The organism is Aeromonas sp. QDB34 (assembly GCF_027705405.1).
GTDB lineage: Bacteria > Pseudomonadota > Gammaproteobacteria > Enterobacterales > Aeromonadaceae > Aeromonas > Aeromonas hydrophila.
Genome location: NZ_JAPDBT010000002.1, coordinates 1 through 55,110 on the forward strand (window position 1 = coordinate 1; position 55,110 = coordinate 55,110).

Below are 55,110 nucleotides of genomic sequence, written 5' to 3' on the forward strand. Positions count from 1 at the left end.
CATGATCAAACTCTTCAATTTAAGTTTGGTTGCCTGTTAAGGCGGCTCAATGAATTGCTGAATTAACTGCTGCAACTTTCGTTGCTTTGGTCACTTCATCAGACATTGATATCAAAAATTGTTTTTGATGCTCGATGCTGTGAGTGCCCACACAGATTGCTTGATTCAAATTGTTAAAGAGCGACGCAGCTTTTGCTGCTGCGGGAGTGGCATTCTACTCAACCGCCTTCTCGAGTCAAGCCTTATTTGCAAAGGCTTTTCGAGGCTACCGACCCGGTTGTTTGCGTTGCCGCTTGCCGTGTCGATGGGGCGCATTATAGAGAGATTGATCACGCTGGCAAGAGGGTGAATGCAATAAAATTGCAAAAAAGCGCACTTTTTTAGTTATTCATATCCAAGCACAGCTTTTATACAAACTTATCCACAGATAACGAGTAAAACAGGGAAATCCGAGTCTTCATTTCCCCTGTTTTCCATCCCCCCGCTTGAGCCAGCGCCCACATTGACTTCCTATATAGGCATAACTTCAGCCAGCCCGGCTTCTTTTACCCAGTGCGAGATCAGCTCGGCAGCCGGCCAGTCACGGCAACCGGAGACATTCTGGCCGGCCCAGAGCGGCGAACACCCAGTGTCTCCCCGCTGTTCGGCCGCACTGCGCAGCGGTGCCAGGGCGCCACTGGCATGAGGAAATGCAGGCACATCTTCGGACAGCGGGCCCAGCTCTCGCATCAGGCGATTGACGATGCCGCGGGCCGGGCGACCACTGAACAGGTTGGTCAGCGCCGTGTGTCGTCCTGCCGGCGAGTGCAGTGCCGCCCGGTGCAGGGCCGAAGTAGTGGCCTCATGGCAACAGAGAAAGGCGGTGCCCATCTGCACGGCGCTGGCGCCCAACGCCAGTGCGGCGCGAATGCCGCGGCCATCTACAATACCGCCGGCGGCGATGACCGGCAGCCTCACCGCCTCGACTATCTGTGGCAACAGGCTAAAGGTGCCCTGCTGCAGGCTGAGATCGCCCTCGAGGAAATGGCCGCGATGGCCGCCGGCCTCCAGCCCCTGGGCAATGATGGCATCGGCACCATGGTCGGCAAGCCAGCGGGCTTCAGCGACCGTGGTGGCGCTGGCCAATACCTTGGCCCCGCTGGCCTTCACCCTGGCCAGCAACTCGGACTCGGGCAGTCCGAAATGAAAACTGACCACGGCAGGTTTGAACTCGGCCACCATGGCGGCATGCTCGGTATTGAACGGGGCCCGGCTGGGAGCCGCCGTGCCGGCAGCATCACGCACGCCGTATTCGTCATAGTAAGGCGCCAACCGCTGCAACCAGCGGGCCTGGGCGGCGGGATCCGGTGCCTCCTGCCGATGACAGAAGAAGTTGATGTTGAATGGCCCCCCGCTCGCCGCCAGCCGGGTCAGCTCTTCGCGCAAGGTGGCGAGGCTCAGCATGGCTGCAGGCAATGAGCCCAGAGCGCCGGCCCGAGTCACGGCCAGTGCCAGCGCGCTGTCCTGAACACCGGCCATGGGGGCCTGAATGATGGGGTAGCGCAGCTCCAGTTCGGCAAACAGCGTCATGATGTCGCCTCTTGCCGCTCGGGAGTGATGCCACCGACCTGGCTGCGCGCCAGGGCGATGGCCCCATCGATGGCCGCCCGGGCCTGCGGGCTGTTCTGCCAGCAGGTCGAGCCCAGCATGCTGGCCACCAGTTGCACGATATGGCCGGTGTCGGCCTCGGCCAATTGCGCCAGATTGTGGTAGCCAAGCTGTTCAAGCCGCCCGATGACGGTGGGCCCCACCCCTTTCACGCCGAGCAGCAGCGCCCGCTCCTCGCCCGAAAATCCTTGCTTGCTCTTCATTGATCAGACTCCTTTCCCATACCCTCATTGCACATCAGGCCCGCGAGGGGCCTGATGAAGATAAGTGGTCAACGTACGCTGCGCAGCAGGAAGTCCGGCTGACCGCAGGAGCGCAACTCGCGCTTTTGCATCTCATCGGAACAGGTGACGGCTGCCGTCCCCTCCTTGTTGATGCAGATATAGACCTCCCGCAGGAATCGACCCCCATCGGCGCAGGCCACCGTGATGTTGTCCGGTGCCAGCCAGTCGTTGGCACTGGCCAGATCCGCCTTGAGCTGGAAACGGCTCTTGCGCAGCGGCTCGGCGGGAGACTGATAGGCAGCCGGGATCTTCACCTTCTGGCGCAGGTCGCTGGCCAGCTGATGAAAGCCGCTCTGGCTCAAGCCGGAGCAGGTGCCGTGCTTTTCCCACTCATGGCGATAGAGAAAGCGGCTGGGATAGAGGCCGGCAAACTGCTGCTCCATCGCCGGATCCAGCCGCTCGCGGCTACAGCTGCTCGGGTAGCCGCGCTGATACTGGGGCCAGAGCCCGTGCAGCACGAATCCCAGCTGGCGGGAACATTGGTCCCGGTCGGCCGGCTTGATGGCGCAATGCTCCGGTGACCAGGAGAGCGCCATGGCGTAATAGTCAAATTCGCCGGCCTCCCCTTTGGCCTGAACGGCAGAGGAGAACCAGGGGGCCAGCAGCATGCCAAGCAGCACAACAATCTTCTTCATCTTGGGTATCCAGGGTTATGCACATTATGTCGAGCGGGCCGTTTTGCCCTCGAGAACGGCCATGCTCCCATATTTTGCCCAGAGGGAACACCCTGCCGGGGCGCCGGTCCATGTCGGGGTCAGACCAGTAAAGGGTTTCCCCTCCCGGCACCGAGGCGTAAGCTGACTCTCCGGCAGGCCCGCACGTCCGGCCTGCTTCCCGTCCGCTTTCCTCTTCAACAGGATGTAACATGATCCGCAAGAATCCCTCCGGCCATCTGCCGGTCATCGACGAGTCAGCCTATATCGACAAGACAGCCATCATCTGTGGCAAGGTGATCATCAAGGAGAACGTGTTTGTCGGCCCCTATGCGGTGATCCGCGCCGACGAGGTGGATGCCAGCGGCGACATGGAGCCCATCGTCATCGGCGCCAACTCCAACATTCAGGACGGGGTCGTCATCCACTCCAAGTCCGGCGCTGCGGTCACCATCGGCGAATACACCTCCATCGCCCACCGCAGCATAGTCCACGGGCCGTGCGAAGTGGGCAACCGGGTGTTCATCGGCTTCAACAGCGTGCTGTTCAACTGCCACATCGGTGACGGCGCCGTGGTACGCCACAACTCGGTGGTGGACGGCTGCGATCTGCCGCCGGAGTTCTACGTCCCCTCCACCACCCGCATCAACCAGCAGAGCGATCTGGACCATATCCCGCGGGTGTCGGTGGATGCCGCCGAGTTCTCCGAGGACGTGGCCCACACCAACATCGATCTGGTCAAAGGGTACAAGGCGCTCTCCAACGAGTTCTGAGTCCCGCGGTTGCCAGGATCCACAACGGGCGCCCAGGCGCCCGTTGTCATGACTGTAAAGAGGGTGAAAAGGGAGCGTAAAAGCCGTTGAGCTAGCGGCCCGCCTGGCGTTTGATGGACCATCTTCCCTGGATGGAGTCATCCCCATGTCACGTTACCCCCTCGCGCTCACCCTGCTGCTTGCCAGCCTGTCGGCCCAGGCCTGCGAGCTGCCAGCCCCGCCAGCCGGTCGTCCCGATGCGCGCCCGCCGGCGTTGCCCGCCCCCCTCTATCACGCCAGCAAACTGGGCCAGGATCCTCAGGCCACGGCCCAGGCGCTGTTCAAGAACATTCCGCCGGCCGAAGCCGACAAGCGCTATGAGGTGGTGGTAAGCGTCCGCGAGCTGCCGCCCCAGCCCATTAGGATCCAACCTGCTGCCGCCGCCCCACTCAAGGGGCAGTAAGGCTCACAGCTGGACCGGCCATGAAAAGGGCGCCGCAGCGCCCTTGTCGAGATCATGACTCGAATTCCTTAACGTGCCCGCACGCAGGCGACGCCGTGAGCCTCTTGTGGCAGATCCGTGATGAGCTCGCCGCTGCCCGGATCGAGCAGGGGAACCTCCCCGTCGTCGTTGAGGGCATCGCTGCTCCAGAGCCGGCTGTAGAGCGGCCAGCCCTGCTCCGTCAGCAGTTTCAGCTCCTCACCGCGCTTATGATAGGCGGCAAACAGCGCCGTCAGCTCCCTGGCTGCCGGCAGGCGCCAATCATCGTGGCCACGTGCCACCAGCTGCTGGCAGTAGTCGCGAGCCCGTTCCTGGCTCATCACCACATAGTCATGGGGGAAGGGGTTGTAATCCCCATCTTCATCTCTGGCGCTGCCGTCGTACGCCAGCGCCAGCCGGTCCGCTTCCGCGCGAGTCAGGGGACAGACGAAGATCAGCTCGCCCGCCGCCAGCTCGGGATGACGGCAGCCCTGGTTGAAATCGGGCTGGGCATCCACCACCAGCACCGCCAGTTCCAGCATCCGCTCACCCGTGCTCACCTGCACCCGGGCAGGCCCCACCGCCAGAGCGTGGAGCACCCCATCGCCGTCGACGCTGACCCGCTCCGGCGTCATGCTGCGCCACTGCAAGGGAGCCTGCACCGGATTGCGCGTGCCATCGCTGAGCCGCAGTTCGGCCTGCAAAGCCAGCGTCTGGCCCACTTCCAGCCGGGGCGCTGTCGGCGTCACCTGCAGATCGATCACGATGGCAGGCACCGGCGCCTCGTCAGCCACCCCGCTCAATCCGAGTTCGGCGACCGTGGCCGGGGTGCGCCTCGGCTCGGCAGACACGCTGCGCAGGAACTCACCGATGGCATCCAGCTCGTCGTTGGAGAGACCTAGCGCATGCAGGTGATCGGAGGCTTGCGGGAAGAAGGGATCGTACTGCGCCACCCCGGTCGGGAAGCCCACCCCGCTGCTCCACTTGGTCACTCCGAAGTTGTACATGGCCACCACCCCCTGCACGGAACTGCCGATGCGCTGCGCCAGGATGGGGAAGACCCCGTTGTGCATATAAGGTGCGGTAAACGCCACATCCCGCAGGCTGGGGGTCTTGAAGCGCCCCATGTCCGCCTTTTGGCGGGTGTGCAGGAAGCGGCCGCGGTCCTCCAGATTGCGGCCATAGTAGGCCAGCCCCACGCTCTCGAACCGGTACTGGCTCAGCAGCGGCCCGGAGTGGCAGTTCATGCAGCGGCCATCGGTGCGATAGAGGTGCATCCCCCACAGCGCCTTGTCGCTCAGGGCCTGCCCGTCGCCTTGGACGAAGCGCTCGAAGTCGCTGTCGCGGCTGATGATGGTGCGCTCGAAGGTGGCGATCGCTTTGGCAATCCGCTCCAGGCTGATCCCCTCGTCACCGAACGCCGTGGCAAAGGCCGCCGGGTAGTCGCGGCTGGCCTGCAGACGCGCCAGCAGTTCGTCGTGATCCAGTGCCATCTCCACTGGGTTCTGGATGGGGTGCAGGGACTGCTCCTCAAGGGAACCGACCCGGCCATCCCAGAACTGGCTGCTGCTGAAGGCACTGTTGAGGATGGAGGGGGCGTTGCGGGTCCCCTTCTGCCCCTGGTGACCCACCGAGACGCTCAGCCCGTCGCTCCACCCTTTTTGCGGATCGTGGCAGCTGGCACAGCTGATGTCTTGCGCCCGGGAGAGCCGCTTGTCGAAGAACAGTTGCTGACCCAGCACCACCTTGGCCCGGCTGTAAGGGTTGTCAGCCGGGAAGGGCACCGCCGGCAGCGGCCCCAGCTCCTGCCACTCGACCCCCTCATCAAGCCTGGCCGCCGGCCATTGGGCGGCAGGGCCGGCATACCGGGCGCGCAGGGCGGCCATGTCGGGCATGCTGTCGTCACGGATGACCGAAGGGCGTACCGGATAGGGCGCCAGCGCATACCAGAGCACGCTGCCCTCCCCCTCCTCGAGCCAGCTGCCCGTGGCGGGCTGGTAAAGAGCGGGGCGGCCGGCGCCGTCCTGCAGCCAGATCCGGGTTGGTACAGCCAGGGCAAAGGTGTGTGGGTAGCGCCAACTCTGCTTGCCCGCCGCCAGCAGCCGTTCGAATTCGGCCAGGCCAGGCAGTCGCCAGTCACTGCGCCCGCAGCCAGTCGGCACCACCCCCAGCCCGGCACGGCTGGCCTGCGGCAACGCACTGCTGCCGCTGGCGTGCAGCCAATACTGGCTGCCCTTGACCCCGGCGGGGCTGCGCACATCGTGCAGGCAACGCCAGTCAGTGCCGCTCGTCAGCCGGCCCTGCTCATCAAGGCGCAGCAGGTCGGCCGTCTCCGGCTCGTCAGGCTGGCTGGGTTGAGCGGGATAGAGCAGCAGCCTCGCCGCCTCGATGGGGGCGCTGTTGCTGTGCCGATACCAGCTGCGCTCCCCCTGATCGGCACGCAGGGCCAGCAGCATCTGCCAGCTGTCCGGATAGTTGAGCTCGGCCCCCGGCTGGCGCTGGGCCAGCAACAGGGTTGCATAGTCCTGAATGAGCAGTTGCTGCTGCAGACGGATCTGTGCCAGTTGCTCCCACTCGCCCTGCTCGAGGATGCCGTCCCCATTGCGGTCGGCCAGCAGGAACAGTGCCGTCTCCTCTTCATCCAGTCGCAAGGAAGGTGCGTCAGCGCGCCGGGCCGACAGGGCCGTGGCGCCGAGATCGGCCACCCGGGCCGTCGCGGTGCGCAAAATATAGCTGCCATCGCTCCCCACCAGCTCCAGCGGCTGATCCAGCAGCAAACCGGCCGGCAGCGTCATGACCAAGGGGTGCTCCTCCCCCACCTCTCCGCTCACCGCGATGCCGGTAGCGGCCTGGCGCAGCAGCAGGGTGGCCCCCTGCCCCAGGCGGGTCGTCACATCGAGTCGCACGCTCAACTCGCTGCGAGTATGGGTCGGTACCGGCTCAATCGGCGGCTCTGTGGGTGGCGTCACCTCCGGAGGTTCCACCGGCGGCTCTACTACGGGCGGTGTCACCACCGGCACAGAGGGAACGGGCGCCTGGCTATGGTTGTCATTGCAGGCAGTAAGGATCAGCAGGCTGACCAGTAAGAGGCTGGTTTTCATCGTGCAAAGGGTGAGTGGTCTGAGGAGTCGACGATTATCCAGTCAAATGACAATAATTATCAATATCACCTTGCAAATATGTGTTTTGACAACAACCACGCGGACGCCATGACAAGAGGGCAGGCATCCGTCGATGCCTGCCCTCTTTATCTCCGTGTACCGGTCAGCCGGCGACCTCGGCTCGCGGTCAGGAGCACTTCTTCAGGCTGATATGCCAGTTGGCGCCTGATTGCACCTGATGTTTGGCGGCGAAGCTGTCCATGTTCAGCGCTACCGACACCTGCAGCAGGCTGTTGAGGTAGACCAGCGGCTGGCCTTCCGGCACATCGCCAAAGCTGCTGACATAGGGGGCCTTGCCCTCGTATTTCAGTGCATCCCCTTCGCTGATCTTGATGCAGGCGTTGTCACCCTTGTTGATCCCCGCCTTGGTCAGCAGGCTGTCGTCGATGTTGGTCCAGACGTTGCCGTACTGCACGTCCAGGATCTGAATGGTGCCCTTGAGGGTACCATCCTGCTCGGCCACTGCCGGCTGATAGGGGATCTTCACCACCTCGGCCGGCAGCTTGGGCCCCACCTGCTCATAGCTGATAGCACCGGAGGCGAGCCGGGCGCCGGTGTAGGCGTAGACGTCGCGGCCGTGGAAGGTGTAGGACTTCTCGGAGCCCTTGAGGCGGTTGGTCTTCTCGTCGATCTGGCGCACCGTGTCGATACCGAAGTGCTCCGCCACCAGGGTCAGGGTGCCGTTATCCGGGCTGACGATGTAGTGGCCGCTCTTGGTCTTGAGCACCACCGACTTGCGATCGGTGCCGACACCCGGATCCACCACGCTGACGAACACAGTGCCCTTGGGCCAGTACTGCAGAGTCTGGTAGAGGCGGTAGGAGGCTTCCCAGATGTTGTAGGCCGGGATCTCGTGGGTCAGGTCATAGAGCGGCAGGGTGCGGTCCACCCCGAAGGCGACCCCCTTCATGGCCGAGACGGCACCATCCTTGAGACCGAAGTCGGTCTGGATCACCAGCGCCTCGTTGGCGGTGGCAAGGCCGCTGGCCAGCAACAGGGCGAGCGCAAGCGCACGGGGGGCGGTACGAATATCCATATCTGAACTCCTGAAGGAAATGACAAGATAACCATCTAGACATCCAGAATGCCATCACTGCCACATATTGCAAGCCGTATTCCCCGGATGGGGGGCGCCGAAAGCCCTCGCCAGCAGGTCGCGGCGGGTGTATGGATAGGGCTGAGTCGCGACCGCTACAAGGAGATCCCATGACCCGCAACCAGACCGCCATCCTGCTCAGCCTGGGGGAGCACAGCAGCCAGCTGCAGCTGACCCGGGCCGACGGCACCCGCTTTACCCGCGACTTGGGCTTCGGCCTCGAGGCCATGACGCCGGGCCCGTTTCGCCGGGATCCACCGAGCGCGCTGGAGCTGGAGCAGGCCATCATGGTGGTGGAAGACGTGTTGATGCCGCTGGCCGCCGAGGTACCGCCCCATGAGGTGGTGACCCTGCAGGCGCCGCTGCCGCTGGCCGAGGTGCTCGGCAGTCGTGAACTGAGCCGGGAGAGCCTGGAGCAACTGTTCGGCCAGTTTGCCGCCATGGTGGAGGGCGACCCGCTGGCCGCCGCCAACCTCCCCAAGACCCGGCGCTTTGCCGCCGCCCTCTTGATCCTGCGCGAATGGATGCACCATCTGTCGGCCGAGCGGGTGGTGCTGGCCGACTGAGTCACACTAGCCTGCCCAAGACCCGGCGCTTTGCCGCAGCCCTGCTGATCCTGCGCGAATGGATGCATCATCTGCCGGCCGAGCGGGTGGTGCTGGCCGACTGAGTCACACCAGCCTGCCCAAGACCCGGCGCTTTGCCGCCGCCCTGTTGATCCTGCGCGAATGGATGCACCATCTGTCGGCCAAGCGGGTGGTGCTGGCCGACTGAGTCACGCTAGCCAGCAGCCGGCTCGAAGCGGGTGCGCCAGGCCGCCCAGGCCAGTCCCAGGCTGATCAGCACGCTGCCGACGGTGAGCAGATCCACCGCCGCCTGCACGCCAGCGCCATCGCTGACCCAGCCCAGCAGCACCGGCACCCAGTTCGCCACATAGGCGATCACGTAGAAGAGCGACACCAACCGGGCGTGGCTGGCAGCCGGCGCGATGCGGTTGACCAGGGTCGCACTGCCGACGAACACCGCGCCCTGGGCGTAACCGGCCACCAGCAAGCCGAGCACCGCCAGCCACCACGACTGGGCATGCACGGCGCCGGCAAACAGCAGCATGCAGAGCGCCAGCGCCAGGGCACCGCTTTGCAGGGTGTGACGGGCATCGAGCCGACGAGCCCAGAGCTGGCAAAGGCCGGAGAGCACCATGTAGGCCGCGATGAGATAGCCGAACAGGCCGAGATCCCGCAGCCCCAGCAGCTGGCTGGCCACCTTGGGACCGATGGCCAGCAGGCTGGCCGCCACCGCCCAGGCGGTAAACAGCGCCAGTGCACAAATAAAGAAAGCCGCCCCGGTGGCCTTGAGCCCCTCCCCCAGCGATCCCCTGCCCTGCTGCGTTACCGCAGCCGGCCCCCCTTGCTCGCGGGCGGGCCAGCTCAACGCCACCCCCGCCATGGCGCAGGCCGCCAACCCCATGATGAGCAGGAAGGGCAGTTGGGTCGGATAGCACTCCAGCTGCAGCGCCAACCCGCTGAACACCGGACCAAGCGCCAACCCGGCGGTGAAGGAGAGGGTCGCGCTGAGGGCGGCCCGCTTGCCGCCATCGCGCGGACCGAAGCGCAGCAGGGCCACGTTGGCGGCGCCGGTCAGGGCGCCGGTGCCGATCCCGGCCAGCACCCGCGCCAGCAATAGCGACCAGAAGGAGTCCGCCAGAGAGAACAGCAGGGCGCCCCCCAGTACCGCCAGCAGGGCCGGCAGGATCATGGCGCGCAGATCGCTCACCCGGCCCGCCAGATTGCCCACCCCGAACAGGGAGATCAGCACCCCGCCCGCATAGCCGCCGTAGATGAGGGTGAGGCTGACATCGCTCAGGGCCAGCGCCTGCTGATAGTGGGGATAGAGGGGGGTGGGCACGCTGCTGTTGAGCAGCGCCGACATCAGCGCCAGCGGCAGAAACAGCAGGATGGCGCCATGGGAGGTAGCCGCCGCAGAGGGGGCGGCGGCACAGAGGGATGATGACATGCAAGGCTCCGATGAGGGCGGGCAAGGCCGCTGACGAGAGGCGCCATGATAGCGCCCATCGAGGCCCCTCGACAGCGACACAAATGCATCAGCCTGCTTCAATAATGCATGTCAGTGACATCTATCTGCATGTCGGCAAGGGCACTCTCGCCTTGTGATCCCGCTGGCACTGGCTTCTAATGGGCACGCCCCGCCGGGGCACTTTGAGTGGGAGGCTCGATGATCAACTGGGACGACGCGCGGTTTTTTCTGGCATTGGCACGGCAGGGCACCCTGCGCGGCGCCGCCGGCGTACTGGGGGTCGATCAGGCCACCGTGGGGCGCCGCATCACGGCGCTGGAGCAGAACCTCGGCTCCAAACTCTTTATCCGCACCCCCAAGCTCTATGATCTCAGCCCCCTCGGCGAGGCCATGCTGGCGGATGCCAGCGCCATGGAGCAGGCCATCAAGGCCATCGAACGCAAGGCGAGCGCTGGCGATCAGAGCCTGTGTGGCGAGGTGCGCATCGCCACCACCGACACCCTGGCCCAAGCCTTCGTGTTGCCCGCCCTCACCCTGCTGCGCGAGCGCCACCCAGGGATCCGGCTCAGCCTGCAGACCGCGGTCAGCGTCAGCGACATCGCCTACCGGGAGGCCGATCTCGCCATCCGTGGGCTGCGCCCGGACAACGACGAGCTGGTGATCAAGCGTCTCACCACCATAGAGATGGGGCTCTATGCCTCTCGCGACTATCTGGCCCGTCACGGCACGCCCAAGAGCGGCCATGGCCTCAGCCAGCACGCCCTGCTGCTGTTTGCCAGGGAGCTGGTCTCCCGCCACTGGCACAGCCTGTGTGGGGAGCCGCTGCACGAGCCCAACGTGGTGCTGCAGTGCAACGCCCAGCTGCTGTTGCTGGCGGCGGCTCGCCAGGGGCTCGGCATCGCCCTGCTCTCCACCTTTCTGGCAGACAAGGAGCCGGAGCTGGTGCGCCTGCTGCCCACCCTGTGCGATCCGGTCGACATCTGGCTGGTGCTCCACCCCGACTTGCAAAAAGCCAGCCGGGTGCGCGCCGTGGTGGACGCGCTGGAGGAGGTGTTTCACTGCCGCTGAGCCGGCGGCGCCTTCTGCCCGCGGCCCCGCATCTGTTACCATGCCGGCCATCAAGACTGTTTCCAGCGCGGCGCGGCCGCGCTCATCCCGACGGGTACCCTTATGTCCATTGCCTCCTTCGCCGATCTGGCGCTCTCCCCCCGCTTGCAGCAGACCCTGGCCGAGCTTGGCTACGCCGCACCGACCCCGGTGCAGGCCAGCGCCGTCCCGGTCATTCTGGCGGGGCGCGATCTGATGGCGGGCGCCCAGACCGGCACCGGCAAGACCGCCGCCTTCGTGCTGCCGCTGCTGGAGCAGTTGCTGCAAAACCCGACGAACGATGTCCCTCGCCCCATCCGCGCCCTGGTGCTGGTGCCGACCCGCGAGCTGGCGGTGCAGGTACATGAGAGTGTCACGCGCTACGCCAAGGGCACCGACCTCACCAGCACGCTGGTCTACGGCGGGGTGAGCATCGCGGCACAGGTGGAGGCGCTGAAAGCCGGGGTGGATATCCTGATCGCCACCCCGGGCCGGCTGCTCGACCATCTGCGGCAGGGGGCGCTGAGTCTGGCGGCGCTGCGCCATCTGGTGTTTGACGAGGCGGATCGCATGCTCGACATGGGCTTTATGGACGAGATCAAGGCACTGCTGAAACAGATCCCGACCGATCGCCAGACCCTGCTGTTTTCGGCCACCTGCGATGACAACCTGTTTGCCTTGAGCAAGGTGTTGTTGCGTGACCCGGCACTTATCGAAGTGGCCCCGCGCAACACCACGGCGGCCGAGGTGGAGCAGCGGGTCTATACGGTGGATGGCGATCGCAAACTGGCGCTGGTCGAACACATGCTCAAGGTGAAGGGCTGGGCGCCGGCCCTGATCTTCAGCCGCACCCGCCAGGGGGCCGACAAGCTGGCCCAGCAGCTCGGCAAGGCCGGCATCAACGCGCTGGCCTTCCACGGTGACCTGTCACAAGGGGCGCGGGAGAAGGTGTTGCTGGAGTTTCGCGCCGGCACCCTGCAGGCGCTGGTTGCCACCGACGTGGCGGCCCGCGGCCTCGATATCACGGATCTCAACTACGTGATCAATATGGAATTCCCGTTTGTGGCGGAGGATTACGTGCACCGTATCGGCCGCACCGGTCGCGCGGGCAACAAGGGGCTCGCCATCACCTTGTTCAGCCCGGAAGATGCGCCGCTGCTGGAGAAGGTGGAGGCGGTGCTCGACACCCGCTTGCCCCAGCAGTGGTTCCCGGGCTTTGAGCCGGATCTGACCCGCTTCGAGCCCGAGCCACGCCGCAGCAGCAAGGCAGCCCAGAAGCAGCGCGCCAGAAAGCAGGCTCTGGCTGGAAAGGCCAGTCGTAGTGGGAAACGCTGACATCATCGAATAATCCAGGGGGATGGGATGGACATAGCCAAGATGTTGGCAGATGACGCGGCGATAAAGGCGCGGATGGCACAATTGGAGGAGCCGCACATACGTGCTCTCACCCAATTTGTCAGGGATCTGCGAGAAAAGATGGGCGCCGAGGCAGCCATTCCCTACTTTGACCCCTGGGATGCCGGAGTGCAGGCGGAGGTACTTTTTTTACTGGAAGCACCTGGCCCCAAGGCAAAGAATTCCGGCTTTATATCCATGAACAATTCGGATGAAACAGCCAAGAATATCTTTGAAATGACACATGCCATCGATCTAGACCGTCGACGCATTCTGCTCTGGAATACCGTCCCTTGGTATATAGGCTCGGGCCAGCGTATCCGGGCAGCCAACACAAAGGACATACGCCAAGGCATAGATTCACTGGCCCAACTGCTTGCACTACTGCCTTGCCTTCAAGCCGTAGTGCTGGTCGGCAAAAAAGCGCAGAAAGTGGAAAAACATATCAGAGCCGTTGCGCCGCAACTCAACATATTTACCAGCCCCCACCCAAGCCCCATGTTTGTGAACAGAAAGCCGGAAAATCGCAGCTTGCTACTCAATGACTGGCAACATGTCCAAAAATCATTAGCCCAGCGCTGTTAATCCCCAAATAAAAAACGCCCGACCGGGCGTTTTTTATTTGCCGGCCGGCGGCTACCCGTTACTGGCCAACACAGGCGGCAGGGCCCGCAGGATGCGCTGCTCGGCCAGGGTGGAGAGCACGAACATCACCAGATAGCCGAGACCCAGCGCCACGATAATGGCCACCACGTTGGTGGTGAAGCGAGCCACCAGGTAGTAGGCCACCACCAGCGCGACTATGCCCACCGCCCGGATCAGCAGACTCTGGGTAAAGTGGCCATGGGCCTTGATGTAGGCGAGCTGGTAACCGTTGAGCATCATGAAGATGAAGAAGAGGGAGAAGTGCAGCAGCACCGGCACGGCCCCCAGGTAATCGGCCGGGAACAGCAGCGACACCAGCGGCTTGCCCGCCAGCAGCATCACCAGAAAGAACACCAGGCTGACGATGGCACTGAGGCGAAAGATCCAGCGGCGGATAAGCCTTATCTGGCGATGATCGCCGCTGCGCAGATTGACTGCCAGTTCAGGCAGCACGAAGCGGTAGATGGGGAAGACGAACAGGGTGGTCATGTAGGTAAAAATAGGGCGCACCACCACCTGAAAATCCCCCAGCTCGTCGAGGCTGAAGTGGCGAATGGTGAGCAGTACCGTGATGTAGATCATCAGGATGCTGGCCCCCGCCTCGAGGGACGCGGTAAAGCTCTTCTTCACATAGCTGCGCATCTCGGGGCCAAGCTCGACCTTGGCCAGCGGCCGGGTGGCGATGGCCCGGCGCCGGTGCAGATACATGTAGCCGGCGATGCCAAGCGAGGAGAAGGTCAGCCCGTAGAAGAGCGAAGGAAGCGCTTCCATCCCGAGGCCAAAGTAGCAGGCCATAAACAGCAAACCGTTGGCCAGCGGCTCCAGCCAGGTGACCCGGTTGGAGATCCCGTACATCCGGTACATGGCCACCAGATTGGTGAAGTAGACCTTGAGCCCGAGCCCGAAGATGACCCCCACCAGTTGCAGATATTCGGCCCGGATATGGAGCCCGTGCTTGATGTAGGGGATCACCAGCCCCCAGGTGAGCAGCACCATGCCAATGAGGAAGTAGCGGAAGATATTGATGATGTCCCGATCGTTCCTGGTCTGGGAGTAGCTCACCACCATGGAAGAGCGAAAGCCGGTCATCAGGATCAAGGAGAGGGAGATCAGATCCACCACGCTGTTGAACAGCGCCAGATCTCCTTTGGCCACCCACTGCGCCAGCCACACCTTGAAGGCGAAGCCGATGATGATACTGGCAAGGGACGCCCACATGCCGGTGATGAAAGCCTGCTTGAGGCGGCCAAGTGAATCGGGTTGTTCGTCTTGAATTGCGTGCATCACGAAAGGCCCGCTAACTGCGTGAAGAGAGGCCCATCTTATGAAAGGGGGCCGCCCTTGAACAGCCCGAAACAGGGGGCAAGGGCGTCCCCCTGCCAGAAACGCCCGGCCGGGCGTCTCCTTTAGTGCGTCCAGCGCGTCATTCGGCTGCCGCCGCGCCGGCTTATGACTGGGGCGCGGCCTTGATCAGCGCCTCGTAGTGATCGATAAGCTCGGGGCCGTGCAGCGGCGAGTCGTGACCGCCCACCACCGTCTTGATCGGCAGCTTCATCGCCTTGAGCCGCTCAAGCGTCTGTGGATAGGCCTTCACATCGGCAAAGCTCAGGTTGCCCAGCTTCTCCTTGAGGATGCAGTTGCCATAGAGCACCTGCTCATCGGGGAAGTAGACAAAGATGCCGTCCGGGGTATGGGCCGGGCCCGCGTAGAAGGCGCGCAGCTTGCCCTCTTGCAGGGTGAAGTCGCCATCGTGCACCACGTTGGGCAACACCAGCGGCAGGTCCGGGTACTCCGGCAGCCCCTTGCGGGTAAAGGCGACGATCTCGACCCAGTCGCTCTTCATCAGATCCCGGGTCTGGCGGGTCGCCACCACCTTGGCACCGATGGACTTCCAGTAGGCGTTACCGCCCGCCCGGTCGGTGTGGTAGTTGGTGTTGATCACCTCCAGCACCGGCTTGCGGCTGACCCGTTTGATCAGCTTGTGCAGCTCTCGGGCGGTATCCGGCGTCCAGGTCGCCCCCACCACAGTCACTCCCTTGGTCCCGAAATAGACCATGGAGTTCTCTTTGACGTAGTAGTTGTCCTCCACCACATACACAGGGCCGCTCACCTGCTTGAGGGAGATCCCCGCCGCCCGCACGCTGCCACCCCAGAAACTCGCCGTCAGCACCACGGCCCCGGCCAGCCCGCACTTTATCCAACCCTTCATCATCTTGCTCCCTCACGCCAACCGGCCCCTCGCCACCCTGTGACAAGCCGGGCCCATTTATCAGTGGGCAGAAAATACGGGGGATTTGTGAAGGGAAAATGAGGTTGTGTGAAGTCTGGGTGAAGTCAGGGAAAAGTCCGGAGAAATCAGCAGGCGACATCCTGTTCGCGAACGTCCGAATACGCTTCGCTATTCGAACCTGCAACACAGATTGCGACCCCTCACCCTAACCCTCTCCCGAGGGAGAGGGGATGGTGCGAGCCAATTCCAAGCCACACATATTCACCCGCATCACCGAAGCCAACGCACAATCAGCGGAGCATATTTGCTCCCTTCTCCCCCTTGCGGGAGAAGGGCTGGGGATGAGGGGGAGGTAACAATAATCCCCATCATGTAGGGTCGATTAGCGCAGCGTAATCGTCCATTTAAAGCAAACATGGTGATGACAAAACCAGCAGAAAACCTTGGATATCAACGAACTTACGGCAATTGAGGTCGCATACGGCCCCCAAAGAAGATAATATCCACCCCGTTAATAACACTTAAAATAATATGCTTCAGTGCAATAACCAATCAGGATCTACTCCAATGTATAACCATGAAACATGTGAATATGCACAAGAACAGGAAAATCTAATCTCAAAGCTTGAATATAGAGTGTATTCAAATCCAGATTCACGCTCAGAGAACAGACAGGAATTAATGAGAGACTATGCCAGAGTGCTCTATTCATCTTCTTTTAGAAGACTCCAGGGTAAAATGCAGCTTTTAGGTATCGACTCTAATAGATTCAACAGAAACAGACTTACTCATAGTTTAGAAGTAGCTCAAATCGCTAGATCTATAGCTTTTGATTTAGGGCTTAAAAATACTGTTGTCTGTGAAACAGCTGCATTAGCCCATGACATAGGGAACCCTCCATTTGGGCATTATGGAGAAACCATTCTTAACGATCTAGCCAAGGATATAGGTGGTTATGAAGGAAATGCTCAAGCCCTTCGGATTCTTAGAACATTAGAAAAAAAGCACCATGCCCACCCAGGATTGAATTTAAATATCAGAACCCTGATGGCAGTCACTAAGTATTTCAATAGTAAATCTCAAAATCAGAAAAATTTCTATATGATGATAACTATCAGTTCATGCTAGCTGAATTGGAAAGACATAATCTAAATATAACTAAGAGCATTGACGCCCAAATAATGGATCTTGCTGATGAAATAGCCTATGCAGCGCACGACTTAGAAGACGCAATGAGCTTTGGGATGATCGGTCTAGGTGAAATATTACATGAATTCAAGATCAGCAAAGATTATAGTTCTGCATATACAAAAATGTCAGAAATTGCACAAGAAGCACAAAAGACAGCTATTGAGTCTTCACGTATGGACACCTCAGAAGAATACTCCATAGTATTAAGAAAAGAACTAACATCAATTATCGTAAACACACTATGTCGAGATATTGGCCTTGTTAATGGAGAATTGAATTATCAAGCGCATGCAGATCTTGCTGGCGGCCTTAAAAAGTTATTATTCAAGGCGATATTAAGAAAGAAAGATATTATTATTTATGAAAAGCATGGGGAAAAAATTATTAAAGGGCTTTTTCAGGTATACACTGACAATGAATTTAATAAAAACAATATGTTGCTTCCCCCCGAGCTCAGATCTATAAAAGATGATCAAAAAAGATTGGTGGTAGATCATATTTCAGGAATGATGGATAGCTTTGCAGCACAAGAATATGAGAGATTTTTTGGTAAAGGCAGTACAGAAAAACTGTTTTAATTGAAAGGTTCTGTATTACACAGCTTAAATAATTACTTGTCATTATAAAAATAAAAACCACCCGCATAACGGGTGGTTTTTTTATTCTCTCAGAATGACTCCGAGAGATTTAACTCACAACAGCAATCAAACCAACGGTGGCGTGCGTGGCGGCACCCTGCGCTTGCTACCGGTGGACTCGAAGGCCGAGGCAAAGCGCAGCAGCTTGTTGTCGTCATAGGCGCGACCGGCGAAGGTCAGGCCCACCGGCATACCGATATCGGCCATCACGCCCATGGGGACGGTGACGGTCGGCACGCCGAGGTGGCGAATGGCGAGGTTGCCGTTGGCAACCCAGATGCCGTTGCTCCAGGCGATATCGGCGGAGGCCGGATTCACATCCGCATCAGCCGGGGCGACGTCAGCGACGGTCGGGAACAGCACGGCGTCGAGCTTGAGCCCGTCCATCCAGTCCTCCAAGTCCAGCTTGCGGGTCTTTTCAAGACCGCGCAGGCCATCCGGCACCGAAGCAATCTCGTCAAAACGCTTGAGGCCGCGCTTGGCCATATTGACGTACTCGTCCATGCCCGCCGCCAGATCGCCCTCGCGGTTCGGCAAGGTGCCCGGATCGTGGGGGAAGATCTTCGGCCCATCGACATCGGCCAGCTTGTTGAGTTTGGGATCGCCGTTGGCGCGCAGGAAGTCGTCGAACGCCCAGCCGGAGAGCTCCCACAGCTCGTCGTTGAGAAACTCCGGGCTCACGATGCCGCGATTGAACACGGTCGGCGCGCCGGGTCTGTCCCCTTCGCAATTGGAGACCAGCGGGAAGTCCACTTCGATAACTTCGGCGCCCGCGGCTTCCAGCGCCTGACGGGCCTGTTCCCACAGCGCAATCACGGCCTCGCGGGTATGGATACGCTGACCAGTCGGGCCGCCAATGCCGGGGTTTTCGCTGGTGCCGGCCAGTTCATCCTTGTTGATAAACATGCGCGGCACGCCGAGGCGCTTGCCCTTGAAGGCATCGGGCTTGGCAGCCAGATCCAGATAGGAAGCCGGACGCACCTCGGAGGCCTTGGGGATCTTGACCCAGGGCTGCAAGCGCCACAGATCGCCACGGGTATCGGCATCGTCGGCCACGACCACATCCAGCACTTCCAAGAGATCGGCCATGGTGCGGGCATAGGGCACCACCACGTCCATGGTCGGAGTCAGCGGCCAGTTGCCGCGCACCGAGATGACGCCACGGGACGGGGTGTAGGCGCACAGGCCGTTGTTGGAGGCAGGACCCCGGCCGCTCGACCAGGTCTCTTCCGCCAGACCAAAGGCGGAGAAGCTGGCGGCGGTGGCAGTACCGGCGCCGTTGGAGGAGCCGGAGGCAAAAGGCGCAGTCAGGTAGTCGGCGTTGTAGGGGCTCTCGGCACGGCCATAGACGCCGCGCTGCATGCCGCCATTGGCCATCGGCGGCATATTGGTTTTACCAAGGCAGATGGCACCGGCGGCGCGCAGGCGCTCAACGGTAAAGGCATCGCGCTGGGCCACCAGATCCTTGAAGGCCGGGCTGCCGGAGGCGGCAGTCAGCCCCTTGACCAGATAGCTGTCTTTGGCGGTGTAGGGGATGCCGTCGAGCGGCCCCAGAGTTTCGCCACGGGCGCGGCGCGCATCGGACGCTTGCGCCTCTTTCAGCGCATCGGGATTGGGCACCACCAGGGCGTTGAGTTTGGTGTCGGTTTCGGGGCCGTTGTAAGCCTCGATCCGGGCCAGATAGGCCTTGACCAGTTCGAGCGCTGTGGTGCGGCCTGCTTCGAGCGCGGCACGCAACTCGGCAATGGAAACCTCGGTCACTTCGATCATGGGGATCTCCTGTAAAGGGTGACGGTTTGTCATGATGATCGCCGCATCAGCGGCGGCGCTCATCACACCATCAAGAGATAAAACCCCACGGCGTGGGGTTTTGAATGTCTACACTCTTCGACCAGCTTACTGACCTGAAGGGATTTGCTGAGTGATGCAGTGGATATTGCCACCGCCCAGCAGGATCTCGCGGGCCGGTACGCCGACCACGGTGTGCTCAGGGAAGATCTCTTCCAGAATGCGCTGGGCTTCGCCGTCGGTGGCGGCATCCAGCAGCGGGTAGACGATGCGATCGTTGGTGATGAGGAAGTTCACGTAGGAACCGGCCAGACGCCCTTCTGCCTCGCGCGGCACACCGGTACCGCTCTCGACACCGGCAGACTCTTCCTGGGTGCAGTAGAGCGGGCCCGGCTGGGGCAGCTTCCACACTTTCAGCTTGCGACCCTTGGCGTCGACCGCCGCTTCCAGCACCTTGAGGGCGGCCAGGGAGCGGGCGTACTGGGGATCGTTCTGGTCGTCGGTCCAGTGCAGGGCCACTTCACCCGGACGCACGAAGCAGCACATGTTGTCGATGTGGCCGTCGGTCTCGTCCATGTAGACGCCTTCGTCCAGCCAGATGAAACTGGTGACTCCCAGATAATCGCGCAGGTGCGCTTCGATCTGCGCTTTGCTCAGGTGCGGGTTGCGGTTTTCGTTGAGCAGGCACTCGGCGGTGGTCAGGCAGGTGCCTTCGCCGTCGACGTGGATGGAGCCCCCTTCCAAGATCAGCGGCGCATCGTAACGGGCCATGCCGTGCTGTGCCAGCATCTGGGCCGCCACTTGCTCGTCTTGATCCCAGGGGTAGTAGAGACCGCCCTTGTGACCGCCCCAGGCGTTGAAGCCCCAATCCACCCCACGGCACTCGCCGGCCGCGTTGGTGACGATGGTGGGGCCGCTGTCGCGGGCCCAGCAGTCATCGCTGTTCATCTCGACCAGGGTGACGTGGGCAGGCATGATGGCGCGAGCCTGCTCCATAAACTGAGCCGGCACCCCCATAAAGACCGGGGTGGCTTGCCCAATGGCATCCGCCACCTTGGCGAAGGTGGCTTGCGCGAAGCGACCGGCCTCACGCCAGTTGTCCGGGCGAAACGGCCAGATCATCCAGACGGCCTGCTGATGTGCCCACTCGGCGGGCATGGTGAAGCCGTCAGCGGCCGGCGTGGTGTTCATGGTCTTGATGCTCATCGCAAGGCTCCTTGCATGGATTGAGACCCCGCAGGCGTGAAAACGCGGCGCGGAGATCCTGGAAAAATAACAGTGGTCGCAGTGTAAGAAGTTGCGCTCACATCCATCAAATGAATAGGATGGATTGTCCCATAAGCCTGGCAAATAATCTTGATGAAACTGCACCAGCTCGACCTCAACCTGCTGCTCGCCTTTGACGCCCTGATGGCGCAGGGCAGCGTCACCCGCGCCGCCGAAACCCTCTTTATCAGCCAGCCCGCCATGAGCCATGCGCTCAATCGTCTGCGCACCTTCTTTGGCGATCCGCTGCTGGTGCGCACCCCGCAGGGGATGCTGCCGACCCCGCGCGCCCAGCGGCTGCATCTGGGGGTACAGCAGGCGCTGCGACTGCTGGAGCAGCAGCTCAGCGACGAGGAGGTGTTCGAACCGAGCCAGTCAAAGCGCCGCTTCGTGCTCTGCACCACGGATTACGTGGAGTGCGTGCTGATCCCGCCGCTTATCCAGCGCCTCAAACGGCTGGCGCCCGGAATCACCATCGAGATCCGCATCCTGCGCGACACCCTGCCCGAAGCCGAGCTGGCGAGCGGCGAGATAGATCTGGTGCTGGGCTTTGACGAGTACATGCAGGTGCCGGGGTATCTCGGCAAGGAGACCTGGCTCACCGAGCCGCTGGCCGGACTGGTGCGCGCCGATCTGCCGATGGCCGCTCCAGCGATCGCAGAGAGTGAGGATGACCCGGCGCTGCTGGCCGAGCGCATCAGCTTGGCGCAGCTGATCGAGATGCCCCACGTGTTCCACTCGCCCCTTGGCACCTCGGAGGCGAGCCTGGATCGCTATCTGAAGACGCTGGGGTTCAGTCGCACCATCTCGGTCAACAGCCAGAGCTATATGTCCGCCGCCGCCATCGTCAGCCAGAGCGATCACCTGCTGGTGCTGCCCAGCATGGTGGCCGAGCTGCTCGCCAGCCACTGGCCGCTGAAAAGCCTGCCGCTGCCCGAAGATGTGCCGGATTATCACCTCAACTGCGTCTGGCATCCGGTGCATGCGCAGCAACCGGCCCTGGTGTGGCTCAAGAATCTGATGAAAGAGCTGGTGAATCCTGAATAACCCGACGGCGTGTGACCTCCCCCTCATCCCCAACCCTTCTCCCGCAAGGGGAGAAGGGAGCTGATCTGTGCCACTGGCAACATGGCTGGCAGCCTGTCTGCCGGGGCGAAATACATCCATCCCACCAGCACATCGACCCATCGATTCATCAGTTCATCAGTTCATCAGTTCATCAGTTCATCAGTTCATCAGTTCATCAGTTCATCAGTTCATCAGTTCATCAGTTCATCAGTTCATCAGTTCATCAGTTCATCAGTTCATCAGTTCATCAGTTCATCAGTTCATCAGTTCATCAGTTCATCAGTTCATCAGTTCAATGTCACACCACACCACGATGGCCCCGAGATGACCAACAAAATGACAACTGTCACTCGATCTGTCCCCTCTCCCTCTGGGAGAGGGCCAGGGTGAGGGGACGCAACCCACTCAGTCACCAGACGAGAGAATGGCTATATCTAATAGGGTCGAATAGCTCTGGATAGGCACCATGAGAACCCATCCGTTTGCCAAGCGAATGAGGCGAGAAGCCACCCTTGCCGAACAGAAGCTGTGGCTGCAATTGCGCGACCGCCGTCTGGCAGGGGTGAAATTCCGTCGCCAGATGCCCATCGGGCCCTACATTGTCGATTTCATCTCTCTTGAGCAGAGGCTGATCATCGAGGTAGACGGGTCACAGCACAACGAACCGGCAGGGCGGCAATATGATGGCGCAAGAACGGCCTACCTCAATCAGCAGGGCTTTCGGGTGATCAGGGTGTGGAATAACGATGTGTTGAGTCGGATGGATGTCGTACTGGCCCATATTTGGCTCTCATTGCGCTGAGCAGAGCCCTCCCCCTCATCCCCAACCCTTCTCCCGCGAGGGGAGAAGGGAGCAAACAACCCGGCGGCGTGTGGCATCCCCAGAAACAACCATGGCTCCCGCGGGAGCCATGGTTGTTTCTGGGCGGCGCATTACGCCCTCAGGGCCGTCATCAGCTGGGTGACCACGCCGCCCAGCAGGGTGGGATCGGGGCGGCACTGGGCGAAGGTGACCAGGCCCTGAATGTTGATGAGCAAAAAGGCGGTCAGGGTCGGGATGTCGCGCCCGGCCGCCAGCTCGCCGCGCTCGAGGGCCAGGCTCAATACCGCCGCCAGATCCGCATCCAGCTCGCCATAGATGGCCTTGAGCTTCAGGTGCAGCTCTTCGTCCTGCTCCGCCAGCTCCATCAGGGTGCGGGTCACCAGACAGGTGCCGCAGAGGGCATCGTTCACCACCTGCTCGAGGTAGGCCTGCACCCCCGCCAGCGGGCTCGCGGCGGCGAAGAAGCTGCGCCGCAGGGCGCTCTTCTCCTGCACATAGTGATCGACCGCCGCCAGCAGCAGGCCGCGCTTGTTGCCAAACGCCGCGTAGAGGCTGCCCGGATGCAACCCGGTCGCCGCCACCAGCTCCTGCATGGTGGTCTTGGCGTAACCCTTGGCCCGAAATGCCTCCATGGCATTTCGCAAGACGTCGTCCCGGTTGAACTCGGCGCTGCGCATGGTTTCTCCGTTGAAAAAGCGGATTCACCGACCAGGGGCCGGCGAGGGGAAATAAGAGGGCGGCAAGTTTACCCCAGCGGGACCGCAACACCAACCCATGTTGAATGCTCGTTCAAAAAAGACTTGCACACAAAACAAAAAACGTCTTGAATGCACGTTCAAGAATCACTCCCTCAGGACAGACGATCATGAATACCCTGTTTCAGCCCTATCGCCTCAACGATACCCTCACCCTCGCCAACCGTTTCATGATGGCTCCCCTCACCCGCTGCATGGCAGGTCCGGGCCTGGTGCCCACCGAGCAGATGGCCGCCTATTACGCGCGCCGCGCCGACATCGGCCTCATCATCTCCGAAGCCACCATTATCCGGCCGGACGGTCAGGGCTACCCCAATACCCCGGGGCTCTACAGCGCCGAGCAGATCGCCGGCTGGAAGAAAGTGACCGGCGCCGTGCATGCCAACGGCGGCAAGATCTTCGCCCAGCTGTGGCACGTGGGTCGTCTCTCCCACCCCTTCTTCCACCACGCCGAAGTGTTGGCCCCCTCTGCCGTTGCCCACGAGGGCACTGTGCCCCGCATGCGCGAACTGGTCTATCAGGTGCCGCGCGCCCTGACCGAGAGCGAAATCGCCCAGCTGGTCGAGGATTACGCCCAGGCCGCCGCCAACGCCATCGAAGCGGGCTTTGACGGGGTGGAGATCCACGGTGCCAACGGCTACCTCATCGATCAGTTCCTGCACCACGCCAGCAACCTGCGCACCGACAACTACGGTGGCAGCCCGGAAAATATGAGCCGCTTCGCGCTGGAGGTAGTGGATGCCATCAATGCCCGCATCGGCGCGGATCGGGTGGGCCTGCGCCTCTCCCCCGGTGCCTATGTGCACCTCGAAGGGGATGCGCGGGATCGCGCCGTGTTCGACCACCTGCTGGCCGAGCTGAACCAGCGCAACCTGGCCTATGTGCATCTGGGCATCTTCGATGACAGCCTCACCTTCGACTACCTGGACGGCCGCGCCTCCGACTACCTGCGCGCCCGCTACGAGGGTCATCTGGTGGGGGTGGGCAACTACAGCGCCGAGACCGCAGCCGAGGCCATCAAGGCCGACCGCTTCGACCTCGTCGCCATCGGTCGCCCGCTCATCGCCAACCCGGACTACCTCGCCAAAGTGAAACAGGGCGATGCCCTGGTTCCCTATGCCGACACCATGCTGGCCGAGCTGGTCTAACGCTCGCCGGCACCTTGCCTGGCCAAGGATGGGATCCGCGCCCTCGCGCGGGTTTCCAATGTTTGGGCCCCCTCCCGGGCCCTTTTTTGTGTCCGCTCATCATGTCCGCCGATTTCACGACCCTCACCAGCGCAATAAAAAAGTTGCTAGTAACAACTAGTTGGCTATATTGGTTGTTGATGACAACCAAATAGGAAGCCCTGATATGGATCCCCGCCCCCTGCGCGCCCTGTCGCGCGATCTGGTACGCGAACTCGGCATGCTCTCCCAGCAGTGCGGTGAACTGGCGCTCAGCCCGCTCGAAGCCCATCTGCTGATCGAGCTGGAGAGCGGCCCCGCCACCAACCAGCAACTGGCCGAGCGGCTGCGCATCGACAAGTCCAACGCCAGCCGCCCGCTGGCCCGTCTGGCCGAGCGCGAGCTCATCAGCTGGCACCCCCATCCGTCCGATGGTCGCAGCAAGGAGGCGCGCCTCACCATCGCCGGCCAGGCCCAGCTGCTGGATCTGCATCAGGAGATGGACAGCGCCATGGAAGAGACCCTGGCCCAGCTCACCCTTGCCGAGCGTGAGCAGCTGTGGACCGGTCTGCGCCTCTATCGCAGCGCCCTCTCCCGCGCCCGTCGCCAGCAGGGTTACCGCATCCGTCCCATCACAGCCGCCGACAACCCCCATATCGCCGCCGTGATCCGTGCCGTCTCCGCCGAATACGGGCTCACCGCCGACAAGGGCTACGGGGTGGCCGACCCCAATCTGGATCGGCTGCATGAGACCTATCAGGGCGCGCAGAGCCGCTACTGGGTGATAGAGGGGCCGGACGGCACCATTCTCGGCGGGGGCGGCATAGCGCCGCTGGCGGGGGAAGAGGGGCAAGTCTGCGAGCTGCAGAAGATGTACTTCATGCCCTCCCTGCGCGGGCTGGGGCTGGGACGCCGGCTGGTGCTGCAGGCGCTGGACGAGGCGCGCGCGCTCGGTTATCAGCGCTGCTACCTGGAGACCACCGCCGTGCTGCGCGAGGCCACCGCGCTCTACGAATCCCTGGGCTTCGAACACCTGCCGGGCCCGCTTGGCTGCACCGGCCACGATGCCTGCGAGATCTGCATGGTGCTGACGCTTGGCGCCGACGATGGCCAGCGACCGGCCTGAGCGATCAGCTCAGGATGAAAAAGGGCGGCACCGATGCCGCCCTTTTGTTTGGCTGCCGCTCAGAGCTGGGCGGCGGGCGGCACGAAACGCAGTGCCACCCCGAGCCGGTTCCAGCTGTTGATGGTGGCCACCGTCACCGACAGCTGCACTATCTGGGCCTCGCTGAAGTGCTCGCGCAGCTCGTCATAGAGTGCGTCGGGCACACCGTCCGGCGGCAGCCGGGTCAGACTCTCGGTCCAGGCCAGGGCCGCCCGCTCCTGGGCGCTGAACACGGTGGCATCGCGCCAGGCCGCCAGCTGATCCAGCTTGGCCTGCCCCACCCCGCTGCGACGGGCGATGTTCAGGTGATATTGCAGGCAGAAGCTGCAGCCGTTGAGCTGGGAGGCGCACAGCTTCACCAGCTCGCTCAGGCTCTTGTCGAGGCCGGCTTCGTCCACCGCCTTGCCGGCGGCGATCAGGGCGTCGTGAGCCGCCGGCAGCAGCTGGCGAAAGTCGGGGTAATCGATGCGGGTGCTCATTCTGGTGTTCTCCTTGGGCATGATTTAATATTAGGGCACGAACAACATATCAGCACCCTGACATGATAAACAAGCCCCCCTTGAGTACAGAGCTGCCCATCCCCCTGCCCGCCCCCGGCGAGGGCAAGCGCGGCGAAGCGGGCCACCTCGGCTATCTGCTGCGCCAGGCCGCGGCTGCCCAGCGCCTGCGCATGGAGCAGGCGCTGGCGGACCTGCCCATCACGGCGCCCCAATTTGCCCTGCTCACCATGCTGGATGCCTACCCCGGCAGCTCCAACGCCGAGCTCGCCCGCCTCACCCTGCTCACTCCCCAGACGGTGAGCCCCATGGTGACCAGCCTAGAGCGCAGCGGCCTGTTGGCCCGCACCCCTCACCTTCAGCATGGCCGCATCCAGCAGCTCAGTCTGAGCCCGGCGGGCGCCGCGCTGCTGGCCGAGGCCAAGGCCAGAGTCGCCCGGCTGGAGCAGGAGCTGGCCGCCCCGCTGGCCGAGGAGGAGTTGCTGCTCGTCAAACGCTGGCTGGCGAACCTCGCCAGCGGCATGGAGGGCGAGGCCTGACGCCAACCGGTGTTAGCGGGCGGGGTTTGCAGTCAGGCCAAGGCAGACAGGGGCGCTGGGCGCTTTTCAGGTGGGGAAGTAGAACCAGGCCGTCTTGATCAGGCCCGCTTCCACTTCGAAGACGGCCATGCTCTCCAGCGGCTCGGGGGAGAGGCCATAGATCAACTCGTGATCAAACACCTTGTTGCCGATGACGGTTCTCGACAGCAGCTCGGCCCTGAGCAGCGGGTTATTGAATCTGTGCTCGGCATAGAAGGCTCTGAGCGCCCCCTTGCCCACTGTGCTCGGGCTCTCCGTCGGCATCCGGTATCCCTTGAACGCCTCGCAGAAGCAGGCCAGGAAGGCCTCGAGATCGTGGGCGTTGTAAGCTTGAAATTGTGCCTCGACGGGCAGTTCGACCGACATGCATCACTCCCTGAATCATGTAACAGCCTCCTTTATAGGGGGCATTGCCCCCCCTTGTCGACGGGTGATGGCAGCTCAGCCCCCATCTGCGCCTTGATCGCCATGCAAAAAAAGACCCCGCCTGGGCGGGGTCTTTTTTTATCTTGTCTGCCTAGCGGGCAAGCACTTATCAGTGCTCGCGGGTCTGGCGGAACTGGACGTCAGGGTGACGCTCCTGGGCCAGACGCAGGTTGACCATGGTCGGTGCGATGTAGGTGAGGTTGTCACCGCCATCGAGGGCCAGGTTGACCTCGTTCTTGCGCTTGAACTCTTCGAACTTCTTGACGTCGGTCCCTTCCACCCAGCGGGCGGTGGAGACGTTGACCGCCTCGTACAGCGCTTCGACGTTGTATTCGCTCTTGAGGCGCGATACCACCACGTCGAACTGCAGCACACCGACCGCACCCACGATCAGATCGTTGCTGATGAGCGGACGGAACACCTGCACCGCGCCCTCTTCGGAGAGCTGCACCAGCCCCTTGAGCAGCTGTTTCTGCTTGAGCGGGTCGCGCAGGCGGATGCGGCGGAACAGTTCCGGCGCAAAGTTCGGGATACCGGTGAACTTGAGATCTTCACCCTGGGTGAATGTGTCGCCGATCTGGATGGTACCGTGGTTGTGCAGACCTATGATGTCGCCGGCGAAGGCGTCTTCCGCCTGCTCACGGTCACCGGCCATGAAGGTCACGGCGTCGGAGATGTTCACGTCCTTGCCGATGCGCACGTGGCGCATCTTCATGCCCTTGGAGTAGGTGCCTGACACGATGCGCATAAAGGCGATGCGGTCGCGGTGTTTCGGATCCATGTTCGCCTGGATCTTGAACACGAAGCCGGAGAACTTCTCCTCGGTGGCGGCCACTTCACGGCTCTCGGCCTTGCGCGGCATGGGCGACGGTGCCCAGTCGGTCAGGCCGTCCAGCATGTGGTCGACACCGAAGTTACCCAGTGCGGTACCGAAGAAGACCGGGGTCATCTCGCCGGCGATGAAGGCATCGTGATCGAACTCGGGAGAGGCGCCCTGCACCAGCTCCAGCTCGCCGCGCAATTGGGCCGCCAGATCTTCGCCGATGGCGGCATCCAGCTCGGGGTTGTTCAACCCCTTGACCACCCGCTTCTCCTGGATGGTGTGGCCCTGACCGCTCTGATAGAGATAGGTCTCGTCCTTGTAGAGGTGGTAGACCCCCTTGAAGGATTTGCCACAGCCGATGGGCCAGGTAATGGGGGCGCACATGATGTTGAGCTCGCGCTCCACCTCGTCCATGACCTCCATCGGATCGCGCACTTCGCGGTCCAGCTTGTTCATGAAGGTGAGGATGGGGGTGTCACGCAGCCGGGTCACTTCCATCAGCTTGCGGGTCCGGTCTTCAACACCCTTGGCGGCATCGATGACCATCAGGCAGCAGTCGACCGCGGTCAGGGTACGGTAGGTATCTTCGGAGAAGTCCTCGTGACCCGGGGTGTCGAGCAGGTTGACCAGACAATCGGCATAGGGGAACTGCATCACCGAGGTAGTGATGGAGATACCACGCTGCTTCTCCATCTCCATCCAGTCGGATTTGGCGTGCTGGCCTGAGCCACGGCCCTTGACGGTACCGGCGCGCTGAATGGCCTGTCCGAACAGCAGGACTTTTTCGGTGATGGTGGTTTTACCCGCATCCGGGTGCGAGATGATCGCAAAAGTGCGTCTCTTGGAGACTTCACTCAGAAATTCAGCTGACATAATTCAACGTTCTTCTATTGGGCGGCGGCCTTAAGCCACCGTGGGATAATTCCGGAGTGCCGCATTGACTCACGGTCCGGCATGGATACGCAACGAGCCACACCAAGCAGGCATCAGACCAACCGGTGGAGAGAGGAAGAGGGTTGCGTTACATGGGTCTTCTCACCTGAGCCAAAGCAAAATTGCGCGACATTATACCCGCGCGAGTGAAAAATACCCAGCCCGGCTTTGCAGACGAGCAGGGGAGCCTGCACCCCCTACTCGGCCCGCATCACCTGGTTGCGGCCCGCCTGCTTGGCCCGGTACATGGCCTCGTCGGCCCGCTGCACCAGATCGCCGAAGCTCTCGTCGAGGGGGCTGTACTGGGCACAGCCGATGCTAACGTGCACCGGCAGCCCCTCCGGCATCCCGTCGATGCGCAGCTGCGCGACCCGATGACGGATCCGCTCCGCCACCTCGACCGCCTCGTCGAGGCTGGTGTCGGGCAGCAGCACCAGAAACTCCTCGCCACCGTTGCGCCCCACCCGATCGAGGGAGCGCAGCTGGGCGGCGACACAGCTGGCTACCTCGGCCAGCACCTTGTCCCCCATGTGGTGGCCCAGAGTGTCGTTGACCTGCTTGAAGTGATCGATGTCGAGCTGCAGCACCGACAAGGCCCGGCCATGCTCTCGCGCCTGCTTGAACCAGGCCTGCCCCTTGGCCTGGATCTGGCGGCGGTTGTGCAGCCCGGTCAGGTCGTCGGTCATGGCGAGCCGGCGCATCTTGCGGGAACGGTTGAACTGATGCAGCGCCAGCATGCCCATCACCAGCAGCAACAGAATGACCACCGCATATTGCCAGTGGCGCCGCTCCTGCAGCTGCTTGAGCTTGGCCTCCTGCAGCAGCTGCTTGGTCTTGAGGGCCTGGTTCTCCAGCTCCTTGCGGGCCAGATCGAACTCGAAGCGCATCTGCAACGAACGCTGCTCCCTGAGCACCCGCTCCAGAGAGTGCTTGGTCTCGACGTACTTTTTGAGGCTGGCCAGCGCCCCGTTGATCTGGCCCTGCTGCTCCAGGATCCGGGCCCGCACCTCGTAGACCCGCGCCAAGAAGCGCTGGTTCTTCTCCTTGACGAAGATGGGCTCGGCCTGGGCCAGGTAGTAGAGCGCCTTGGTCGGGTTGCTCTGCGCCGCTTCCGCCATCCCCATCACCAGTTGCCAGTGGCCCAGGGTCACGCTGTCGGAGCTCTCGCCACTGCGCAGGATGGCATCCGCCTGCTGCAGCTTGCTCACCGCTTCGGTCACCTTGTTCTGGTTGAGCAGGATGGTAGCGATCTCGATCTGGATCCAGGCCAGCAGCCCCTCCTTCTGCTGGGAGCGGTAGAGCTGCTCGGCCTGGATCATCAACGGCAGGGCCCGCTCATACTCCCCCATCTCGGCATAGAGCAGCCCCTGCTGGGAGCGGATGTCCACCAGCCGCTCCTGATCCCCCAGGGTGCCATAGTCGTGCTCCAGCTCCTTGAAATAGCCCTCGGCCCGCTCGTAGAGCCCCATCCGCCGGTAGGCGTTGGCGATCTGGGCCAGCACCTCCCGCGCCTTGCCATCCTGCCCCAGCGACTCGAAGCGCTTGTGCGCCTCGATAAGCTCCATCAGCCCCTCCGCCAGCTCCCCCTGATAGGCGTACATGTCGCCGCGAAAGCTGAGGATGTCGGCCTCCTGCAGCCGATCGCCGAGCCGGCGGGCCAGCACCAGCGCCTGCTGATAGTCGGCCTTGGCCTGGTCCATGTTGCCGAGCAGCTGCTGGTGAAAGCCGCGACAGGTGAGCAGGCCAGTCTCGGTGATCCTGTCCTTGCGGGCCCGGGCGATGGCCAGCTCTTGATCGGCAAAGGCCACCACGGCGCGATACTCGCTGTCCCACTCGGCGGGCATGGCCCAGCACTGCAGGCGCACGATGCGCCCCTGCACGTCGAGGGGATACTCATCCTTGCTCGCCACCAGCGCGGCGATGCGCAGCCGGAATATGCGGTCGGGCTGGAAGCCCTCTTCCAGCAGCTGCAGTTCGCGGGAGAGCTGGGGTTCCGTCAGCGGCGCCCGGGCCGCCCAGGCGAGGGGCGTGCACAATCCCGTCAGCAGGATCAGGGTCATGATGCGTTTCATGCCGGTTCGGTTTCCCCTCTGGTGGTGCAGCTAGGCAGGTGTGTTCACTATGACCATCATATCCTGCCTTGTTCAAGCACACAGCCACCAGGGAGAAAGAGAGAAAATCAGCCAGATCTGGCGGGCTCTCACACTGACCCCTCGTGCCTCTTTACAGATGGAAAATCAGCATCGACTATAAGCGCCATCCACTACAGGGAAGCGCGGGTTGATGACATACCAGGAGCTGCAGGCGGCCTACGACAAGCTGCTGCAGGAGAACGAACGGCTCAAGCGGGTCGCCGACGATGCGCGGGAGAAACTGGAAGCCGCCATGGACGGCACCGGTCTGTGCATCTGGCAGAACCATGTGCCCACCGGCAAGCTCATCATCTTCAACCGTCGCTGGGGCGCCATGCTCGGCTACCAGCCCAAGGAGCTGTCGGCCCACTTCGACGTCTGGCGCGAGCACCTGCACCCGGAAGACAGGGAGCGGGTGCTGCAGGCCTTCTTCGATCACCTGAGCGGCAAGAGCCCGTTTTATCAGGTGATGCACCGGATGATCGCCAAGGACGGCAAGACCACCTGGGTGCTGGACCGGGGCCGGGTGGTGGAGCGGGACGCACAGGGCAATCCCATCCGGGTGATGGGCACCCACATCGACATCACCCACGAGAAGGAGTACGAGCAGCAGCTGGCCCAGCTCGCCCACCGGGATCCCCTCACCGGCCTGCTCAACCGCACCGCGCTGCAGCGCCAGTTCCCGCAGGAGTACCAGGCGATCTGCTTCATCGATCTAGACGACTTCAAGCAGGTCAACGACAACCTGGGCCATCGCGCCGGCGACGAGCTGCTGATCGCCCTCACCCGCCGGCTGCGCGACTGCTGCGAGGAGGGGGTGAAGATAGGCCGGCTCGGCGGCGACGAATTCGTGCTGCTGCTGCCCTGGACCAGCGACGATCCCCGCACCAGCCACCTGGCCCGCCAGTGCATCAACACCATCTCCACCCCGTTCGAGCTGCCCAACGGCGACGCCTCGGTGGGATTGAGCATGGGGATTGCGGCGATCCGGCCGCAGGATGATTTCAGTACGGCGCTGGCCCGGGCCGACCAGGCCATGTATCGGGTCAAGCGCAGCGGCAAGCAGGGTTTTTACGTCTCCCAGCCGAGCGGCCAGCCGCTGCTGGATCAGGAGCAGGTCAACGAACGGGGACTCGGCCACCAGCCTCGCTGCTGACGGCCAGGCTCAGCTGCGCTGCCAGCGCCGCAGCAGACGCCCGCGCAGGCCGCAATCGAGCAGCCAGCTGTTGTCGAACACCCGCAGCAGCGCCGGTTTGGCGTGGCGGGACATGGCCACCGCGTGAAAGCGGGTCTGCTGCTTGCGCTGGCGGTTCATCCGCTCCAGCAGGCTGTGGGGCAGGCTCTGGGCGATGAAGTCGGAGACCACCAGCACGTCCGCCTTGGCAAAGGCGGGGTCATCCAGCTTGATCAAGGCCTTCTCGAGGCAGGGCACCAGATCGGTACCGCCGTGAAAACTCATGGAGAGGAAGCGCTCCGCCTTGTCGAGCCCGGTGTCGGCGGTGATCTCCAGGGTCGCCACCTCGGTGGAGAAGAGCATCAGGTAGCAGCCCCGCTTCTCGTCCATCGCCACCTTGAGCAGCGCCAGAAACAGAGCCTTGGCACACTCCTCCGGGTATCCCCCCATGGAGCCAGAAGTATCGATGCAGACGATGAAGGGCCCCCGCTGCTGCAACTGCCGCCCGCCGAGTTCCGGGGTGCGCAGCATGATGCGCTGGCGCGGCAGGGTGCCACGCGACTGGTAGCTGAGCAGGCGCCGCTCCAGATAGCGGCGGTAGAACTCCAGCTCCAGCTCCGGCAGCGCCAGCATCACCGCCTCGCTCGGCAACAGCCGCATCAGATCGCTGGCCGGATGAATGCCCACCAGATCGTCCGGCACGTCGTCGGTCTGCACCTCCTCCAGCTCGTGCACCTGCACCGGCGGCACCGGCGAATCGTTGGCCCGGTTGTCCTGCTGGCTGCGCCCCAGCAGGTTGGCGATCTCCGCCAGCAACGGCTCGCGCTGCAGCATGCGGGCGTACTGCTTGACCAGCACCAGGCTGCGCTTGTGCCAGCTGCCCTGTGCCAGATCCCACAGCCCGCCGGCGGAGATCTGGTTGGGATCGAGCGCATCGGCCAGGGTACGGCTCGCCAGCAGCTGATCTTCTATCTCCTGGCGCTGCTTCTCCCGCTCCGCCTCGGCGATCTGCTGCTGCAGCTGCAGCAGGCTGCCCACCAGGCTGGTGCGCCACTTCTCGATCAGCAGCTGGCGCTGGCTGTCGGTGGGATGGGCCATCAGCTGGCGCACCAGGCTGCGCGCCTCGCCGGCGAAGGGACTGTACTGCTCCAGCCCGTCCAGCAGGGCCGACAGGCGCCCCATCAGCTCGGCCAGCGGCAACCCCTTGTGGGCCTGATAGAGGCGATACTCCTGCTCCAGCGCCACCGGTACCGGCTTGTGGCGCATCTCCTCCCCCAGCTGTTCGCTCCAGCGGCGGATGCGCTTTTGCAACAATTTGCCCTGCAACGGGGAACGCTTGATGAACTCGGAGATCTTGGGGGTGGAGGCCAGCAGCAGCGCCATCTCGCCCGCCAGCTCCCCTTCACCGATGAGCAGCCCCAGATCCATCATGCCGATCTCAAGCATGGCGACCTCCGCCGACCAGGCTCACCACAGTCCCTTTCGCGCTCGCCATGGTTCAGGCGTCCAGCTGCGGCAGCCGGTCGTGCCAGTGGCTGAGGTCGGCGCGCAGCTGGTCCAGATCCCGGTTCAGCACGAAGAAGCTGTCCTCCACCTGCTGCAGCCAGTGGCGACCGATGAAGAGGTGCTGCTGATGACGTTCGAACAGGTTGCGCTGGCGCTTGAGCTCCTGCGCCAGCACGCCGGCCTCTGCCAGCAGACCGGTCAGGGCGGCCTGCCAGGGGGCGATCACCACCTCGGGGATGGGGTTGCGCTCCACCAGCACCAGGGGGATCTGCTGGCGCTGCAAGTCCAGCACGTGCAGGCGCAGTTCGTCGTCCAGCACCAGCTCGTAGTGGCCCTCCTTGGGGTTGCCGAGCGGCCAACCCACCAGCGCCTCGCCGGTGGGATGCCAGTGGGAGAGCAGGGTGCGGTCGAATACCAGCGTCTCCACCAGCCGCTCCGGATCGTCGCCATCCAGCGCCGCCGGGGTGAGCAGGTGGAAGTGCGCCAGCTTGCCGAACGGGCGGGCGTTGGCCAGCGGGATCTGGATGCCGCGGGCGCGGCGCCCGAACCACTGCTGGCGCTTTCTGGCCTTGCAGCACAGGCGCTGAGCCACGCTCTGTTTGAGCTGCTTGAACTGCTCCCGCAGCCCCATCAGCTGACGGGTCATGGCCAGTTGCTGATAGCCGTAGAGGCGGGAGAACTCGGTCATCATCTCCAGCAGAGCGGTGCGCGAGGCCTCGTCATGCCAGAGGCAATCCTTGAACAGCAGCAGATCGAGCGGGGCCACCTCGTCGCGACCGTTGAAAAAGGCGCTCGCCTTGATGAGCCTGACGGCCTTCTTCCAACGCCGATCCGACACGTAGCAGCTGTGAGCCAGCTGGCTGTCGAGCTGCTGACGCAGCTGATAGATGAGCTCGAAGCAGTCGTCCGGCAACCGGATCCGATCGATCTGCTCCTGCCACTCCAGGTACTCCTCACCGTGGATCTGCACCGAGGGCGGCAGATTCTGGTGGGATTGGCCGTCGCTGGCCAGCATGGCCTGGAAGTTGGCCTTCTCCTGCACCCGGTCCATCCAGATCCGCACCAGCATGCGGTCGTAGAGTGCCTCCAGCCCGCTGTCGGGGGCCGGCAGCTCGTTGGAGGCGGTCACCAGCAGCCGCATGGGGATGGGGTGCTGGCTGTCGCCGTTGCGAAACTGCCGCTCGTTGATGGCAGTGAGCAGGGTGTTGAGGATGGCGGGGCCTGCCTTCCAGATCTCGTCGAGGAACACCACCTCGGCCTCCGGCAGGTAGCCGGCAGTGAGCCGCAGATACTTGCCATCCTCCTTCAGCGCCTGAATGGAGAGGGGGCCGAACACCTCCTCCGGCGTGCTGAAGCGGGTCATCAGGTATTCAAAGTGACGGGCATCGAAGAAGGCCAGCTTGAGACGCCGCGCGATCAGGCTCTTGGCGATGCCGGGCGGGCCCAGCAGAAACACGCTCTCGCCGCACAGCGCCGCCAGCAGGCCGAGCCGCAGGGCATCCTGGCGCTCGTAGAGCCCCTCGCCGAGGGCCGACAGCAGGCGTGGCAGGCGCTCGTGAATGGGGGCGAGACGAAGATTCTGTGATGCTAAAGGTGGCATAGGCACACTTCCGATACTGGGGTTGTCTGGAACCGGCACACCCGCGACGCGATCGAAGGTTCCCTGTCCTGCTTGTTGGATTGTCGGGAGGCCGCCTGTGGCTCGCTCCGGCCGGTTGCCGAGCGCCGGGCCGCCTCACCTGGCTAAAACATACCGCAAAAGATGCAGCAAAACGCGTTCGAGTGTACCCTGCGCAGAGCTTTTTTCATCAATGCAGATCAAGACTGAGTCATCGTCCATGCAAGATCCAGTGCAGCTGACCACGGCGCGGGAGCCCGCCCCCGCGCAACCTGACCAGGCATCCGGTCGCCTGCGGCAACACCTGCTGGCCCGGATGGGCATCCCGAGCTGGCAACTGCGCCGGCCAGCCCTGCTGGCGGGCCATCAGCTTGCGCCCGCGCCGGCCAATGAGAGCCCGGCAAGCGAGCAGGAGGCTGCCCCAGCCTCGGCCGTGCCAAGCGAGCCGCCAAGCGGCAAGCTCTGGATCCTGGCGAGCCGGCTGCCCGCCCCCGGCCTGCTGGTGGATCTCTGCCAGCTGCTCGGCATCGGCAGCGACGAGGTCAGCCTGCTGAGCAGCCTGCCCGTCGGCCACACCCCGCCCCTGCTCTGGCTGGAGGCGGCCGATCCCGCCTGGCCAGAGGCTCTGATCTGTCCGCTCGCGCCCAGCCCGGCCCAGAAACGGGCGCTGTGGCAGCAGCTCAAGGGGCGCCTCGGCTGAGCGCCGGGCCCCACCCTCTCTTCGTTCAGCCGCCCCGACCCGGAGCCACCATGGTGCAATTTCGTCCCCTGCTCGAGACCGACTTCGAGCTCATCTACCCCATCGAACAGGCTGCCCACAAGGAGCCCTGGAGCCAGGCCAACCTGCTCTCCTGCTTCGGGCCCCGCTACCTCAACGGCCTGCTGCTGGTCGACGGCCAGCCGGCCGGTTTCTACATCTCGGATCTGGTAGCGGGTGACAGCTCGCTGATGAACATCTGCGTGCACCCCGACTTTCAGGGCAAGGGGCTGGGGCGGGCACTGCTCAGAGAGTACCTCGCCCGCAGCAAGGCCAACAAGGCCGAGGCCTGGTTTCTCGAGGTGCGGGCCGGCAACAGCACCGCCATCAGCCTCTACGAGAGCGAAGGGTTTGCCGAGTACTGCCGGCGCGCCGACTACTACGGCACCGGCCAGGATCGAGAAGATGCCGTGCTGATGTCCCGCCTGTTCGACTTCGGCTAAGTTGCCGCGCTACATCTGCGGCACTACATCTGCAGCACTACAGCAACGGCGCGTTGTCGAGGGCCGGATCCTGCAGGCTCTGAGTGGTGTGCAGCACCGCCTCGAACCCGGCGGCGGAGAGCGGCATGAAGAAGCCACGCTGCCAGGTCACCCCGGGCATCCAGATCTGCTGGATATCCACCACTATCTTGATGGGCTTGAGCGGCTCGCCCGGTTGCTGCACATAGATGCCGGGCGGCGTCGCCACCTGCGGGAAGCGGCGCAGTATGTGCTCGCTGCCATCCCCCGCATCCGGGTTGAGGCGCACCTTCACCAGCCGGGCCAGCACCGGCGCCATCTCCTCTGACTGCCACAGGGTGGTCTCCAGCAGTTTGCAGCGCCGGCATTTGGCACGCTCGATCACGTAGAGCAGCGGATAACCCTTTTGCAGGGCCAGCTGCTGCGCCTGCTCGTAGCCCTCGGCGCCGCTCAGCCAGGGGTTGCCCTCCTCGCTCCCCGAGCCTCCCAGCGTAAACCAGAGGCCGCCGGCCCCCGCCAATAACAGCAATACCCCGGTCACCACCCCCTTGATGCCGACACTCATTGTTCACCCTCCCTGAATGGCTCCGCATGTCAGCCCCCATCATGCCTCAAGCTCACCCTAATTGACGACTTTGTGATCCAAGACAAATGGCGAACACTTGTAAGCTGTAATCTTAGAGTTTAAACTCCAGCGCGATTTTTCAGTGCCCCTTAGGGCGTACAACTGTTACTTGAGGATGTCTGACTGATGCCGAAACACCACCTGGTTCGACTGATGCGGGAGCGTATCGCCCGGCTTGGCAACAAGGCCGCCCTGCGCGTACAACAGGATGGCCAGTGGCGTGCCATCGGCTGGCGTACTCTGGGACAGGCCATGGACTACTGTGCCCAGGCGCTGATCCGCGCCGGCCACCAGCCCACCGAGATGGTCGGCATCTATGCCCGCAACATGCCGGAGTGGACCCAGGCAGATCTCGGCATCCTGGCCGCCCGTGGCGTCAGCGTCCCCATCTACCCCACCAGCACCCTGGATCAGCTGCGCTACATCGTAAAAGATGCCGGCATCAAGGTGTTGTTCGTCGGCGAACAGCCTCAGTTCGACCAGGCGCTGCAACTGATTGAAAGCGGCGAGATCCGCCAGCTGGTCGCCCTTGACGGCAGCGTCAACCTGCGCGGCTGCCCGCAGGCAAGCCACTTCCAGACGTTTCTGGTCTCCGGCAATCACCAGCCCAGCGAACAGGTACTGCGCGAGCGCGAGAGCCAGTACCGGATGGATGACCTGCTGACCCTGATCTACACCTCCGGCACCACGGGTGAACCCAAGGGGGTGATGCTCGATTTCGCCAACATCGCCGCCTGCTTCGAGATGCACAACAGCCGCCTCGATCTGAACGAGCAGGATGTGTCGCTCTGCATGCTGCCGCTCAGCCACGTGTTCGAGCGGGCCTGGAGCTACTACGTGCTCTACTGCGGCGCCGAGAACGTCTACATCCGCGATCCGCAGAAGGTGATGGATGTCATCGGCGAGGTGCAGCCGACCGTGATGTGCGCCGTGCCGCGCCTCTACGAAAAGGCCTACGCCATGATCCAGGCCAAAGTGGCCCAGGCGCCGCGTCTGCGTCAGGCCCTGTTCGGCTGGGCCACCAAAGTGGGCAAGCAGATGGTCGCCACCCGCCAGGCGGGCAAGACCGCCTCGCCGCTGCTCTACGGTCAGCTCTGGCTCGCCGAGCGACTGGTGTTTCGCAAGCTGCGCGCCCGCTTCGGCGGCCGCACCCGTTTCCTGCCAGTGGCCGGCGCCCGCCTCGCCGACGAGGTGAACTTCTTCTTCCAGGCCATGGGGCTCAACCTCAAGTACGGCTACGGCATGACCGAGACCACCGCCACCGTCTGCTGCTACGAAGACAGCCAGTTCAAGCTGGGTTCCATCGGCACGGCGCTCTGCGGCATCGAGGTAAAACTGGGTGAGAACAACGAACTGCTGGTGCGCTCCCCCACTGTGATGCGCGGCTACTACAACAAGCCGGAAGCGACCGCCGAGGTGATGACCGAGGATGGTTTCCTGCGTACCGGCGATGCCGGCGAACTCGACAGCGAAGGCAACATCTACTTCACCGAGCGCCTCAAGGAGCTGATGAAGACCTCCAACGGCAAGTACGTGGCCCCGCAACTGGTGGAAGGCACCATCGGCAAGGATCGCTTCATCGAGCAGATCGCCATCGTCGCCGATGCCCGCCACTTCGTGTCGGCGCTGATCGTGCCCTGCTTCGAGTCGCTGGAAGAGTACGCCCGCTCCATCAACCTGCAGTACCAGTGCAAGACCGAGCTGCTGCGCCACTCCAAGGTGGTGGAGTTCTTCGAGGCACGCATCCAGGATCTGCAAAAAGAGCTGGCCAAGTTCGAGCAGGTAAAGAAGTTCACCCTGCTGCCGAGCGCCTTCTCCATGGAGCTGGGGGAGCTGACCCCCACCATGAAGCTGCGCCGCAAGATCATCGAGTCCAAGTACCAGAGCGAGATCGAGGCCATGTATAACCATGTCTGAGTACAACCACGTCTGAGACCGCTCGGGTTAAGGGAAATAAAAAAGCCGCTTCAAGAGCGGCTTTTTGCTGTTTGTCCGTCACTTACGGCAGCTTGACCAGGGGCTGCTCGCGCAGTTCGGTAGGCCGACCGGCCTGGAGCTGCTCCACTCTGGCCAGAGCCTGCTTCACCTCATCGGAGTTCTGCAGCAGGCGATAGGTCAGATCGAAGGTCTTGGTCTCCCCCGGCTGAATTTTGGGGACCAGCCCCAGCGGGCGCTGGTATTTGGTGCTGTAGGCATAGCTGGTGCCGGGTTCGATGCCGGTTACATAGCCCTGAGCCCGGGTGTCGGTGTTCTTCCACAGGGTCAGTACCGGCAACTGCCTGGTGTTGTAACCCACCGCCACCCCGGCGCTGCCTGCCCGGTTGTTCAGCACCGCCAGGGTGTTGCCCTCGGCGTCGCTGTAGGGCACCAAATTGAACACCATCTCGTCGAAGCCCTTGGTCGGCCCCAGATAGGTTTGCCAACTCTTCAGCCCCCCCTTGGCGTAGTCGTTGAACGGGGAGATCTGCTTCACCGGGGTGCTGACGCGCGCGCCCTCCTCCAGGATGGGGGCCCCGAAGTTGCCGTGGTAGATGATCTGGTACTCGTTCTCGTAATCGGCGTGGTTGGTCAGCTTGTCCTGCAGGGCAAACTCCGCCTGACCGGGCACGACGCTGAGCTGGGTCCAGGTGACCAGCTCGCTCATCTTGAAGGTGCGCTCGTCCACCCGGCCCAGCACGTGAATGGCATAGGGTGGCTCCTCGTCTATGGTCACGCTGACCACGGAGGCCGGAATGTTCTGCACCCGGCCATGCAGACTCTTGAGGCGGCCGTCGTCATCCACTCCCGGGTGACCTGTCCACTCGTAGCCACAGCGCACCAGCATCTCGTTGAAGCCATCGAGCCAGCCGAGCCCGGCGCGGCTCTCCAGATCGATGAAGGCCGGATTGACCACCTCCTTGACCGGCGAATCCCAGCCGAGGCGCAGATCGGCGGCTCTGACCTCCTTGATCCCCATGCCGCGGGTCGGGATCAGGGTTATCTTCATCACCCCGTTGTCGACAATCAGCAGGTCCACCCCCTCCTGACGCCCGCCATGCAGCCGTTTCTTCTCGATGCTGAACGGTGCCGGACTCTTGATCCCCAGCTTGTCGCTGGTGATCTTCCAGTCCCCCACATCCAGCCCCTGCTGGGAGTCAGTCAGCAGGAATTCGGCAGCCTGGCCCGAGCTGGCGCCCAGCGCCAACAGTACGGCAATGGAAAGTCTCTTCAACATGGATTTATCCTCGTGTCTCTTGTTTTTGTGAAAGCTGAATCGTTTCAGTTATCGAGAAATTAGGCGGCAAGCCCATCAGACTCAAGCTGCAAAAGAGGAAAATGTGAGCCGATTGACAATAAAACCACCCATCGCGCTGCTGAAGTGAAGGCTGACTCACAGTTATTTTCGGGCCCGTGACGGCCAAGCGCCCATTGGGGACCGCCCATAAAAAAGCCGCTCCGAAGAGCGGCTTGCAGCAGAAGTGGAGCCCGTCAGGCCGGGGTCTTGCTGGTACCGAAGTAGTCGGCCAGGAAGTCGTCGAACGACAGGCTGTCGCTGCGCTCGCGTTCCCGCTGCTTGGCCAGCGAGTCGCGTGCCTCGCCGGCAAAGTAGGCCTCATCCCAGTACTGCAGCTCACCGGCCAGCATCTCTTCCCGGTAGCGGTTGGCCAGCTCGTCGCCGAAGCAGCCGTTGTCCTGGCCGCTCTCCAGCAACTGCTTGAGCAGGCGGGCGGAGTAGGTGAGCTCGGGGTTGAGCAGCTTCTCGCGGTGCATCGCCAGGGTCTCGCGATAGCGGTTGCGACCGCAGCAGCGATCCAGCAGCGCGGCGACTTCGGCCAGCTCGTCGAACAGCTTGAGGCCGTACTCTTTCAGGCCGATGGCATGACCCTGCTCTTCCTCCAGCTCGAGGTCGGGACGACGTCCCTCCAGCACCACCTTGGTCTGGTTGCGGCGATTGCGGGCAATCTCCTCGTCGCCCAGCACCGGGGACGGGCGCAGCAGGCACCAGACCAGGAACAGGTCGAAGAAGCGGATCTGATCCACCTCGATGCCGTATGGGGTGAAGGGGTTCACGTCCACGGTGCGCAGCTCGATGTATTCGATGCCACGCTGCTCCAGCGCATCCGACGGCTTCTCGCCGCTGCGCGGGGTGCGCTTGGGCCGGATCGGGGCGTACAGCTCGTTCTCCAGCTGCAGCACGTTGTCGTTGAGCTGACGGTACTCGCCGTTCACCTTGACGCCGATCTTGGCGAAGTCGGGATCATGGGTGTTGATGGCGCGACGCAGGCTGCTCACATAGGCCGGCAGGCTGTCGTGGCTGATCTTGAGCCCCGCCTGGGCGCTGTTGGTGTAGCCCAGATCCGACAGCCGCAGCGCGGTGGCATAGGGCAGGTAGAGGGTGCCCTTGCCGGTCTTCTGGAACGGCAGATTGCTCTTGCGCCCTTTGAGGAAGGAGTCGCAGATGGCCGGCGAGGCGCCGAACAGATAGGGCACCAGCCAGCCGAAGCGGTAGACGTTGCGGATCAGCCCCATGTACTTGTCGGAGATGAAGCGCTGGCTGCAGCACCCCTCGCACACCAGCTCCTGCCACTCGCACCAGAAGCTGTCCGGCATGGAGAAGTTGAAGTGCACCCCGGCGATCACCTGCATCAGGCTGCCATAGCGGTTCTTCAGCCCCTGCCGGTAGAGGGTCTTCATCCGGCCGATGTTGGAGCTACCGTACTGGGCCAGCCGGATGTTCTCCTCGTCGCCGACGAAGCAGGGCATGGAGAGCGGCCAGATCCGCTCATCACCGAGATGGTGGATGGTGTGACGATGGATGTCGCCAAGCTGTTCCATCAGGCTGTCGATGGAGTCGGTGGCCGGCGTGATGAACTCCAGCAGGCTCTCCGAGTAGTCGGTAGTGATGTTGGCATGGGTCAGCGCCGAGCCCAGACTGCGGGGGTGATCGGTCTGGGCCAGGGTTCCTTCCGGGGTGATGCGCAGACATTCACGTTCGATCCCGCGCCGGATCCCCTTGAGGGCGGTCAGCCGTTCCGGCGAACCCAGGGCGGTCAACAACTCGGTGAGTGACAAGCTTGTCGTAGTCATATTCACGGCTCATGTGTGGCCGCCCCACAGGGGGGCGGCGCTCTTTATTATGTAGCGCCCTCAGGGCAGCTGCAGCGGATAGATGGGAAGATGAAGCTCCTTCAAGGGTTTTTCAAGCTTTTGCTTGTCCCCCACCACCACAATCACCATCTCGGCCGGGTCAAGCCAGCGTGCCGCACTGGCCTTGAGCGTCTCGGCCGACACCGTCTTGATCAGGTTGTTCTGGGCCTGCACATAGTCCGGCTTCAGGTCGTACATGATCATCTGCAGCAGGAAGCCCGCCTTCTGGCCCAGGGTCTCGTAGGAGAGGGCATCCTGCTGGGAGACGGCGCTGCGCATGTAGGCGAGCTCCACCGGAGTCGGCCCGTTCTTGCGGTAGTTGTCCATCTCCTTGAGGAACTGGCGGATGGCATCCACGGTCGCATCGGCCCGCACGTTGGCACCGGTGGCGAAGGTACCCACCTCCCGGTTGGCGGAGAAGCCCGAGCTGGCACCATAGGTGTACCCCTTGTCTTCGCGCAGATTGAGGTTGATGCGGCTGTTGAAGTTGCCGCCCAGGTTGAAGTTCATCAGCCCGGCGGTGAAGTAGTCACCCGTGGTATCGAACGGCATGGCACGACGGCCGATGCGGATCACCGACTGGGGTGCCCCCGGCTTGTCCACCAGATAGATGCCCGGCTTGGCCTGCTCGCCCGCCGGCTTGAGGCTGCCCAGAGAGGGTTCGGCCCCCTTCCACTGGGTCAGGAAGGCGAGTTGATCCTCCACCTGGGCCTGGGTCACGTCACCCACCACCACCACCTTGGCGTTGGTCGGGTTGTAGTAGTTCTGATAGAAGCGCTTCACATCCGCCAGGGTCAGCTTCTCGACATCGGCCAGCACGCCGTCACCCGGCTGACCGAGGCGGTTCTGCTTGCCGTAGACCAGTTCGCGGAATGCCTGACCGGCCAGCCACTCCGGCTGCTGCTCGCTCTGCTTCATCCCTTGCAGCATCTGCGCCTTGACCCGCTCGAAGTCGGCTTCGCGCATGCCGGGCCGCTCGAACACCTCGCGTACCAGCGCCAGGGTCTGCGGCAGCTTGTCGGTCAGGCTGCTGATGGTGACCAGGTTGTTGTACTGGGCGCTGGAGACGCTGACGCTGGAGCCGAGCTTTTGCAGCTCGTCGCTGAGCTGGGCCTCGGTCAGGCGCACCGAGCCCTGTCCCATCATGCTGGCGGTGAGGCTGGCCAGCCCGAGCTCGCCCTTGCCCTCGGCCCGCATGCCGCCCGGCAGCGCCACCATGATGGAGACGGCGGGAATTTCGTCGCTCTGGGTGCCGATGATCTCGATCCCCTTGTCGAGCTTGCCGTGCCAGATGGCCGGCACCTTGACGCTCACCGCATCGGCCGCCTTGGGCTGCACGCTGCGATCGAAGTCGTCTTTCACCGGTCGCTCGGCCAGCACCTGATCATGCTTGGCATAGTCCGGCAGCTCGCGTTTGGCCGGGGTGAAGTTGGGTTTGGCGGCCTGCCAGTCGCTCTTGCCCTTGGGCACCACGCTCAGCACTACCGCCGGCTTGTTCAGGATGAACTTGTCGTAGGCGGTCTTGACCTGCTCCGGGGTCACCTTGCCGATGGCATCCAGGCTCTTGAACACATAGTTGGGATCCTGGGCGAACACCTGACCCATGGCGAGCTGGCTCACCTTGCCGGAGACGCTGTCCAGACCCCAGATGGCCGAGGCGCGATAGCTGTTGATCGCCTTCTCCAGATCCTCCGGCTTGAGGCCGCGACCGGCGAACTCGCCGATCACCTTGTCCACCTCGCTCTTGAGGGTCTTCAGGCTGCCGTCCACCGCCGGGTTGGGGTAGGCGTAGACGGTCAGGGTACAGGCCAGCTCCTCGCAGTAGTGGGAGGCGCCCGCATCAATAGCCTTGCCGCTCTTGACCAGCGACTGGTAGAGCATGGAGCTGGCGGAGCCGCCCAGCACGTCGGCAAACATGTCGAGCGCCGGCTCCTGCGGATCGCCAAGGGACACGGTCGGGTAGCTGATGTAGAGCAGCGGCAGGTGCACCTTGTCCTCAAGCGTCACGTAACGGGTTTCGGGCAGGGTGACGGGCGCAGGGGTCGGCTCGGCCACGTCCGGGCCACGCGGGATGGAGCCAAAGTACTGCTCAATCCAAGCCAGCGCCTGCTTGGTGTCGAAGTCGCCACCCAGGGTCAGGGTGGCGTTGTTGGGGCCGTACCAGCGCAGGAAAAACTGCTTGAGGTCGTTGACGTCGACCCGGTCGAGATCCTCCACATAGCCGATGGGCTGCCAGGAGTAGGGGTGGGTGCGCGGGTAGAGCGCCTCGCCCACCTTCTCGCTCACCAGACCGTAAGGCTGGTTGTCGATGCGCTGGGCCCGCTCGTTCTTGACGGTGGCGCGCTGGATCTCGAACTTCTTCTGGCTCACCGCATCGAGCAAGAAGCCCATGCGGTCGGCCTCCAGCCAGAGCACCTTCTCCAGCTGGTTGGCCGGCACGGTCTCGTAGTAGTTGGTGCGGTCCTTGTTGGTGGTGCCGTTCATGTCACCGCCAGCTTCGTTGATGATCCGCATGTGCTCCTGATCCCCCACATGCTTGGAGCCCTGGAACATCATGTGCTCGAAGAAGTGGGCGAAACCGGACTTGCCCACCTGCTCGCGGGCCGAGCCCACGTGGTAGGTGACGTCCAGGTGCACCAGGGGATCGGATTTGTCGGGCGCCAGAATGACGGTCAGGCCGTTGTCCAGCTTGTACATCTGGTAGGGAATGCCGAGCTTGCCCTCTTCCTTGACCTGTTCCGACACCAGGGTAGGTGCCGCCAGCACGGGCAGGGAGAAGCCCAGAAGCATGCTTAATGGAATGAGTTTGTTCACGGTTACCTCGTGAGTGAAGCTAGAAGATCTGCCTGGCCAGCAGAAAGACCAGGGCATAACGCAACAATTTGCCGAGCCCGATGAGAATGAGAGAGCGCCAGAAGGAGAGGCGCAGCCAGCCGGCCAGCAGACAGAGACCATCGCCGACCACCGGCGTCCAGGCCAGCAGCAGACACCAGTGGCCATGTTGTTTGAGCCAGCCGAGGGCTTTTTGTTCCCCGCGGCCTTGAAAATCTTCCGGTTTTTTCTTGAAGGTGGCGAGCCAGCCGAGCCACCAGGTGGTCATGGAGCCGAGGGTGTTGCCCAGCGTCGCCCACAGCAGCAGGCTGGCCATGCTCCACTCCCCCTTGGTCGCCATGGCCCCCAGCAGCACTTCCGAGCTGCCGGGCAGCAGGGTGGCGGAGGTGAAGGCGCTCAGAAACAGCCAGCCGAGCCCCAGCTCGGTGATGCCGTTCATCCGGCCAGAGCGTCCGCGGCGGGCATGCGCAGCAACAGCTTGCCACGCACGTGGCCCTGCTCGATGGCCTGATGGGCCAGCGCCCCCTCGGCCAGGGCATACTCCCCGGCGACCGTGACCTGAACCTCGCCCTGGCGCAGCAGGGTCAACATCTGGCTCAGCTGCTGACGGTCGGGGTGCACCAGCATGCCGAGCACCTCGATGGCGCTGCTAGCCGCGGCATCCTTGATCTGCTGGGCGGTGATGGTGGGCACCGTCACCAGCCGGCCACCCGGCTTGACGCAGGCAAGCGCCGCCTTGCCGCTCTCGCCACCCACCAGATCCAGCACCAGATCGACCTGACCGCCGGCCACCACTTGAGCAACCCAGTCTGCGTCATGGTAATCCACCATCCAGCGCGCCCCCAGAGCGTGCAGGAAGCTGTGGTTGTCGCGACTCGCCGTCGCCACCACCTCGGCGCCATAGGCGCTGGCAAACTGCACCGCCAGGTGGCCGACACCGCCCGCACCAGCCAGGATCAGCACCCGTTGCCCCGCCTTGAGGCTGCCGTGTTCAAACAACCCCTGCCAGGCGGTGAGGCCCGCCAGCGGCAGCGCCGCTCCTTGCCTGAGGCCAATATCCTCCAGCCTGACCAGCTCCTCCTCGCGTGCCACCACGGACTCGCCGTAGCCACCGGCCGCGAGGGGAAAACCCACCATGCCGCACACTCGATCCCCCTCTGCCAGCGCGGTGACGCCGGGGCCGACCTTCTCCACCACCCCGGCCACGTCATAGCCCGGTGTCCAGGGCAGCTTGTCCTTGTTCTGGGCCGCCGCCCAGCCGAGGCCGGCCCGGGTCTTGGCATCAATGGGGTTGACCCCCGCAAAGCAGATGCGCACCCGCACTTCGCCGTCGGCTGGCACCTTGTCCAGGGAAGGGTTGAGCCTGAGTACCGAGGGGTCGCCGAATGCGGTAATCTGTAGCTGCGTCATTGCACAATCCATCCTGTTGATTGATCAAGGGTCAACAGAATAACAGCGAGGACACCATGGCTCGAATGTTTCTTATTCCTCTGTTGCTGGCCCTGGGGTGGTGGGCGTTTCTGCTCTACTTCCGCATCCCGCTCAAACAGGGGGCCAAGGGCTTTTACTGGATCATCGGCATCGGCGGCGGGCTGGCCGCTTTCCTCAGCCTGATGATGGTGCTGACCCACTAGCACAGGCAATAAAAAGGCCACCCTGCGGTGGCCTGATGATCAACTCCCCTGCGAGCTGAGATGGTAGTGACGGTTGCTGCCCTGCCCCAGCACCCCCTGGGCCAGCAGATGCTGGAACACCCGGTCCACCTCCTCCAGCGACAGTGACAGCGCCTCTGCGACCCGCCGCTTGCTGCACTTGAGCTCGCCGCTCTCCAGCGCGCTGCGCACCTGAGCCACCACCTCCGGCTCGGGCTCCGCTCTGGCCACCACGGCGGGTACCATGGCTGCCGCTTGTGCCTGATGGGCCAGGGTCTGCTCCCTGGCCTGCTGCCACAACCAGCTGCGGCGAAAGCGGTTCTCCTCGCCGATCAGGCTGACGAAGAAAGCGCCAAACACGTCGAGCAGCACGGAGAGGAAGCAGACCAGCAGAAACTGCACCTGGCTGATGCTCATGCCCACGCCGTCCGCCAGGCTGCTCATCAACCCCAGCATGGAGGATTGCTCGTTGATGGGCTTGGCATCGCGCTCCTGGCGCAGCTCGTCCTGACGCAGCCTGAGCTTGGTGTTGGCCTGCTGCAACCCGCTGACGCCGCTGGAGATGCGCGCCATCTCGATGTACTTGCGGGCCGCCTCCTCGTTGAGCTGGATCTGTCGCTCTATGCTGGCGATCTGCTCGTCGAAGCGGGCGATCTCCCGCTCATGGCGCGCCTGCTGGTTGAGGATGGTGTTGGTGGCGCTGTTGATGCCGCCGATGCTGCCACCGATGGAGATGGCAGCCAGCACGCTGTAGAACAGCAGCGACCAGAAGGCTCCGCTCAGCTCACGCCGCGCCTTGCACTCGCCGTACTCGTACCAGACGTAGAACTTGCCCAGCTCGAAGATGATGGCCAGGCCGCCGAACAGCCACTTCATCAGGGGATTCTCGTCGATGGAGAGAAACAGCAGCAGGGAGAAGACGATGGAGGCCAGAATGGCCAGCCCGGTAAAACTGTACACCGTGGTCAAGGCGAACCACCCCTTGGGGTAGCGCAGCACGGTAGAAGCCTGTGTAGTCATGATGAAGGGGGTGCGATATGCAGGAAAAGTTGGCTGCCGATTATAGTCAGCCGAGCCACAGAATGAAGGCTAATCATTTGAATTGACTCAGATACCTTCACAAACGGACAGGCTGCGACCAGATTGGGCAAATTGTCGGCTCCTCCCCGTTGTCTGCCGCTACAAACCCCGCTAGCCTGATCTCCTGCCCACCTGCGGCAAGCCGGCATGACATGCCCGCCCACTGACGTCGTGCCCGGTTCCGGCCCGGTTAAGGCGTCAGCTTCTACACTGAGACCAATCCTTCAGCACTCGAGGTCATCATGCACAAATCCATACTGCTGCTCTCCTTGCTGCTCGTCCAAGGCGTGGCCATGGCGGCGCCCCCCGCCAAGAACAACGATGGCGTCAAACTCTCCACCGACGACATCAAGCTGGACATCAACTGGGATCAGAAAGAGTACGACTGGTGGCAAAATAACTGCGTGGATCTCGGCATCGGCGACAGCCGCATCCAGCTCAACTGCGACAAGATGGACGGCAAATACCGGGACCACTACAACCGCAGCATCCACAGCGGCAGCAACCCGGGCCAGGGCCACAACAAGCAGAAAGGCAACGGCAACGGCAAGAAGAATTGATCGTCATCCCCGTTACCCTGACACAGGGACCGAGGCCCCTGTGTCCATTTCTCTACCAGTAGTTCTCCGCACTGATGTTGCCGGGCGCCCGCCGCAGGTTCTTGGCCAGCCCCAATGACAGCAGGGTCTGCTGGGTCTCCTTCACCATGGCCGGGTTGCCGCAGATCAGCACCTGACTCAGCTCGGGGGCAAATTCCAGCCCGACCCGCGCCTGCAACCGACCGTCGGCGATGGCGGCCGGGATCCGCCCTGCCATCGCCTCGGGCCATTCCTCCCGGCTGACGAAGGGCACATAGCGAAAACGCTCGCCGTGGCGGGCGGCAAAACCTGCGATAAGCTCCCGGTAGCTCAGCTCTTCCCCCTTGCGCACCCCGTGCACCAGCACCAGATTCTCGAAACGGGCGAAGGCTTCCCCATCGGCCAGCATGGAGAGGAAGGGGCCGATGGCGGTACCGGTGGAGAGCAGCCAGAGATCGCGCCCGGCCGGGACCTCGTCCAGGGTCAGAAAACCGGTAGCCAGGGATTGCACCAGCAGGCTGTCGCCCGCTTGCAGGGAGCCGAGGGACGGAGTCAGCTCCCCATCGGGGATCTCAACGAAATAGAACTCGTGATAGGGGGCAGACGGAGGATTGACGAAGGAGTAGGCCCGCTGAACGCGGCGTTCGCCCTGCTCGAGGGCCAGTTTGGTGAATTGCCCCGCCTTGTAGGGGGCCAGCTCGGCCGCCACACGCAGGGAGAACAGGGTGGGCGTCCACTCGATGCGCTCAAGGACGCGACCTTCGACCCAGGCCATAGGGATCTCCTCCAGAAGAACGGATCCTTACTCTAACCCTGGGCCTGAAAATAAAAAACCCGCGCAAGTGCGCGGGTTTTTTCTGCAAAAGCGAATCGCTATTACAGGGCAACAACCTGGATCTGTACGGTTGCTTTGACGTCAGCGTGCAGCTGAACAACAACTTCGTAGTCACCGGTGTTACGCAGAACGTTGCCCATGCGGACTTCGCTCTTGGCAACGGCTACGCCGGCAGCAGTGATGGCTTCAGCCACGTCACGGGTACCGATGGAACCGAACAGCTTGCCTTCGTCGCCAGACTTGGAGGCGATAACAACAGCAGCCAGTTCACCCAGCTTGGCAGCGCGCTCTTCAGCGGCAGCTTTACCGGCAGCCAGTTTGGCTTCCAGTTCAGCACGGCGAGCATCGAAGGTCTCGATGTTGGCCTTGGTAGCCATAACAGCTTTGCCTTGCGGGATCAGGTAGTTACGGGCATAACCAGCTTTCACGGAAACTTGGTCACCCAGACCGCCCAGTTTGGCGATTTTGTCGAGCAGGATAACTTGCATTACCTTTCCTCTATAAATTTCGTTGAGTTAGGCTTAAGCGCCGGACCGATTCTTACTTGTTGTGCAGATCGGTGTACGGCAGCAGAGCCAGGTAACGAGCACGCTTGATGGCGCGTGCCAGCTGACGCTGATACTTGGCGCGGGTACCGGTGATACGGCTCGGTACGATCTTGCCAGATTCAGTGATGTAGTTTTTCAGAGTAACGATATCTTTGTAGTCGATCTCGGTAACGTTCTCGGCGGTGAAGCGGCAGAACTTACGACGACGGAAATAACGTGCCATGGCCTTTATCCTCTAGTCAGTGATCCAGAATTACTCTTCGGAAGCAGCTTCAGTAGCTTCTTCGCGGCGCTCGTCGTCACGACGGGTGAAGCGCTCTTCCTTGGCCTTGGCCATCGGAGAAACTTCAGTCACGGCGTGCTTGGTGCGCATGATCATGTTGCGGATAACGGCATCGTTGAAGCGGAAGTTGGTTTCCAGCTCATCGATAACGGCTTGCTCTGCTTCTACGTTCATCAGAACGTAGTGGGCTTTGTGCAGTTTGTCGATCGGGTAAGCCAGCTGACGACGGCCCCAATCTTCCAGGCGATGAATGGTACCACCGGAGGTGGTGATGGCGCCGGTGTAACGCTCGATCATGCCAGGTACTTGCTCGCTCTGGTCCGGATGAACCATGAAGACGATTTCGTAATGACGCATTTTAGCTCCTTACGGATTAATTCAGCCTCCGCCCAGGTGCAGCCAGACCTCGGAGGCAAGGAACATAATGGTGTTTAGACGCTGCTTTTCTAGGGCGGCATATTGTACGAAATCCCATCCCTCACTGCAACCAGCCACTACCGATGTTTTTATCTATGGGAACAATACAAAACTTCAATTGATAATAATTATCATTTAAATCTATTCTATCTCCATGCACTTATGGAGGCTGATACCATGCAACCCGCGCTGACCACGGCCATCCCGGCCCGCAAATTCAAACTGACCCTGCTCGGGCCGGCCTTTATCGCCGCCATCGGCTACATAGATCCGGGCAACTTCGCCACCAACATTCAGGCCGGTTCCACCTTCGGCTACCAGCTGCTGTGGGTGGTGGTATGGGCCAACCTGATGGCCATGCTGGTGCAGACCCTCTCGGCCAAACTCGGCATCGTCACCGGCAAGAACCTGGCGGAACACATTCGCGACCGACTGCCCAAGCCGGCGGTCTGGGCCTACTGGGTACAGGCGGAGATCATCGCCATGGCCACCGATCTGGCCGAATTCATCGGTGCGGCCGTGGGCTTCAAGCTGCTGCTCGGGGTCACCCTGCTGGAAGGGGCCGGCATCACCGCCGTGGTCACCTGGGGAATTCTGATGCTGCAGTCCCGCGGCCAGAAACCGCTGGAGTTCGTGGTGGGCGGCCTGCTGCTGTTCGTGGCGGCGGCCTACATCGTCGAGCTGGTGTTCTCCCGCCCCCATCTGCCGAGCCTGCTGGAGGGCGCCCTTTTCCCCAGCCTGCCCAACAGCGACGCCGTCTATCTGGCGGCCGGCGTGCTCGGTGCCACCGTGATGCCCCACGTCATCTACCTGCACTCGGCACTGACCCAGCACACCCAGGATCAGGGCTCGGTCCCCCAGCGGCTGCACACCACCCGGGTTGACGTGGCCATCGCCATGACCATCGCCGGCTTCGTCAATCTGGCCATGATGGCCATGGCGGCGGCCGCCTTCCACAGCTCCGGCAACCAGCAGGTAGCGGAGCTGGAGTCGGCCTACCAGACCCTGACCCCGCTGCTGGGCCAAGCGGCCGCCACCCTGTTCGGCCTCTCGCTGGTCGCCTCCGGTATCAGCTCTACCGTGGTGGGCACACTCGCCGGCCAAGTGGTGATGCAGGGCTTCGTGCGCTTCACCATCCCGCTCTGGCTGCGCCGCGCCATCACCATGGCCCCCGCCTTCGTGGTGATCGCCATGGGCCTCAACACCACCGAAATCCTGGTGCTGAGCCAGGTGGTGCTGAGCTTCGGCATCGCGCTGGCGCTCATTCCGCTGCTGATATTGACCGGCGATCGCGCCCTGATGGGGGAGTATCGCAACCACCCGGTGACCCAGGCGGTCGGCCGCCTCATCGTCGCCCTGGTGATCGGGCTCAACGCCTACCTGCTGGTCGCCATGATCTAGCCCGCCCCCCCTCCTCAGGCCGGTTCGTTAACCGAGGTTAATGAGCCGGCCTGCGCTTTGGCGTATGCTGGCGGCTCTCTTCCTCTTCGATTTGCGGGAGCCATCCATGCCACATACCCGAGCCAGCTTCGTGCTGGGCCACCATCAGGAGCAGGCCAGCGTCATCTGCTGCCAGAGCGGCGACACCAGCCTGCTGGTCACCGACCTCACCCCCTTTCATCCCCAGAGCCACCTCTGGCCCGATCAGCCGGGTGACGTGGGTACCGTGCATTGGGAGGGCGGCGACGCGACCGTCGGCCCCTGCCGCATGGGGGCTATCAGTCCGGATGGGGAGCTGTTCGTCGACCAGTCGATCCCGGTCAAGCGGGACGCAGAAGGGTGGCGCTTCGTGGTGGTGCACCCGCTGGCCGGTCACTGTGCGCTACCAGTGGGCAGCCAGGTGACACTGCGGGTGGATGCCGAGGCCCGCCACGCCCTGAGCTTGGGCCATAGCGGCTGCCATCTGGCGGCACTGGCGCTCAACCGGGCGCTGATGCCTTACTGGCGCAAGGAGGTCAACGAGCGGGACGCGCTGGATCAGCCGGACTTCGACCGCCTCGCCATCCAGACCTCGCGGGTCGAGCCCATGGGTTCGCGCGAGCAGTACCGGATCGGCAAGAGCCTGCGCAAGAAGGGAGTCAACAGCGAGGCGCTGCTGGCAGAACTGGCGCAGATAGAAGAGAGGATCAACCAGCAGTTGGCAGACTGGCTGGCGGCCGGTGGCGAGATCCGCCGCAGCCGGGCCGGCGAGGCGATCATCGACTCCCGTTACTGGCACTGCTCGCTGGAAGGGCGGGAGGTCACCATCCCCTGCGGCGGCACCCATGTCAGCAACCTGGCCGAGCTGGGGCAGGTTCAGGTGCAACTGGCCACCTGTGAGGAGGGGTTCACCCTCACGACCCAGGTCACTCCCTGACCGGCCGGCCCGGATGCCTTAAGCCGCCTCCCCCTAGCCGAGGCGGATCAGCAGGATGCCGCCCAGGATCACCAGGGCGGCCAGCAACCGGACCCGCCCCAGCGCCTCCCCCAGCCAGCCCCAGGAGAGCAGCACCGCAAACAGCACGCTGCTCTCGCGCAGGGCCGCCACCAGGCCGATGGGCGCCTTGGTCATGGCCCAGATGACGATCCCGTAGGCCAACAGCGACAGGGCGCCCCCGATGGCGCCGCTGCGCCACGCCGCAGGCCCCAGCTCGCGCCAGGCGGTGCGACTCTGCCAGCGCATCAGCAGCGGCATCATCAGCGCGGTGAGGGCGAACAGCCAGAGGGTGTAACGTATCGGCTCACCGGCCGAGCGGGCTCCCGCCCCATCGGACAAGGTGTAGGAGGCGGTAAACAGTGCCGTGATGAGCACCGCCTGCAGCGCGGCCGGCGCCAGCCGCAGACCGCCGCGCCACGCCATCAGCAGCACGCCGCTCACCAGCACCACGGCCCCCATCACCGCCACCATTCCCGGCACTTCACCCAGCAGCAGGGCCCCGAACAGCAGGGTCACCAGAGGAGCACTGCCCCGGGCCAGCGGATAGATCTGGCCGAACTCACCCAGCCGGTAGGCCCGACCGAGAAAAAGACAGTAGCCGCAGTGCAGCAGGATGGAGAGCGCCAGCCAGGGATATTCGGCCGCCACCGGCCAACCCACCAAGGGCAGCAAGGGGGCGGCAAACAGGCCGGAGCAGAGGGAGACCAGCAAGACGCTGACTCGCCCCTCGGCCTGGCGCTTGGCCAGCGCATTCCAGAGCGCGTGCAGCAGGGCGGCCAACAGGATGGCAGCAAAGATGGTAGGGGTCACGACAGGGTTCCGATAGCAACAGGCCGCCCAGCATAGCCGGTTTGCCCGGCCATGACAGAGAGCGGCCTCATAAGATGCCTGTTTTTCTCACCCATCGGCCTGCTGCCGACGGGCATGTCGTCAGCGCAGCCGGCGCTGCCAGTGAATGGCCAGCAGGATGAAACTCACCCCAACCCAGAGGTTCCACGCCGGGATCTCGCCAAACAGCCAGACCCCCAGCAGCACCACGAACATCAGGCCGGAATACTCGGTCGCCGCGATGCGGTTGGCCTCTACCTGGCGATAGGCGTAGAAGCAGCTGGCGTGATAGAGCAGCTGCATGACGCCGCTGCCGCCGATCAGCACCAGCAGTCGCCAGTCCATCGGCTGCCATTGATGTACCGCCAGCCCGGCAGTCAGCGGCAGAGCCAGCAGATTGGCCCAGAACAGGGTCGCCACTACCGAGATCCCGGCTGGTAGTTTGCGCCCCGTGATGTTGAACAGCGCCAGGGTGAAGGCAGTCACCAGGGCGCCCAGCCCGGCCAGATGGAAATCCCCCGGCCGCAGCACGAACACCACCCCGAGCAGCCCCATGCCTCCCAGCAACCAGACGCGGGCATTGATCTTCTCCTTGAGCAACCAGGCCGCCAGCGGCAGCGTCAGCAACGGAGATACGTAGAAGATGGCGTTGGCCGTGGCCAGCGGCAGCTGGGTCAGGGCCAGCATCATGCCGCCCCCGCCGAGCAGGCAGAGGTGGCCGCGCAGCAGGTGCCACTTCCAGGCACCCAGCCCCCAGGCCGAGCGCGGTACCCGCAGCATGAAGGGCAACAGCACCAGCAGGGTCAGCAGCTGGCGCAGGAACATGTATTGGAAGGGGCTGAAGCCAGGGCCGATCAGCTTGACCAGCACGTCGGAGAAGGCCTGGGCCAGATTGCCCAGCACCAGGGTGATGATGGCGAAGGTTTGCAGGTCCAGTGCGAACCGCTTGCGCAACAACTCCATCAGCGACAGCCGCTCGAGTGGCGAACGCTAATAAAATGGCTCAACGGCTCAATCGCTGAATCTTGTTCTGAATTAATGGGGTAAAAGACCATTTTTAAAACCTATCCATCAACTGTTGCCGATTAATCACTCAGAGGGTACCCACTAACATGACGCCGAGCACCCGTTTTCTTTACTACCTCAAGACATAATAATTTCATTGTTATGCTTAAAAGGTATTAAGAGGAGCTCATGCCGATGTGGGGAATGTCATCTTCCAGATAGGGTTCACCCACGGCAGTGAAGCCGTGACGACCGTAGAAACCTTGCAGGTGTGCCTGGGCCCCGAGGTAGATGCTGACCCCTGGCCACAGCCGGGCACACTCCTGCAGCGCCTGCTGCATCAACCGGTGGCCGAGCCCATCACCTCTCGCCTCGGGCGCGGTCACCACCCGGCCGATCACCACCTGCTGCGCCTTGGCCACGCTGGGCGCCATCAGCCTGGCATAGGCCACCAGAGCCCCATCCTGCCAGCCGAGCAGGTGCAGCACGTCGGGACGCTTGTCGACGCCGTCCATATCGAGAAAGACGCAAGTCTGCTCCACCACGAATACCCGGGATCTCAGGGTGAGCAGTTCATAGAGTTCGTTGACGTCGAGTTGTTCAAAAGACTTGAGAGACCAGTTCATGGGGGTTCCTTGCTCATGATGAGAAGGGC

53 protein-coding genes are annotated in these 55,110 nt (G+C 62.9%); 22 read left to right on the forward strand and 31 right to left on the reverse strand.

Going from position 1 to position 55,110, the window contains the following annotated elements:
• Positions 1 to 510 precede the first annotated feature (510 nt).
• From OKC29_RS03830 to OKC29_RS03840, 3 genes are all read right to left on the reverse strand, one after another.
• On the reverse strand, positions 511 to 1,569 hold the full coding sequence (locus OKC29_RS03830) for an NAD(P)H-dependent flavin oxidoreductase (protein WP_073348898.1): 1,059 nt from the start codon (positions 1,567 to 1,569) through the stop codon (positions 511 to 513).
• The gene (locus OKC29_RS03835; protein WP_065479492.1) at positions 1,566 to 1,850 is read right to left on the reverse strand and encodes a Pathogenicity locus; all 285 of its coding nucleotides are present in this window, start codon (positions 1,848 to 1,850) and stop codon (positions 1,566 to 1,568) included. The genes OKC29_RS03830 and OKC29_RS03835 overlap by 4 nt, the downstream gene beginning before the upstream one ends.
• 68 nt (positions 1,851 to 1,918) lie before the next feature.
• Positions 1,919 to 2,566: a ribonuclease T2 family protein gene (locus OKC29_RS03840; protein ID WP_039216063.1), complete on the reverse strand. Its 648-nt coding sequence runs from the start codon at positions 2,564 to 2,566 to the stop codon at positions 1,919 to 1,921.
• A 230-nt stretch (positions 2,567 to 2,796) separates the two neighbouring features.
• Here OKC29_RS03840 and OKC29_RS03845 point away from each other — a divergent pair, with 230 nt between their 5' ends.
• Positions 2,797 to 3,357 (forward strand): carbonic anhydrase, encoded by a 561-nt coding sequence (locus OKC29_RS03845; RefSeq protein WP_005309014.1) that lies wholly within the window; start codon positions 2,797 to 2,799, stop codon positions 3,355 to 3,357.
• 145 nt (positions 3,358 to 3,502) lie between these two features.
• Positions 3,503 to 3,799: a hypothetical protein gene (locus OKC29_RS03850; protein WP_073348897.1), complete on the forward strand. Its 297-nt coding sequence runs from the start codon at positions 3,503 to 3,505 to the stop codon at positions 3,797 to 3,799.
• 68 nt (positions 3,800 to 3,867) lie between these two features.
• Here the strand turns inward: OKC29_RS03850 and OKC29_RS03855 are convergent, their stop codons facing one another.
• Together OKC29_RS03855 and OKC29_RS03860 are read right to left on the reverse strand one after the other, a co-directional pair.
• Positions 3,868 to 6,918, reverse strand: a complete 3,051-nt coding sequence (locus OKC29_RS03855; protein ID WP_073348896.1) for a cytochrome c peroxidase — start codon at positions 6,916 to 6,918, stop codon at positions 3,868 to 3,870.
• 187 nt (positions 6,919 to 7,105) lie between these two features.
• Positions 7,106 to 8,014, reverse strand: a complete 909-nt coding sequence (locus OKC29_RS03860) for an SAM hydrolase/SAM-dependent halogenase family protein (RefSeq protein WP_073348895.1) — start codon at positions 8,012 to 8,014, stop codon at positions 7,106 to 7,108.
• Between the two features lie 170 nt (positions 8,015 to 8,184).
• On the opposite strand from OKC29_RS03860, the gene OKC29_RS03865 reads away from it, so the two are divergent.
• Positions 8,185 to 8,640: a hypothetical protein gene (locus tag OKC29_RS03865; protein WP_043172097.1), complete on the forward strand. Its 456-nt coding sequence runs from the start codon at positions 8,185 to 8,187 to the stop codon at positions 8,638 to 8,640.
• Between the two features lie 58 nt (positions 8,641 to 8,698).
• Positions 8,699 to 8,848 carry a hypothetical protein gene (locus OKC29_RS03870; RefSeq protein ID WP_153810813.1) on the forward strand — a complete coding sequence of 50 codons (150 nt, stop codon included), beginning with the start codon at positions 8,699 to 8,701 and terminating at the stop codon, positions 8,846 to 8,848.
• A gap of 6 nt (positions 8,849 to 8,854) precedes the next feature.
• Here the strand turns inward: OKC29_RS03870 and OKC29_RS03875 are convergent, their stop codons facing one another.
• Positions 8,855 to 10,087 carry an MFS transporter gene (locus tag OKC29_RS03875; protein ID WP_073348894.1) on the reverse strand — a complete coding sequence of 411 codons (1,233 nt, stop codon included), beginning with the start codon at positions 10,085 to 10,087 and terminating at the stop codon, positions 8,855 to 8,857.
• Between the two features lie 219 nt (positions 10,088 to 10,306).
• Here OKC29_RS03875 and OKC29_RS03880 point away from each other — a divergent pair, with 219 nt between their 5' ends.
• From OKC29_RS03880 to OKC29_RS03890, 3 genes are all read left to right on the forward strand, one after another.
• Positions 10,307 to 11,176, forward strand: a complete 870-nt coding sequence (locus OKC29_RS03880; protein WP_073348893.1) for a LysR family transcriptional regulator — start codon at positions 10,307 to 10,309, stop codon at positions 11,174 to 11,176.
• Positions 11,177 to 11,278: 102 nt separating this feature from the next.
• Entirely contained in the window at positions 11,279 to 12,529 is a 1,251-nt protein-coding gene (locus OKC29_RS03885; protein ID WP_073348892.1) for a DEAD/DEAH box helicase, read from the forward strand.
• A 27-nt stretch (positions 12,530 to 12,556) separates the two neighbouring features.
• Positions 12,557 to 13,174, forward strand: a complete 618-nt coding sequence (locus tag OKC29_RS03890) for a uracil-DNA glycosylase (RefSeq protein ID WP_073348891.1) — start codon at positions 12,557 to 12,559, stop codon at positions 13,172 to 13,174.
• A 51-nt stretch (positions 13,175 to 13,225) separates the two neighbouring features.
• On the opposite strand, the gene OKC29_RS03895 is transcribed toward OKC29_RS03890, so the two are convergent.
• Positions 13,226 to 14,518, reverse strand: a complete 1,293-nt coding sequence (locus tag OKC29_RS03895; protein ID WP_073348890.1) for a lipopolysaccharide biosynthesis protein — start codon at positions 14,516 to 14,518, stop codon at positions 13,226 to 13,228.
• Positions 14,519 to 14,681: 163 nt separating this feature from the next.
• Positions 14,682 to 15,446 carry a CphA family subclass B2 metallo-beta-lactamase gene (gene cphA, locus OKC29_RS03900; protein WP_083557430.1) on the reverse strand — a complete coding sequence of 255 codons (765 nt, stop codon included), beginning with the start codon at positions 15,444 to 15,446 and terminating at the stop codon, positions 14,682 to 14,684.
• 585 nt (positions 15,447 to 16,031) lie between these two features.
• Between cphA and dgt the strand changes: the two genes are divergently transcribed.
• Together dgt and OKC29_RS03910 are read left to right on the forward strand one after the other, a co-directional pair.
• Positions 16,032 to 16,592: a dGTP triphosphohydrolase gene (dgt, locus tag OKC29_RS03905; RefSeq protein WP_196780186.1), complete on the forward strand. Its 561-nt coding sequence runs from the start codon at positions 16,032 to 16,034 to the stop codon at positions 16,590 to 16,592.
• Positions 16,586 to 17,233 carry a hypothetical protein gene (locus OKC29_RS03910; RefSeq protein ID WP_196780185.1) on the forward strand — a complete coding sequence of 216 codons (648 nt, stop codon included), beginning with the start codon at positions 16,586 to 16,588 and terminating at the stop codon, positions 17,231 to 17,233. The genes dgt and OKC29_RS03910 overlap by 7 nt, the downstream gene beginning before the upstream one ends.
• A gap of 126 nt (positions 17,234 to 17,359) precedes the next feature.
• On the opposite strand, the gene OKC29_RS03915 is transcribed toward OKC29_RS03910, so the two are convergent.
• Both OKC29_RS03915 and aguA read right to left on the reverse strand, forming a co-directional pair.
• On the reverse strand, positions 17,360 to 19,063 hold the full coding sequence (locus OKC29_RS03915; protein WP_073348888.1) for an amidase: 1,704 nt from the start codon (positions 19,061 to 19,063) through the stop codon (positions 17,360 to 17,362).
• A 126-nt stretch (positions 19,064 to 19,189) separates the two neighbouring features.
• Positions 19,190 to 20,287, reverse strand: a complete 1,098-nt coding sequence (gene aguA, locus OKC29_RS03920) for an agmatine deiminase (protein WP_073348887.1) — start codon at positions 20,285 to 20,287, stop codon at positions 19,190 to 19,192.
• Between the two features lie 153 nt (positions 20,288 to 20,440).
• Between aguA and OKC29_RS03925 the strand changes: the two genes are divergently transcribed.
• Together OKC29_RS03925 and OKC29_RS03930 are read left to right on the forward strand one after the other, a co-directional pair.
• Positions 20,441 to 21,394, forward strand: coding sequence for a LysR family transcriptional regulator (locus OKC29_RS03925; RefSeq protein ID WP_162275812.1), 954 nt, complete (start codon positions 20,441 to 20,443; stop codon positions 21,392 to 21,394).
• Between the two features lie 487 nt (positions 21,395 to 21,881).
• Positions 21,882 to 22,217, forward strand: a complete 336-nt coding sequence (locus tag OKC29_RS03930; protein WP_073348885.1) for an endonuclease domain-containing protein — start codon at positions 21,882 to 21,884, stop codon at positions 22,215 to 22,217.
• 131 nt (positions 22,218 to 22,348) lie between these two features.
• Here OKC29_RS03930 and OKC29_RS03935 read toward each other — a convergent pair whose 3' ends face one another.
• Positions 22,349 to 22,915 (reverse strand): TetR/AcrR family transcriptional regulator, encoded by a 567-nt coding sequence (locus OKC29_RS03935; RefSeq protein ID WP_045790635.1) that lies wholly within the window; start codon positions 22,913 to 22,915, stop codon positions 22,349 to 22,351.
• 188 nt (positions 22,916 to 23,103) lie between these two features.
• Between OKC29_RS03935 and OKC29_RS03940 the strand changes: the two genes are divergently transcribed.
• A complete protein-coding gene (locus OKC29_RS03940) occupies positions 23,104 to 24,141 on the forward strand; it encodes an alkene reductase (RefSeq protein WP_162275608.1) in 1,038 nt (345 codons plus the stop codon).
• Positions 24,142 to 24,346: 205 nt separating this feature from the next.
• Positions 24,347 to 25,285: a bifunctional helix-turn-helix transcriptional regulator/GNAT family N-acetyltransferase gene (locus OKC29_RS03945; protein WP_029301998.1), complete on the forward strand. Its 939-nt coding sequence runs from the start codon at positions 24,347 to 24,349 to the stop codon at positions 25,283 to 25,285.
• Between the two features lie 59 nt (positions 25,286 to 25,344).
• Here the strand turns inward: OKC29_RS03945 and OKC29_RS03950 are convergent, their stop codons facing one another.
• On the reverse strand, positions 25,345 to 25,803 hold the full coding sequence (locus OKC29_RS03950) for a carboxymuconolactone decarboxylase family protein (RefSeq protein ID WP_073348883.1): 459 nt from the start codon (positions 25,801 to 25,803) through the stop codon (positions 25,345 to 25,347).
• Between the two features lie 62 nt (positions 25,804 to 25,865).
• On the opposite strand from OKC29_RS03950, the gene OKC29_RS03955 reads away from it, so the two are divergent.
• Positions 25,866 to 26,360 carry a MarR family winged helix-turn-helix transcriptional regulator gene (locus tag OKC29_RS03955; protein WP_073348882.1) on the forward strand — a complete coding sequence of 165 codons (495 nt, stop codon included), beginning with the start codon at positions 25,866 to 25,868 and terminating at the stop codon, positions 26,358 to 26,360.
• Between the two features lie 66 nt (positions 26,361 to 26,426).
• Here the strand turns inward: OKC29_RS03955 and OKC29_RS03960 are convergent, their stop codons facing one another.
• From OKC29_RS03960 to OKC29_RS03970, 3 genes are all read right to left on the reverse strand, one after another.
• Entirely contained in the window at positions 26,427 to 26,765 is a 339-nt protein-coding gene (locus tag OKC29_RS03960; RefSeq protein WP_024944538.1) for a nuclear transport factor 2 family protein, read from the reverse strand.
• A 169-nt stretch (positions 26,766 to 26,934) separates the two neighbouring features.
• Positions 26,935 to 28,524, reverse strand: coding sequence for a peptide chain release factor 3 (gene prfC, locus OKC29_RS03965; RefSeq protein WP_085946238.1), 1,590 nt, complete (start codon positions 28,522 to 28,524; stop codon positions 26,935 to 26,937).
• A gap of 254 nt (positions 28,525 to 28,778) precedes the next feature.
• A complete protein-coding gene (locus tag OKC29_RS03970) occupies positions 28,779 to 30,641 on the reverse strand; it encodes a GGDEF domain-containing protein (protein ID WP_073348881.1) in 1,863 nt (620 codons plus the stop codon).
• Positions 30,642 to 30,864: 223 nt separating this feature from the next.
• Between OKC29_RS03970 and OKC29_RS03975 the strand changes: the two genes are divergently transcribed.
• Positions 30,865 to 31,869: a sensor domain-containing diguanylate cyclase gene (locus OKC29_RS03975; RefSeq protein ID WP_073348880.1), complete on the forward strand. Its 1,005-nt coding sequence runs from the start codon at positions 30,865 to 30,867 to the stop codon at positions 31,867 to 31,869.
• A gap of 9 nt (positions 31,870 to 31,878) precedes the next feature.
• Here OKC29_RS03975 and viaA read toward each other — a convergent pair whose 3' ends face one another.
• Together viaA and OKC29_RS03985 are read right to left on the reverse strand one after the other, a co-directional pair.
• Positions 31,879 to 33,333, reverse strand: coding sequence for an ATPase RavA stimulator ViaA (gene viaA / locus OKC29_RS03980; RefSeq protein WP_073348879.1), 1,455 nt, complete (start codon positions 33,331 to 33,333; stop codon positions 31,879 to 31,881).
• A gap of 52 nt (positions 33,334 to 33,385) precedes the next feature.
• Positions 33,386 to 34,993, reverse strand: coding sequence for an ATPase RavA domain-containing protein (locus OKC29_RS03985; RefSeq protein ID WP_029301990.1), 1,608 nt, complete (start codon positions 34,991 to 34,993; stop codon positions 33,386 to 33,388).
• Between the two features lie 238 nt (positions 34,994 to 35,231).
• Between OKC29_RS03985 and OKC29_RS03990 the strand changes: the two genes are divergently transcribed.
• On the forward strand, positions 35,232 to 35,711 hold the full coding sequence (locus OKC29_RS03990; RefSeq protein WP_073348877.1) for a DNA polymerase III subunit psi: 480 nt from the start codon (positions 35,232 to 35,234) through the stop codon (positions 35,709 to 35,711).
• Between the two features lie 50 nt (positions 35,712 to 35,761).
• The gene (gene rimI, locus OKC29_RS03995) at positions 35,762 to 36,211 is read left to right on the forward strand and encodes a ribosomal protein S18-alanine N-acetyltransferase (protein WP_073348876.1); all 450 of its coding nucleotides are present in this window, start codon (positions 35,762 to 35,764) and stop codon (positions 36,209 to 36,211) included.
• A gap of 37 nt (positions 36,212 to 36,248) precedes the next feature.
• Here the strand turns inward: rimI and OKC29_RS04000 are convergent, their stop codons facing one another.
• On the reverse strand, positions 36,249 to 36,794 hold the full coding sequence (locus OKC29_RS04000; protein ID WP_073348875.1) for a thioredoxin family protein: 546 nt from the start codon (positions 36,792 to 36,794) through the stop codon (positions 36,249 to 36,251).
• A gap of 186 nt (positions 36,795 to 36,980) precedes the next feature.
• Between OKC29_RS04000 and OKC29_RS04005 the strand changes: the two genes are divergently transcribed.
• Positions 36,981 to 38,771, forward strand: a complete 1,791-nt coding sequence (locus OKC29_RS04005) for an AMP-dependent synthetase/ligase (protein WP_073348874.1) — start codon at positions 36,981 to 36,983, stop codon at positions 38,769 to 38,771.
• A gap of 82 nt (positions 38,772 to 38,853) precedes the next feature.
• Here OKC29_RS04005 and OKC29_RS04010 read toward each other — a convergent pair whose 3' ends face one another.
• From OKC29_RS04010 to OKC29_RS04030, 5 genes are all read right to left on the reverse strand, one after another.
• Positions 38,854 to 40,068: an aldose 1-epimerase family protein gene (locus tag OKC29_RS04010; protein ID WP_073348873.1), complete on the reverse strand. Its 1,215-nt coding sequence runs from the start codon at positions 40,066 to 40,068 to the stop codon at positions 38,854 to 38,856.
• Between the two features lie 254 nt (positions 40,069 to 40,322).
• Complete coding sequence (gene gshA, locus OKC29_RS04015) at positions 40,323 to 41,921, reverse strand: glutamate--cysteine ligase (RefSeq protein WP_073348872.1); 1,599 nt, start codon at positions 41,919 to 41,921, stop codon at positions 40,323 to 40,325.
• Between the two features lie 60 nt (positions 41,922 to 41,981).
• Positions 41,982 to 44,795, reverse strand: coding sequence for a M16 family metallopeptidase (locus OKC29_RS04020; RefSeq protein WP_073348871.1), 2,814 nt, complete (start codon positions 44,793 to 44,795; stop codon positions 41,982 to 41,984).
• Positions 44,796 to 44,814: 19 nt separating this feature from the next.
• Complete coding sequence (locus OKC29_RS04025; protein WP_017785611.1) at positions 44,815 to 45,252, reverse strand: YqaA family protein; 438 nt, start codon at positions 45,250 to 45,252, stop codon at positions 44,815 to 44,817.
• Positions 45,249 to 46,223 carry an NADP-dependent oxidoreductase gene (locus tag OKC29_RS04030; RefSeq protein WP_162275607.1) on the reverse strand — a complete coding sequence of 325 codons (975 nt, stop codon included), beginning with the start codon at positions 46,221 to 46,223 and terminating at the stop codon, positions 45,249 to 45,251. Before OKC29_RS04030 ends, OKC29_RS04025 begins: the two co-directional genes overlap by 4 nt.
• A 56-nt stretch (positions 46,224 to 46,279) precedes the next feature.
• On the opposite strand from OKC29_RS04030, the gene OKC29_RS04035 reads away from it, so the two are divergent.
• Entirely contained in the window at positions 46,280 to 46,447 is a 168-nt protein-coding gene (locus OKC29_RS04035; RefSeq protein WP_005308905.1) for a hypothetical protein, read from the forward strand.
• A gap of 39 nt (positions 46,448 to 46,486) precedes the next feature.
• On the opposite strand, the gene OKC29_RS04040 is transcribed toward OKC29_RS04035, so the two are convergent.
• Positions 46,487 to 47,485, reverse strand: coding sequence for a Preprotein translocase subunit SecY (locus OKC29_RS04040; protein ID WP_162275606.1), 999 nt, complete (start codon positions 47,483 to 47,485; stop codon positions 46,487 to 46,489).
• Positions 47,486 to 47,787: 302 nt separating this feature from the next.
• Here OKC29_RS04040 and OKC29_RS04045 point away from each other — a divergent pair, with 302 nt between their 5' ends.
• Complete coding sequence (locus OKC29_RS04045; protein WP_073348869.1) at positions 47,788 to 48,105, forward strand: hypothetical protein; 318 nt, start codon at positions 47,788 to 47,790, stop codon at positions 48,103 to 48,105.
• 52 nt (positions 48,106 to 48,157) lie between these two features.
• Here the strand turns inward: OKC29_RS04045 and OKC29_RS04050 are convergent, their stop codons facing one another.
• From OKC29_RS04050 to rpsF, 4 genes are all read right to left on the reverse strand, one after another.
• Positions 48,158 to 48,898 carry a ferredoxin--NADP reductase gene (locus OKC29_RS04050; protein WP_042064859.1) on the reverse strand — a complete coding sequence of 247 codons (741 nt, stop codon included), beginning with the start codon at positions 48,896 to 48,898 and terminating at the stop codon, positions 48,158 to 48,160.
• A 101-nt stretch (positions 48,899 to 48,999) separates the two neighbouring features.
• Positions 49,000 to 49,446 (reverse strand): 50S ribosomal protein L9, encoded by a 447-nt coding sequence (gene rplI / locus OKC29_RS04055; protein WP_011704669.1) that lies wholly within the window; start codon positions 49,444 to 49,446, stop codon positions 49,000 to 49,002.
• A gap of 52 nt (positions 49,447 to 49,498) precedes the next feature.
• Complete coding sequence (gene rpsR / locus OKC29_RS04060) at positions 49,499 to 49,729, reverse strand: 30S ribosomal protein S18 (protein WP_005308890.1); 231 nt, start codon at positions 49,727 to 49,729, stop codon at positions 49,499 to 49,501.
• A gap of 30 nt (positions 49,730 to 49,759) precedes the next feature.
• Positions 49,760 to 50,146, reverse strand: coding sequence for a 30S ribosomal protein S6 (gene rpsF / locus OKC29_RS04065; RefSeq protein WP_005308887.1), 387 nt, complete (start codon positions 50,144 to 50,146; stop codon positions 49,760 to 49,762).
• 237 nt (positions 50,147 to 50,383) lie between these two features.
• Between rpsF and OKC29_RS04070 the strand changes: the two genes are divergently transcribed.
• Positions 50,384 to 51,607 carry an Nramp family divalent metal transporter gene (locus OKC29_RS04070; protein ID WP_162275605.1) on the forward strand — a complete coding sequence of 408 codons (1,224 nt, stop codon included), beginning with the start codon at positions 50,384 to 50,386 and terminating at the stop codon, positions 51,605 to 51,607.
• A 106-nt stretch (positions 51,608 to 51,713) separates the two neighbouring features.
• The gene (locus tag OKC29_RS04075) at positions 51,714 to 52,562 is read left to right on the forward strand and encodes a hypothetical protein (protein ID WP_073352326.1); all 849 of its coding nucleotides are present in this window, start codon (positions 51,714 to 51,716) and stop codon (positions 52,560 to 52,562) included.
• Between the two features lie 33 nt (positions 52,563 to 52,595).
• Here the strand turns inward: OKC29_RS04075 and OKC29_RS04080 are convergent, their stop codons facing one another.
• From OKC29_RS04080 to OKC29_RS04090, 3 genes are all read right to left on the reverse strand, one after another.
• Positions 52,596 to 53,432: a DMT family transporter gene (locus tag OKC29_RS04080; protein ID WP_073348867.1), complete on the reverse strand. Its 837-nt coding sequence runs from the start codon at positions 53,430 to 53,432 to the stop codon at positions 52,596 to 52,598.
• A 120-nt stretch (positions 53,433 to 53,552) separates the two neighbouring features.
• Positions 53,553 to 54,413 (reverse strand): DMT family transporter, encoded by an 861-nt coding sequence (locus OKC29_RS04085; RefSeq protein WP_073348866.1) that lies wholly within the window; start codon positions 54,411 to 54,413, stop codon positions 53,553 to 53,555.
• A gap of 218 nt (positions 54,414 to 54,631) precedes the next feature.
• The gene (locus tag OKC29_RS04090) at positions 54,632 to 55,081 is read right to left on the reverse strand and encodes a GNAT family N-acetyltransferase (protein WP_073348865.1); all 450 of its coding nucleotides are present in this window, start codon (positions 55,079 to 55,081) and stop codon (positions 54,632 to 54,634) included.
• Between the last annotated feature and the right edge of the window lie 29 nt (positions 55,082 to 55,110).

Bases quoted from the DNA above. Each gene is read 5' to 3' on its own strand.
- OKC29_RS03895 (WP_073348890.1), bottom strand. From the start codon at position 14,518: ATGCACGCAATTCAAGACGAACAACCCGATTCACTTGGCCGCCTCAAG.
- OKC29_RS03970 (WP_073348881.1), bottom strand. From the start codon at position 30,641: ATGACCCTGATCCTGCTGACGGGATTGTGCACGCCCCTCGCCTGGGCG.
- OKC29_RS04035 (WP_005308905.1), top strand. From the start codon at position 46,280: ATGGCTCGAATGTTTCTTATTCCTCTGTTGCTGGCCCTGGGGTGGTGG.
- OKC29_RS03915 (WP_073348888.1), bottom strand. From the start codon at position 19,063: ATGATCGAAGTGACCGAGGTTTCCATTGCCGAGTTGCGTGCCGCGCTC.
- rimI (WP_073348876.1), top strand. From the start codon at position 35,762: ATGGTGCAATTTCGTCCCCTGCTCGAGACCGACTTCGAGCTCATCTAC.
- OKC29_RS03835 (WP_065479492.1), bottom strand. From the start codon at position 1,850: ATGAAGAGCAAGCAAGGATTTTCGGGCGAGGAGCGGGCGCTGCTGCTC.
- OKC29_RS03935 (WP_045790635.1), bottom strand. From the start codon at position 22,915: ATGCGCAGCGCCGAGTTCAACCGGGACGACGTCTTGCGAAATGCCATG.
- OKC29_RS03940 (WP_162275608.1), top strand. From the start codon at position 23,104: ATGAATACCCTGTTTCAGCCCTATCGCCTCAACGATACCCTCACCCTC.
- OKC29_RS04040 (WP_162275606.1), bottom strand. From the start codon at position 47,485: ATGACTACACAGGCTTCTACCGTGCTGCGCTACCCCAAGGGGTGGTTC.
- OKC29_RS03910 (WP_196780185.1), top strand. From the start codon at position 16,586: ATGCTAGCTGAATTGGAAAGACATAATCTAAATATAACTAAGAGCATT.
- OKC29_RS03880 (WP_073348893.1), top strand. From the start codon at position 10,307: ATGATCAACTGGGACGACGCGCGGTTTTTTCTGGCATTGGCACGGCAG.
- OKC29_RS04090 (WP_073348865.1), bottom strand. From the start codon at position 55,081: ATGAACTGGTCTCTCAAGTCTTTTGAACAACTCGACGTCAACGAACTC.
- dgt (WP_196780186.1), top strand. From the start codon at position 16,032: ATGTATAACCATGAAACATGTGAATATGCACAAGAACAGGAAAATCTA.
- viaA (WP_073348879.1), bottom strand. From the start codon at position 33,333: ATGCTTGAGATCGGCATGATGGATCTGGGGCTGCTCATCGGTGAAGGG.
- OKC29_RS04005 (WP_073348874.1), top strand. From the start codon at position 36,981: ATGCCGAAACACCACCTGGTTCGACTGATGCGGGAGCGTATCGCCCGG.
- aguA (WP_073348887.1), bottom strand. From the start codon at position 20,287: ATGAGCATCAAGACCATGAACACCACGCCGGCCGCTGACGGCTTCACC.
- OKC29_RS04010 (WP_073348873.1), bottom strand. From the start codon at position 40,068: ATGTTGAAGAGACTTTCCATTGCCGTACTGTTGGCGCTGGGCGCCAGC.
- OKC29_RS03955 (WP_073348882.1), top strand. From the start codon at position 25,866: ATGATAAACAAGCCCCCCTTGAGTACAGAGCTGCCCATCCCCCTGCCC.
- OKC29_RS03870 (WP_153810813.1), top strand. From the start codon at position 8,699: ATGGATGCATCATCTGCCGGCCGAGCGGGTGGTGCTGGCCGACTGAGT.
- OKC29_RS04070 (WP_162275605.1), top strand. From the start codon at position 50,384: ATGCAACCCGCGCTGACCACGGCCATCCCGGCCCGCAAATTCAAACTG.
- OKC29_RS03855 (WP_073348896.1), bottom strand. From the start codon at position 6,918: ATGAAAACCAGCCTCTTACTGGTCAGCCTGCTGATCCTTACTGCCTGC.
- rpsR (WP_005308890.1), bottom strand. From the start codon at position 49,729: ATGGCACGTTATTTCCGTCGTCGTAAGTTCTGCCGCTTCACCGCCGAG.
- OKC29_RS03840 (WP_039216063.1), bottom strand. From the start codon at position 2,566: ATGAAGAAGATTGTTGTGCTGCTTGGCATGCTGCTGGCCCCCTGGTTC.
- OKC29_RS03850 (WP_073348897.1), top strand. From the start codon at position 3,503: ATGTCACGTTACCCCCTCGCGCTCACCCTGCTGCTTGCCAGCCTGTCG.
- OKC29_RS04085 (WP_073348866.1), bottom strand. From the start codon at position 54,413: ATGGAGTTGTTGCGCAAGCGGTTCGCACTGGACCTGCAAACCTTCGCC.
- OKC29_RS04075 (WP_073352326.1), top strand. From the start codon at position 51,714: ATGCCACATACCCGAGCCAGCTTCGTGCTGGGCCACCATCAGGAGCAG.
- OKC29_RS03960 (WP_024944538.1), bottom strand. From the start codon at position 26,765: ATGTCGGTCGAACTGCCCGTCGAGGCACAATTTCAAGCTTACAACGCC.
- OKC29_RS03925 (WP_162275812.1), top strand. From the start codon at position 20,441: ATGAAACTGCACCAGCTCGACCTCAACCTGCTGCTCGCCTTTGACGCC.
- OKC29_RS04045 (WP_073348869.1), top strand. From the start codon at position 47,788: ATGCACAAATCCATACTGCTGCTCTCCTTGCTGCTCGTCCAAGGCGTG.
- OKC29_RS03865 (WP_043172097.1), top strand. From the start codon at position 8,185: ATGACCCGCAACCAGACCGCCATCCTGCTCAGCCTGGGGGAGCACAGC.
- rpsF (WP_005308887.1), bottom strand. From the start codon at position 50,146: ATGCGTCATTACGAAATCGTCTTCATGGTTCATCCGGACCAGAGCGAG.
- OKC29_RS03875 (WP_073348894.1), bottom strand. From the start codon at position 10,087: ATGTCATCATCCCTCTGTGCCGCCGCCCCCTCTGCGGCGGCTACCTCC.
- OKC29_RS03860 (WP_073348895.1), bottom strand. From the start codon at position 8,014: ATGGATATTCGTACCGCCCCCCGTGCGCTTGCGCTCGCCCTGTTGCTG.
- OKC29_RS03890 (WP_073348891.1), top strand. From the start codon at position 12,557: ATGGACATAGCCAAGATGTTGGCAGATGACGCGGCGATAAAGGCGCGG.
- OKC29_RS03975 (WP_073348880.1), top strand. From the start codon at position 30,865: ATGACATACCAGGAGCTGCAGGCGGCCTACGACAAGCTGCTGCAGGAG.
- rplI (WP_011704669.1), bottom strand. From the start codon at position 49,446: ATGCAAGTTATCCTGCTCGACAAAATCGCCAAACTGGGCGGTCTGGGT.
- OKC29_RS03930 (WP_073348885.1), top strand. From the start codon at position 21,882: ATGAGAACCCATCCGTTTGCCAAGCGAATGAGGCGAGAAGCCACCCTT.
- OKC29_RS03950 (WP_073348883.1), bottom strand. From the start codon at position 25,803: ATGAGCACCCGCATCGATTACCCCGACTTTCGCCAGCTGCTGCCGGCG.
- OKC29_RS04050 (WP_042064859.1), bottom strand. From the start codon at position 48,898: ATGGCCTGGGTCGAAGGTCGCGTCCTTGAGCGCATCGAGTGGACGCCC.
- OKC29_RS03990 (WP_073348877.1), top strand. From the start codon at position 35,232: ATGCAAGATCCAGTGCAGCTGACCACGGCGCGGGAGCCCGCCCCCGCG.
- OKC29_RS04025 (WP_017785611.1), bottom strand. From the start codon at position 45,252: ATGAACGGCATCACCGAGCTGGGGCTCGGCTGGCTGTTTCTGAGCGCC.
- OKC29_RS03845 (WP_005309014.1), top strand. From the start codon at position 2,797: ATGATCCGCAAGAATCCCTCCGGCCATCTGCCGGTCATCGACGAGTCA.
- OKC29_RS03945 (WP_029301998.1), top strand. From the start codon at position 24,347: ATGGATCCCCGCCCCCTGCGCGCCCTGTCGCGCGATCTGGTACGCGAA.
- OKC29_RS04000 (WP_073348875.1), bottom strand. From the start codon at position 36,794: ATGAGTGTCGGCATCAAGGGGGTGGTGACCGGGGTATTGCTGTTATTG.
- OKC29_RS03985 (WP_029301990.1), bottom strand. From the start codon at position 34,993: ATGCCACCTTTAGCATCACAGAATCTTCGTCTCGCCCCCATTCACGAG.
- cphA (WP_083557430.1), bottom strand. From the start codon at position 15,446: ATGATGAAGGGTTGGATAAAGTGCGGGCTGGCCGGGGCCGTGGTGCTG.
- OKC29_RS03830 (WP_073348898.1), bottom strand. From the start codon at position 1,569: ATGACGCTGTTTGCCGAACTGGAGCTGCGCTACCCCATCATTCAGGCC.
- OKC29_RS03885 (WP_073348892.1), top strand. From the start codon at position 11,279: ATGTCCATTGCCTCCTTCGCCGATCTGGCGCTCTCCCCCCGCTTGCAG.
- gshA (WP_073348872.1), bottom strand. From the start codon at position 41,921: ATGACTACGACAAGCTTGTCACTCACCGAGTTGTTGACCGCCCTGGGT.
- OKC29_RS04030 (WP_162275607.1), bottom strand. From the start codon at position 46,223: ATGACGCAGCTACAGATTACCGCATTCGGCGACCCCTCGGTACTCAGG.